At 72.8% G+C, this 57,671-nt stretch carries 41 protein-coding genes and 1 pseudogene (1 of these 42 running past the window's edge); 17 read left to right on the top strand and 25 right to left on the bottom strand.

Translation table 11 applies throughout. The annotated features are described in order from the left end of the window. A protein-coding gene (locus ACH4K4_RS30650) for a GNAT family N-acetyltransferase (protein ID WP_398171747.1) crosses the window boundary here: on the bottom strand, positions 1 to 13 show its 5' end (the start). It extends 584 nt beyond the left edge of the window; 13 of the gene's 597 nt are visible here — the first part of the coding sequence; its start codon is at positions 11 to 13; its stop codon lies beyond the left edge, outside the window. Between the two features lie 80 nt (positions 14 to 93). Here ACH4K4_RS30650 and ACH4K4_RS30645 point away from each other — a divergent pair, with 80 nt between their 5' ends. Further along, positions 94 to 522 (top strand): VOC family protein, encoded by a 429-nt coding sequence (locus ACH4K4_RS30645; RefSeq protein ID WP_398171746.1) that lies wholly within the window; start codon positions 94 to 96, stop codon positions 520 to 522. Positions 523 to 572: 50 nt separating this feature from the next. On the opposite strand, the gene ACH4K4_RS30640 is transcribed toward ACH4K4_RS30645, so the two are convergent. The 3 genes from ACH4K4_RS30640 to ACH4K4_RS30630 all read right to left on the bottom strand — a co-directional run bounded on the left by ACH4K4_RS30640 (position 573) and on the right by ACH4K4_RS30630 (position 5,020). Further along, positions 573 to 2,387, bottom strand: a complete 1,815-nt coding sequence (locus ACH4K4_RS30640) for an ABC-ATPase domain-containing protein (protein WP_398171745.1) — start codon at positions 2,385 to 2,387, stop codon at positions 573 to 575. Positions 2,388 to 2,567: 180 nt separating this feature from the next. Next, the gene (locus ACH4K4_RS30635; protein WP_398171744.1) at positions 2,568 to 3,923 is read right to left on the bottom strand and encodes an amidohydrolase; all 1,356 of its coding nucleotides are present in this window, start codon (positions 3,921 to 3,923) and stop codon (positions 2,568 to 2,570) included. A gap of 119 nt (positions 3,924 to 4,042) precedes the next feature. Next, positions 4,043 to 5,020: a hypothetical protein gene (locus tag ACH4K4_RS30630; protein ID WP_398171743.1), complete on the bottom strand. Its 978-nt coding sequence runs from the start codon at positions 5,018 to 5,020 to the stop codon at positions 4,043 to 4,045. 123 nt (positions 5,021 to 5,143) lie between these two features. Between ACH4K4_RS30630 and ACH4K4_RS30625 the strand changes: the two genes are divergently transcribed. Continuing rightward, complete coding sequence (locus ACH4K4_RS30625) at positions 5,144 to 6,100, top strand: threonine/serine dehydratase (protein WP_398171742.1); 957 nt, start codon at positions 5,144 to 5,146, stop codon at positions 6,098 to 6,100. 356 nt (positions 6,101 to 6,456) lie between these two features. Then, the gene (locus ACH4K4_RS30620) at positions 6,457 to 10,689 is read left to right on the top strand and encodes an amino acid adenylation domain-containing protein (RefSeq protein ID WP_398171741.1); all 4,233 of its coding nucleotides are present in this window, start codon (positions 6,457 to 6,459) and stop codon (positions 10,687 to 10,689) included. Positions 10,690 to 10,730: 41 nt separating this feature from the next. Here ACH4K4_RS30620 and ACH4K4_RS30615 read toward each other — a convergent pair whose 3' ends face one another. Further along, entirely contained in the window at positions 10,731 to 11,738 is a 1,008-nt protein-coding gene (locus ACH4K4_RS30615; RefSeq protein WP_398171740.1) for a helix-turn-helix transcriptional regulator, read from the bottom strand. A gap of 103 nt (positions 11,739 to 11,841) precedes the next feature. On the opposite strand from ACH4K4_RS30615, the gene ACH4K4_RS30610 reads away from it, so the two are divergent. Beyond that, positions 11,842 to 12,291, top strand: coding sequence for a DUF3224 domain-containing protein (locus ACH4K4_RS30610; RefSeq protein ID WP_398171739.1), 450 nt, complete (start codon positions 11,842 to 11,844; stop codon positions 12,289 to 12,291). Positions 12,292 to 12,307: 16 nt separating this feature from the next. Here ACH4K4_RS30610 and ACH4K4_RS30605 read toward each other — a convergent pair whose 3' ends face one another. The 3 genes from ACH4K4_RS30605 to ACH4K4_RS30595 form a co-directional block, all read right to left on the bottom strand. Further along, positions 12,308 to 16,831 (bottom strand): HAD-IC family P-type ATPase, encoded by a 4,524-nt coding sequence (locus tag ACH4K4_RS30605; RefSeq protein ID WP_398171738.1) that lies wholly within the window; start codon positions 16,829 to 16,831, stop codon positions 12,308 to 12,310. 221 nt (positions 16,832 to 17,052) lie between these two features. Further along, on the bottom strand, positions 17,053 to 17,844 hold the full coding sequence (locus ACH4K4_RS30600; protein ID WP_398171737.1) for a hypothetical protein: 792 nt from the start codon (positions 17,842 to 17,844) through the stop codon (positions 17,053 to 17,055). 184 nt (positions 17,845 to 18,028) lie between these two features. Next, positions 18,029 to 18,616: a TetR/AcrR family transcriptional regulator gene (locus ACH4K4_RS30595; RefSeq protein ID WP_398171736.1), complete on the bottom strand. Its 588-nt coding sequence runs from the start codon at positions 18,614 to 18,616 to the stop codon at positions 18,029 to 18,031. A 210-nt stretch (positions 18,617 to 18,826) separates the two neighbouring features. Between ACH4K4_RS30595 and ACH4K4_RS30590 the strand changes: the two genes are divergently transcribed. Further along, entirely contained in the window at positions 18,827 to 19,177 is a 351-nt protein-coding gene (locus tag ACH4K4_RS30590) for a hypothetical protein (protein WP_398171735.1), read from the top strand. Between the two features lie 154 nt (positions 19,178 to 19,331). On the opposite strand, the gene ACH4K4_RS30585 is transcribed toward ACH4K4_RS30590, so the two are convergent. Then, positions 19,332 to 19,682: a hypothetical protein gene (locus tag ACH4K4_RS30585; protein ID WP_398171734.1), complete on the bottom strand. Its 351-nt coding sequence runs from the start codon at positions 19,680 to 19,682 to the stop codon at positions 19,332 to 19,334. Between the two features lie 258 nt (positions 19,683 to 19,940). On the opposite strand from ACH4K4_RS30585, the gene ACH4K4_RS30580 reads away from it, so the two are divergent. Together ACH4K4_RS30580 and ACH4K4_RS30575 are read left to right on the top strand one after the other, a co-directional pair. Further along, positions 19,941 to 23,588 (top strand): hypothetical protein, encoded by a 3,648-nt coding sequence (locus ACH4K4_RS30580; RefSeq protein ID WP_398171733.1) that lies wholly within the window; start codon positions 19,941 to 19,943, stop codon positions 23,586 to 23,588. A 3-nt stretch (positions 23,589 to 23,591) separates the two neighbouring features. After that, positions 23,592 to 27,803, top strand: coding sequence for a hypothetical protein (locus ACH4K4_RS30575; protein ID WP_398171732.1), 4,212 nt, complete (start codon positions 23,592 to 23,594; stop codon positions 27,801 to 27,803). 30 nt (positions 27,804 to 27,833) lie between these two features. On the opposite strand, the gene ACH4K4_RS30570 is transcribed toward ACH4K4_RS30575, so the two are convergent. Beyond that, on the bottom strand, positions 27,834 to 28,448 hold the full coding sequence (locus ACH4K4_RS30570) for a TerD family protein (RefSeq protein ID WP_398171731.1): 615 nt from the start codon (positions 28,446 to 28,448) through the stop codon (positions 27,834 to 27,836). 263 nt (positions 28,449 to 28,711) lie between these two features. Here ACH4K4_RS30570 and ACH4K4_RS30565 point away from each other — a divergent pair, with 263 nt between their 5' ends. Then, positions 28,712 to 29,536 carry a SigB/SigF/SigG family RNA polymerase sigma factor gene (locus tag ACH4K4_RS30565; RefSeq protein WP_398171730.1) on the top strand — a complete coding sequence of 275 codons (825 nt, stop codon included), beginning with the start codon at positions 28,712 to 28,714 and terminating at the stop codon, positions 29,534 to 29,536. Between the two features lie 156 nt (positions 29,537 to 29,692). On the opposite strand, the gene ACH4K4_RS30560 is transcribed toward ACH4K4_RS30565, so the two are convergent. Together ACH4K4_RS30560 and ACH4K4_RS30555 are read right to left on the bottom strand one after the other, a co-directional pair. Further along, positions 29,693 to 29,947, bottom strand: coding sequence for a hypothetical protein (locus ACH4K4_RS30560; RefSeq protein WP_398171729.1), 255 nt, complete (start codon positions 29,945 to 29,947; stop codon positions 29,693 to 29,695). Positions 29,948 to 30,042: 95 nt separating this feature from the next. Next, positions 30,043 to 30,378 (bottom strand): trypco2 family protein, encoded by a 336-nt coding sequence (locus tag ACH4K4_RS30555; protein WP_398171728.1) that lies wholly within the window; start codon positions 30,376 to 30,378, stop codon positions 30,043 to 30,045. A 61-nt stretch (positions 30,379 to 30,439) separates the two neighbouring features. Here ACH4K4_RS30555 and ACH4K4_RS30550 point away from each other — a divergent pair, with 61 nt between their 5' ends. From ACH4K4_RS30550 to ACH4K4_RS30535, 4 genes are all read left to right on the top strand, one after another. After that, entirely contained in the window at positions 30,440 to 34,255 is a 3,816-nt protein-coding gene (locus tag ACH4K4_RS30550) for a tetratricopeptide repeat protein (protein ID WP_398171727.1), read from the top strand. A 104-nt stretch (positions 34,256 to 34,359) separates the two neighbouring features. Further along, positions 34,360 to 35,340: a hypothetical protein gene (locus ACH4K4_RS30545; protein ID WP_398171726.1), complete on the top strand. Its 981-nt coding sequence runs from the start codon at positions 34,360 to 34,362 to the stop codon at positions 35,338 to 35,340. Next, entirely contained in the window at positions 35,337 to 36,617 is a 1,281-nt protein-coding gene (locus ACH4K4_RS30540) for an extracellular solute-binding protein (protein ID WP_398171725.1), read from the top strand. Before ACH4K4_RS30545 ends, ACH4K4_RS30540 begins: the two co-directional genes overlap by 4 nt. 118 nt (positions 36,618 to 36,735) lie before the next feature. Continuing rightward, positions 36,736 to 37,362 (top strand): ScbR family autoregulator-binding transcription factor, encoded by a 627-nt coding sequence (locus ACH4K4_RS30535; protein ID WP_398171724.1) that lies wholly within the window; start codon positions 36,736 to 36,738, stop codon positions 37,360 to 37,362. Positions 37,363 to 37,377: 15 nt separating this feature from the next. On the opposite strand, the gene ACH4K4_RS30530 is transcribed toward ACH4K4_RS30535, so the two are convergent. The 12 genes and pseudogenes from ACH4K4_RS30530 to ACH4K4_RS30475 all read right to left on the bottom strand — a co-directional run bounded on the left by ACH4K4_RS30530 (position 37,378) and on the right by ACH4K4_RS30475 (position 49,700). Next, the gene (locus ACH4K4_RS30530) at positions 37,378 to 38,250 is read right to left on the bottom strand and encodes a carbohydrate ABC transporter permease (protein ID WP_398171723.1); all 873 of its coding nucleotides are present in this window, start codon (positions 38,248 to 38,250) and stop codon (positions 37,378 to 37,380) included. Then, the gene (locus ACH4K4_RS30525) at positions 38,247 to 39,203 is read right to left on the bottom strand and encodes a carbohydrate ABC transporter permease (protein ID WP_398171722.1); all 957 of its coding nucleotides are present in this window, start codon (positions 39,201 to 39,203) and stop codon (positions 38,247 to 38,249) included. Before ACH4K4_RS30525 ends, ACH4K4_RS30530 begins: the two co-directional genes overlap by 4 nt. Before the next feature lie 66 nt (positions 39,204 to 39,269). Beyond that, the gene (locus tag ACH4K4_RS30520; protein WP_398171721.1) at positions 39,270 to 40,589 is read right to left on the bottom strand and encodes an extracellular solute-binding protein; all 1,320 of its coding nucleotides are present in this window, start codon (positions 40,587 to 40,589) and stop codon (positions 39,270 to 39,272) included. Next, the gene (locus ACH4K4_RS30515) at positions 40,586 to 41,575 is read right to left on the bottom strand and encodes a GNAT family N-acetyltransferase (RefSeq protein ID WP_398171720.1); all 990 of its coding nucleotides are present in this window, start codon (positions 41,573 to 41,575) and stop codon (positions 40,586 to 40,588) included. Before ACH4K4_RS30515 ends, ACH4K4_RS30520 begins: the two co-directional genes overlap by 4 nt. 150 nt (positions 41,576 to 41,725) lie before the next feature. Further along, the gene (locus ACH4K4_RS30510) at positions 41,726 to 42,718 is read right to left on the bottom strand and encodes a zinc-dependent alcohol dehydrogenase family protein (RefSeq protein ID WP_398171719.1); all 993 of its coding nucleotides are present in this window, start codon (positions 42,716 to 42,718) and stop codon (positions 41,726 to 41,728) included. Further along, complete coding sequence (locus tag ACH4K4_RS30505) at positions 42,715 to 43,602, bottom strand: carbohydrate ABC transporter permease (protein ID WP_398171718.1); 888 nt, start codon at positions 43,600 to 43,602, stop codon at positions 42,715 to 42,717. Before ACH4K4_RS30505 ends, ACH4K4_RS30510 begins: the two co-directional genes overlap by 4 nt. Continuing rightward, the gene (locus tag ACH4K4_RS30500; protein WP_398171717.1) at positions 43,599 to 44,585 is read right to left on the bottom strand and encodes a carbohydrate ABC transporter permease; all 987 of its coding nucleotides are present in this window, start codon (positions 44,583 to 44,585) and stop codon (positions 43,599 to 43,601) included. Before ACH4K4_RS30500 ends, ACH4K4_RS30505 begins: the two co-directional genes overlap by 4 nt. Continuing rightward, on the bottom strand, positions 44,566 to 45,963 hold the full coding sequence (locus tag ACH4K4_RS30495; protein ID WP_398171716.1) for an ABC transporter substrate-binding protein: 1,398 nt from the start codon (positions 45,961 to 45,963) through the stop codon (positions 44,566 to 44,568). Before ACH4K4_RS30495 ends, ACH4K4_RS30500 begins: the two co-directional genes overlap by 20 nt. A gap of 125 nt (positions 45,964 to 46,088) precedes the next feature. Next, positions 46,089 to 46,850 (bottom strand): DeoR/GlpR family DNA-binding transcription regulator, encoded by a 762-nt coding sequence (locus ACH4K4_RS30490; RefSeq protein ID WP_360132909.1) that lies wholly within the window; start codon positions 46,848 to 46,850, stop codon positions 46,089 to 46,091. A gap of 232 nt (positions 46,851 to 47,082) precedes the next feature. Beyond that, positions 47,083 to 47,694, bottom strand: coding sequence for a helix-turn-helix domain-containing protein (locus ACH4K4_RS30485; protein WP_398171820.1), 612 nt, complete (start codon positions 47,692 to 47,694; stop codon positions 47,083 to 47,085). A gap of 386 nt (positions 47,695 to 48,080) precedes the next feature. Then, positions 48,081 to 48,231: pseudogene (locus ACH4K4_RS30480) on the bottom strand (PspA/IM30 family protein); the annotation flags it as partial. A gap of 239 nt (positions 48,232 to 48,470) precedes the next feature. Beyond that, a complete protein-coding gene (locus tag ACH4K4_RS30475; protein ID WP_398171715.1) occupies positions 48,471 to 49,700 on the bottom strand; it encodes an erythromycin esterase family protein in 1,230 nt (409 codons plus the stop codon). A gap of 199 nt (positions 49,701 to 49,899) precedes the next feature. On the opposite strand from ACH4K4_RS30475, the gene ACH4K4_RS30470 reads away from it, so the two are divergent. After that, positions 49,900 to 50,826, top strand: a complete 927-nt coding sequence (locus ACH4K4_RS30470; RefSeq protein ID WP_398171714.1) for a site-specific integrase — start codon at positions 49,900 to 49,902, stop codon at positions 50,824 to 50,826. A gap of 110 nt (positions 50,827 to 50,936) precedes the next feature. Continuing rightward, positions 50,937 to 51,194 (top strand): hypothetical protein, encoded by a 258-nt coding sequence (locus tag ACH4K4_RS30465; RefSeq protein ID WP_398171713.1) that lies wholly within the window; start codon positions 50,937 to 50,939, stop codon positions 51,192 to 51,194. Between the two features lie 8 nt (positions 51,195 to 51,202). Here ACH4K4_RS30465 and ACH4K4_RS30460 read toward each other — a convergent pair whose 3' ends face one another. Continuing rightward, positions 51,203 to 52,438: an IS110 family transposase gene (locus ACH4K4_RS30460; protein WP_398171712.1), complete on the bottom strand. Its 1,236-nt coding sequence runs from the start codon at positions 52,436 to 52,438 to the stop codon at positions 51,203 to 51,205. Between the two features lie 191 nt (positions 52,439 to 52,629). On the opposite strand from ACH4K4_RS30460, the gene ACH4K4_RS30455 reads away from it, so the two are divergent. Genes ACH4K4_RS30455 through ACH4K4_RS30445 form a run of 3 tightly spaced genes read left to right on the top strand, consistent with a single transcriptional unit; the run spans position 52,630 to position 57,139 of the window. Beyond that, positions 52,630 to 54,468 carry a hypothetical protein gene (locus ACH4K4_RS30455; RefSeq protein WP_398171711.1) on the top strand — a complete coding sequence of 613 codons (1,839 nt, stop codon included), beginning with the start codon at positions 52,630 to 52,632 and terminating at the stop codon, positions 54,466 to 54,468. Then, the gene (locus ACH4K4_RS30450; protein WP_398171710.1) at positions 54,465 to 56,642 is read left to right on the top strand and encodes a hypothetical protein; all 2,178 of its coding nucleotides are present in this window, start codon (positions 54,465 to 54,467) and stop codon (positions 56,640 to 56,642) included. Before ACH4K4_RS30455 ends, ACH4K4_RS30450 begins: the two co-directional genes overlap by 4 nt. Continuing rightward, positions 56,639 to 57,139: a hypothetical protein gene (locus tag ACH4K4_RS30445; RefSeq protein ID WP_398171709.1), complete on the top strand. Its 501-nt coding sequence runs from the start codon at positions 56,639 to 56,641 to the stop codon at positions 57,137 to 57,139. The genes ACH4K4_RS30450 and ACH4K4_RS30445 overlap by 4 nt, the downstream gene beginning before the upstream one ends. Positions 57,140 to 57,671: the final 532 nt, after the last annotated feature.

The following is a 57,671-nucleotide window of genomic DNA, read 5'->3' as shown; positions in this document are numbered from 1 at the left end:
TCACGGTAGTCATGGGCGGATCATGCCAAAGGCCGTCCGCGGGCCGAAGGCAGACTGCGCGGCGCGGCAGGGCGCCCTTGGTATGGTGCGCCGATGTCAGCGATCAAGGAGTTCCAAGTCACGTTTGACTGCGCGGAACCCGAGCGCCTCGCTCGTTTCTGGTGCGAGGTGCTGGGGTACGTCATACCGCCGCCCCCGGAGGGGTTTGCCACTTGGGACGATTTCCGGCGTTCCCAGCCCCCCGAGCAGCAGGACGCATGGTTCGCCTGCGTCGACCCCTCGGGCGTGGGCCCGCGGCTGTACTTCCAGCGCGTCCCCGAAGGGAAGGCCGCCAAGAACCGGGTGCATCTCGATGTGCGGGTCGGCACCGGACTCGTGGGTGAGGAGCGCCTCGCCACGCTGGAGGCCGAGTGCGCACGGCTGGTCCCGCTGGGCGCGGTACACGTGCGAACGCTGTACGACGGCAATGATTCGTGCATCCCGATGCTGGACATCGAGGGCAACGAGTTCTGTATCGACTGATTCTGTATCGACTGAGCGTGCTCCGGGCCGGAGAGGGGCAGCGGGCTTCGTCACTCCGAAGAGCGATCCCCGGTCGGGCGCCCCAGCACCCGCAGGCCGCGTGACCGGTTCAGGGCCGCCGCGATCTCGTGGCGGCGCGGCAGGGCGAAGTCCTCGTCCCGGACGGCGAGCAGTTGGTGCGCGCCGTCCGCCAGGTCGGCGTCGAGCAGGTCCAGCGCCTCGGCGAGCGTGCGTTCGCCGTCCGCGTACCCGCGCCGCACCATCAGTTCGAGGGCGAGGCCGATGCCCACCACCTGGCGCGCGTCCGTGATCTGTTCGACGGCCCGCAGGTCGATGTCGTGCTCGCCCAGGGTCAGCGCGTCGTCTCCGCGGGCACGGATACGGGACCGGCCGCGTACCGACGTGTCGAGCGAGGCGGGGTCGGGACGGCGGTGCCCGACGCCGGGGAAAAACTCCGCCTCGGCGGTCCTGCCGGTCGGCACCGCCGCCAGCCGGCGCGCCCGCTCGGTGACATCGGACGGCAGGTAGGAATCCATCATGAGCACCTGGTCGGCGACCTCCATGTAGTCGCCGGAGCCGCCCATCACCAGGACGGTCGAGACGCCGTGGTCACGGTGCAGGGAGCGCACCAAATCCACGAACGGGGTCAGCGGCTCCCGCTCCTTGGCGACCAGCGCCTGCATCCGCGCGTCGCGGATCATCAGGTTGGTGGCCGCCGTGTCCTCGTCGATCAGCAGGACCCGGGCGCCGGCCTCGACGGCCTCGCACTGGGAGGCGGCCTGCGAGGTGGAACCGGAGGCGTTGTCGGTACGGAAGTCGGTGGTGTCGGCGCCGCTCGGCAGGTGGTCGACGAAGGCGTGCACGTCCACCCGCTCGACCCGGCGGCCGTCCTCGGAACGGACCTTGACGGTGTCGGACCTGGCGGCCACCAGCTCGCGGCCGTCGCCGGGAACGTGGTCCCAGACACCCGACTCCAGGGCCCGCAGCAGCGTCGACTTGCCGTGGAAGCCGCCGCCGACGATCAGCGTGACGCCTTCGCGCACGCCCATGCCGGTGACCGTCCCCGCGTGCGGCAGGTCGACCGAGACCCGCAGTTCCTCGGGGGAGGCGAAGGGGACGACCCCGCCGCCGGACGCCGGACGGTCGTCCACGCCGCTGCGCCGCGGCAGCACGGCGCCGTCGGCGACGAACGCCACCAGCCCGAGGCCGGGCAGCGCGGCGCGCAGCGCGTCCGAGTCCTCGACGGTGTCGGCGAAGGCCCGTACGTCATCGGCGTCCAGCGCCGCGTAGCGCAGCGCGCGCTCGGCGACCTCCGGCAGCAGACCGCACAGGATGTGCTCCGCGGCGTGCCCGTCGATACGGCGGCCGTGACCGGGCAGGTCCACGCCCAGCCGCAGCGTCACCGCGCCGTCCCGCGGATCGACCAGGCAGGAACTGCGCTCCAGCACCTCCTGCCCGCCCGCGTCCACGCGCAGCGCCCGGTGGTCCGCGGCTTCGGCGGCACGCCTGGCCAGGTAGCTCGCCAGGGCCCGCCGCCGGACGGGCGACTCCCACAGGTCCGCGGGGAACCCGGCCTGCGCGGCCGGTACCCGCAAGGCGACCCGCGCGGGCGGCGCGTACGGATCGGACTGCCCGCGGATCACCTCCAGGGTGAAGCCGGGCATCGACCAGGAGCCGAGGAGCGCCTTGTACCTGCCGTACGAGGCGCCGTCCATCCGGCGCAGTTCCCCGGCCAGCCCGTCGCGCGTACCCTGCGGGCGGTCGGCTCGCGGCCGGTCCTGGGACCGGCCGTGAGCACGGGCCGGACCGCGGCCGCGGCCGTATTCGTGACCGCGGTCGTGATCGCGGCCTTGGGGGCGTCGCACAGCGCCTGTACCTCTCGTGTTTCGTCGATCCTGGTACCGGTTGGCCACCGGTCCGCCGAGCCGACGATACCCAGACGCCTGCCGTACCGCCGCACGCCGGTCCCGCCGGCCGGCTGGAGCCGTAGGGCGGCCGCCGGGGCCACCTAGTGCTGTGACCGGCAAACCTTCCCGGTCACAGCACTAGCCGTCGTACCGCTGCACGCGGCGGCCGTGGCCGCGGTTTCGGAGGGCCGGTAGGCGGGTGCGGAGTTCGGCGACGGTGCCGGGCAGGTCGAGGGTGAGCAGGGCGCGGTCGCGCATCAGGACGCGGCCGTCCACGACGGTGGTACGGACGTCACCCGCACGCACGCTGTGGACCAGGGCCGCGGCCGTGTCGTGCACCGGCTGGACGTGCGGTCCCGTGACGTCCACCAGGATCACGTCGGCCCGGTGGCCCGGCGCGAGCCTGCCCACCTGCCCCGCCATCCCCAGTGCGCGGGCGCTCTGCGTCGTGGCGTGGCCGAGGGCCTGCCGGGCGGTCAGCCACCGGGGGTCCCGCTCCGCCGACTTCTGCACCAGGGCGGTGAGCGCCATGCTCTCCCAGACGTCGAGGGAGTTGTTCGACGCCGCTCCGTCCGTGGCCAGGCCGACCGGGATGCCGATCGAGTCCAGCAGCCGTACGGGCGTCGGGTCCCACGCGAACCTGAGGTAGCCCCTGGGGGCGGTGGCGACGCCGATGCGCCCGGTGCCCCGGCTCAGGACCGGCAGGTCGCGTTCGAGGATGCCGGTGCCGTGGGCGATGAGGACGCCGACGTCCAGGAGACCGGCCCGGTGCAGTGTTTCGACGGGGGTACGGCCGTGCCGGGCCAGGCTGTTGTCGGTCTGCTCGCGGTTCTCGGCGGCGTGGATGTGTACCGGCAGGGCGTGGTCGCGGGCGAGGTCCGCGGTGGCGCGCAGGTCGGCGTCGGTGACGGTGTACGTGGCGTGCGGGGCGAGCGAGGTGGTGATCCGGCCGCCGGCCGCGCCCCGCCGGCGCAGCGCGAAGTCCAGGGAACGCTCGCGGCCGGCCGGGCCCTGGGAGGAGAAGTACGCCCACCCGAGGTTCGCCCGCAGCCCGCTGAGCTCGACGGCGCCGGCGACCTCGTCCATGGCGAAGTAGTGGTCGGCGAACGTGGTGACCCCGCCGCGGATCATTTCGGCGCAGGCGAGCAGCGCGCCCAGCCGGACGTCGCGGTCGGTGAGGTTGGTCTCGGCGGGCCAGATCCGGTCGTTGAACCACTCCTCGGCGGGCAGGTCCTCCGCGCTGCCCCGGAAGACGACCATCGGCGCGTGGGTGTGGCAGTTGATCAGCCCCGGCATGGCCACCTGCCCCCGGGCGTCGATGCGTTCGGCGGCGGGCAGGTCCGCCACCGCGCCGGCCGCGGTGACCGTCTCGATGAGGCCGTCGCGTACGACGATCGCGGCGTCCTCGGTGAAGCCGACGCCATCGTGGTCGTCGTGTACCAGGGCGGTGCAGCCCGTGATCACCAGGTCGGCGGGGCGGGCGGCGTCGGGCATGGCGGCTCCCTCGGGGTGGGGCGGTCTGCCACGACGATGGCACGGGGCGGGCGGCGGCGGCAGCCGGGCGGGCGGTGCGGCCCCGCCCGCCCGGCCCGTGCGCGGGATGCGCCGTGCCGCTACCGGGCGCCGGCCGGCGCGGCTTCGTCGTCGGCGAACCGCGGTACGTCCGCGTTCTCGTTCCGGCCGCCGTTCTTCTCGTGGATCCACTTGCCGGCGAGGGCGGGGATCCACGCGGAGAACGCGCTCTGTGTCAGGTCGGCGGGGACGTTGCCGCCGAGTCGGTCGATGTCCGCAGCGGGGTAGCCGCCGGGTGCGTCGAGGCGTTCGGCCGGGGCGTCCTTCATCGTCGCGTCCCAGACCTGGAGAGCGAACGTGGTGCAGTTCCTGGCCGATGTCCCCGCCCACCCACCGGTGAGGACGAAGTCCCAGCTGGGCATGAGGGTGTACTTCTCGTTGAGAGCTGCCCGCCGCTGGATCTCCTGCTTGAAGGCGCTCTGCTGCCGACCGGTCAGTGTCTTGCAGCGCGCGGCACGCGGGGAGTGCGCCTGGCCCTGGTCCTGCTTGCGGCTCGGCCGGTCCCATTCGACCAGTGGCTTGCCCGGCACGTTGATGTCGTAGCCGGTGTAGTTGACGGACATGCCGTCGACCGGTGAGCCGTCACCGTTGATGCCGTCCGGGTCCTTCGGCTGGAAGGAGTACGTGTCGTAGCGGGCCTCCTGGCCGCCGCTCAGCTTCCGGTGCTGTTTGCCGCCGGAGTTGAAGTGGACGAGCCAGCTGTGGCCGAAGACGTGCCGGCTCACGTTCAGCTCGTACAGGAGCTTGTTCATCTGCTCGGCGTACGGCAAGGTCCCGTACTCGCCCTGGAATTCCTCGCTCTTCCACAGGGCGTGGGCGCGCTTGGCGACGTCCCAGACGTATCCGCCGGTGGTCCGGTCGGTGATCTCGGTGCTGTAGATGCACAGCACGTCGTCCGGGGTCCGGGCACCGGACGGTTGGGGGCGGTTCGCCGCCTGGGCGGGGGACTGGAGGAGCCCCACGGATACGGCCATCGCGGCACACGAGGCGAGCACGGCCGAGGGAAAACGTAATCTCATGACCAAGATCATCCGCTCTGGCGGGATCGTGATCAACTGGTCGGGTCCGGCCGGAGGGGCAGGCGGCCCCGGCGGCCGGGACGGCACCGTGTCCGACCTTCGACCCCGGGAGAGAGTTCCGCGATGAGCAGCATCAGCTACGAGGACGTGAAGGCGGCCGGCGGCCGGATCGCCGGGTATGTGCGCCCGGTCACCGTCGCACCGGTCGATCCGGGCGTGTTCGGCCCCGGCGAGGGCTGGCTCGCCTACGAGTTCACCCAGCACACCGGGTCCTTCAAGGCCCGCGGCGCGGCCAACTTCATCGCGGCGCACCTGGAGGCGGGCAGCATGCCCGGGGCCGGGGTGGTCATCGCCTCCGGCGGCAACGCCGGGCTGGCCTGCGCCTGGGCCGCGGGCCGCCACGGCATCAGGGCGACGGTGTTCCTGCCCGAGACCGCTCCCGCGGTGAAGGTCGCCAAGCTGCGCGTGCTCGGCGCCGACGTACGCCAGGTGGGATCCGAGTACGCGGCTGCGCTGGAGGCGTCCCGGGAGCACGCCGCGCGGACCGGCGCGCTGGAGTCGCACGCGTACGACCACCCGTTGATCGCGGCCGGCGCCGGCACCTTGCTGGAGGAGATCCGTACCGCGCTGCCCGGCCTGGACACGGTCGTCGTCGCGGTCGGTGGCGGCGGACTGTTCAGTGGGGTCGCCGCGGCCGCGCACCACCACGGCGTGCGGGTCGTGGCCGTCGAACCGGAGAACTGCCGGGCGCTGAACGCCGCGGTGGAGGCCGGCCGGGTGGTCGACGTGCGGGTGGACTCGGTCGCCGCCGACTCGTTGGGCGCGCGCCGCGTCAGCGAGACGGCGCTGTACTGGGCCCGGCAGGACGGGGCGGTCTCCCTGCTCGTACCGGACGAGGAGATCGTCAGCGCGCGCCAGTCGCTGTGGGACGACCGGAAGCTGGCGGTCGAGCACGGCACGGCGGCCGCCTTCGCCGCCCTGCGGTCGGGCGCGTACCGGCCCGCGCCGGGGGAGCGGGTGTGTGTCGTCGTGTGCGGGGCGAACACCGACCCGTCGGATCTTGTACGGTCCGCCGGGTGACAGGAGTTCGCCGGTTCGCCGCCGAACGACCCTCGAAACGTTCGTAAGGTGTCTTCCTGGTGCAGATATTCGACGGAAAACAGACGGGCCGGGCCGCCCTCCGGAAAGCCGCCCGGCCCGCGCCCCGCACCGCCTGAACACCGGTAGTGCGCCTGTGAGCTGCGCTTGCGCGGTCACCCGGCCCGTTTGCCGCCCCGCCTTCGTACACGCGTGCAAAGAGATTTGCCGACGAACCGATACACCAGTCGCGGGGTGCTCGTTGCCCCTGTATGGCGCGTGCGCCGCGACCTGCCGGGTGGCCGGCCACCGGCCGGGTCGCCGTTGAACCCGAGCACCTTCGTCAGGAGACGGCAAGCATGAACAGGAAGCCAGGCAACCGCGGTGGTCGTTTGCCGCTGACCGCCGCGCAGACGGGGATGTGGTTCTCCCAGCAGCTGGACGCGGAGAACCCGATCTACCGTGCTGCCGAGTACGTGGACATCCACGGCCCGGTCGACCTGGCCGTGCTCAGCGCCGCGGTGCGCCGCGCCGTGGCCGACACCGAGGCCGTGCGGGTCCGCTTCGAGACCGACGAGGACGGCGGGGTCTGGCAGGTGCCCGACCTCGGGGACGACTGGCCGCTGCCCGTCGTGGACCTGCGGGACGCCACCGGCCCGGCTCCGGGCCCGCCGCCGGGACCGGCCGCGGTCGTCCCGCCGGCCGACCCGTGGACGCGGGCCAGGCAGTGGATGGAGGCGGACCTGCGCGAGCCGCTCGACCTGGGCCGTTCGCCGCTGTTCCGCTTCGCGGTGCTGCTGCTGCCCGGCGACCACTGCGTGCTCTACATGAGCCTGCACCACATCGTCCTGGACGGCTACGGCTTCTCGCTCCTGATCCAGCGCGTCGCCGAGGTCTACACCGCCCTGGAGGCGGGCGAGGAGTGCCCGCCCAGCCGCCTGGGCACGCTGGACGAGCTCCTGGCCGACGAGGCGCAGTACCGCGCCTCCGACCGGTTCGCCCGGGACCGCGCGTACTGGGCCGAACGCTTCGCCGACCGGTCCACCGACCCCGGCCTGGCGAGCCGGCTGGCCGCCGTACCGCACCGCTTCGTCCGCGAGACCGGCCACCTCGCCGCACCCGCCGCCGACGGGCTCCGGGCCCTCGCCCGGCAGTTCCGGTCCGGGCTGCCGGTGGTGGCGATGGCCGCGCTCGGGCTCTACGTGCACCGGATGAGCGGCACCGGCGACGTCATGCTGGACCTGACCGTGACCGCCCGCCCCGGCGCCGTGCCCCGCAGCGTGCCGTCCATGGTCGCCAACGTGCTGCCCCTCCAGATCGAGCTGGGGCCGTACACGAGCGTGCGCGAGCTGGTACGGCACACCTCCGAACGGGCCCGCGGCCTGCTGCGCCACCAGCGCTTCCCGTCGCCGTACCTCGTCCAGGACCTGGGCGTCGCGCATACCGGCGGGTACCTGGGCGACTGGGGCATCAACATCATGGGGTACGACCCGGAGCTGAGCTTCGGGCGCCACCCTGCCACCCTGCACAACCTCTCCAACGGACCGGTCACCGGGCTCGGCGTCAACGTCTACGAGCGGACCGCCGACGGCTCCCTGCGCATCGACTTCAACGCCGACCCCGACCGGTACGACGCCGGGACCACCGCCGCCCACCAGCGCCGCTTCCTCGCCCTGCTGGACACGCTGGCCGGCATCGACCCCGAACAGACCGTCGGCTCGATCGACCTGCTGCCGGCCGCGGAGCGCCGCCGGGTGACGACCGGCTGGAACGACACCGCGCGCACGGTGCCGGCCACCACCCTGCCCGAGCTGTTCCAGGAGCAGGCCCGCCGTACGCCCGCCGCCACCGCCCTGGTGTGCGGCGACACCACCCTGACGTACGACGCGTTGAACGCCCGCGCCAACCGGCTGGCGCACGCCCTGATCGCACGCGGCGCGGGGCCGGAGACGTTCGTGGCGCTGGCCCTGCCGCGCACGGCCGAGCACATCGCCGGGCTGCTGGCGGTGCTCAAGACGGGCGCCGCGTACGTACCGGTCGACCCCGAACTGCCGCCCGAGCGGATCCGCTTCCTGCTCGCGGACACCCGTCCGGTCTGCGTCGTCGCCACGACCGGCACCGCCACCCGCCTGCCGGACCCCGCCGCCGCGCTGTGCCTCGACACCCCGGCCACCGCGCGGACCCTGGAACGGCAACCGGACACCGACCCCGCGGACGCCGACCGGCCGGCCCCCCTGGCGCCGGGACACCCCGCGTACGTCAGCTACACCTCGGGGTCCACCGGGCAGCCCAAGGGCGTCGTCGTCGAACACCGCCAGCTGACCAACCTGTTCTTCGACCACCGGGCCGAACTGATCGACCCGGAGACCGCCGCGGCCCGGCGCCGCCTGCGGGCCGCGCTCACCGCCGCCTTCTCCTTCGACACCGCCTGGGAAGGCCCGCTCTTCCTGGCCGCGGGACACGAACTGCACCTCGTCGAGGACGCCGTACGGCTCGACCCGCCCGCCCTCGTCGACTACATCGCCGACCGGCGCATCGACTTCCTCGACCTCACCCCCACCTACCTCCACCAGCTGATCGCCGCCGGCCTGTGCACCGGCGAACGGCACCGCCCCCGCGTGCTCATGGTCGGCGGCGAGGCCGTCGACGCCTCCCTGTGGGAGACGCTGCGCACCCTGCCCGGCACCACCGCGTACAACTACTACGGGCCGACCGAGTGCACCGTCGACGCGGTGTACTGCCGCATCGACGGGCAGGGCGGCCGGCCGGTCATCGGGCGCCCGGGGCGCAACGTCCAGGCGTACGTGCTGGACGCCGCGCTCAACCCGGTGCCGGCCGGTGTGCCAGGGGAGCTGTACCTCGCGGGCGACCAGGTCGCCCGCGGCTACCTCAACCGGCCGGCGCTGAGCGCGGAGCGGTTCGTCGCCAACCCGTTCGCGCACGCGGGCAGCGGGCCGGCGGGCCGCACGTGCGGCGACCCCGGAACGCCCTGCACGTGCGGCGCGCCTGGCTCGCGCATGTACCGGACCGGCGACCGGGCGCGCTGGACGGCCGAAGGCACCCTGGAATACCTCGGCCGCACCGACGAGCAGGTCAAGATGCGCGGCTTCCGGATCGAGCCGGGCGAGGTCGAGACGGCGCTGGCCGGGCACCCGGGCGTCGAGCACGCCGTGGTGACCGTCCGGGAGGACGCTCCCGGCGACCGGCGCCTGACCGCGTACGTCGTCCCCGTCGCCGCCGGCGCCACGGCAGGGCCTAGCGCGCAGGCCCGCATCCCGGGCTCCCGCCGGGCCGAACCCGACCGCGGCGCCGCCCCCGCACCGGCCGGCTCACGCGGTCCCGTTCCGGTCGGCACCGACGCCTTGCGCTCCTGGGCGGCCGCCCGCCTGCCCGAATACATGGTCCCCAGCGCCTTCGTCCTCCTGGAGCAGCTGCCGCTCACCGCCAACGGCAAGCTGGACCGCGCCGCCCTGCCCGCCCCCCAACTCCGCGCGGCCTCCGCCGGACGGCAGCCGCGCAACTCCCGGGAGAAGGTGCTCTGCACCCTGTTCGCCGAGGTGCTCGGCGCCCGGCAGGTCGGCATCGACGACGACTTCTTCACCCTCGGCGGGCACTCCCTGCTGGCGGCCAGGCTCATCAGCCGTATCCGCTCCGCGCTCGGCACCGAACTGTCCATCCGCGCGCTGTTCGAAGCCCCCACCGTCGCCGACCTCGTCCGGCTCATGGACAACGGCGGTGGCTCGGACGGCTTCGAGGTGCTGCTGCCGCTGCGCACCCAGGGCACCCGGCCCCCGCTCTTCTGCGTCCACCCCTCCGGCGGCCTGAGCTGGTGCTACGCCGGGCTGCTGCGCCACCTCGGGCCGGACGTGCCGGTGTACGGGCTCCAGGCGCGCGGGCTGGTGCGGCGCGCCGACCTGCCCGCCACCTTCGAGGAGATGGTCGCCGACTACGTCGGGCAGATCCGCGCCGTGCAGCCCGCAGGCCCGTACCATCTGCTGGGCTGGTCCCTCGGCGGCGCGCTCGCGCACGCCGTCGCCGTCCGGCTGCAGGCGAGGGGGGAGCGGGTGGCGCTGCTGGCCATGCTCGACTCGCGCCCCATCGACCCGCACGGAACGGCGGGTTCCGAGGTGACGGAAGACGACATCCTGAGCCTGCTCCTGGAAGCGGCAGGACACGAACCGGAACGGTTCGCGCGGCCGCTGACCGTTCCCGGCGTGGCGGCGGTCCTGCGCGAGAACCACGGCGGTGACGAACTGCTCGCCTCGCTGAAGGAGCACCCGGCGCTCGGCGAGGACCGGCTCGCCGCCGTCACCGAGGTGTTCACCCACTCGGTCAAGCTGCTGCCGACCTTCTCCGAAGGCGTCTTCGACGGCGACCTGCTCTACTTCCACGCCACGGAGGGCAAGCCGGACCACGCGCCGACCGCCGGAGCGTGGCGCCACCTGGTGACGGGCGACATCGACAGCCACGACATCGCGTGCACGCACCACGCCATGACCCAGCCGGGCCCACTGGCCCGCATCGGCCGGGAGGTCGCCGCACACCTGGACGCCACGCTGGCGGTGTCCGGAGCGGCGGACCTCACCCAGTGACGTAGCCGAAGGCCACGCGGGCGAACCCGGCGAAAGGCCGTTCAAGGCGACGCCGCGTACCGTTCCGCCAGTTCGGCTGCCGTGTGGGCGACGGCCGTGCGGAGTTCGGGCGGGCCCAGCACCTCCGCCTCCGTGCCGAGCCTGAGCAGGTCGCCGACCGCGACGGCCGGTGTCTCGACCGGCAGGTCCACCAGCACCCAGCCCTCGGCGTCCGGTGGGCCGGCGTCCGCCAAGGCCCGGGTGCCGGCCGCGCCGAACTGCATGGGCAGCAGCCGCTGTGCGCGTGGCGAGATCCGCAGCCGCGCTGTGCCCTGGTGCAGTCTGGCCTCCAGGCGGCGGGAGGACTCCGCCCAACAGGCGGCCAGGTCGAACGCGGCCGGGCGCTCGAAGGAGGTGTCCGTCGGTTCCGCGGTCAGGAGGCGCGAGATCCGGTAGGTCCGTGTCGGTACCGGTGTGCCGTCCGGTGCCGGGTTCGGTGCGGCGCCGTCCGTCCAGGCCACCGCGTACCAGATGCCGCCCTTGAGGACGAGGCCGAGCGGGCGGAGTTCCCTGCGGATCTCGCCGCCCCAGGCGCGGTAGCGGACGCGCAGGACCCGCTGCTCCCACACGGCCTGCGCCACGGAGGCCAGGTGGGGCACGGGGTCGGCGTCCCGGAACCAGGCGGGAGCGTCCAGGTGGAAGCGGTCCTGGAGGCGCCGGGCCCGGTCCGCCAGTCCTGCCGGGAGCGCGGCCTGCAGTTTCAGCTGGGCCGTCGCCAGGACGGCGCCCAGGCCCAGTTCGCGGGCCGGCCCCGGCACGCCGGCGAGGAAGAGCGACTCCGCCTCCGCGTCGGACAGCCCGGTCAGCCGGGTGCGGTAGCCGTCCATCAGGGAGTAGCCGCCGGCCGGGCCGCGCTCGGAGCGGACCGGGACGCCCGAGGCGCCGAGCGCTTCGATGTCCCGGTAGACCGTGCGCAGGGACACCTCCAGCTCGGCGGCCAGCTCGGGGGCGGTCATCCGTCCGCGGTTCTGGAGCAGCAGGAGGAGGGAGAGCAGGCGGTCGGCGCGCATGCGGACATTGTGCCGCCGTACCTGACAGAAGGTGTCAGGTACGGGTGCCAGGATCCGGTCACGCGCCGCGGGAAGCACCGCGCCACCGACCGAAAGGATCACCATGCCCGCACAGACCACCACCGCGCCCGCACCGGGCGGCACCACGACCGCGCAGGCCACCGGCCACTTCGCGAGCGCCGGCTGGGAGGAGCGCGCCGCCGGTCCGGAGGGCACACATCCGCGGCTCGCCCACGCCACCGTCGCCAACGCCTTCTCCGGCGGCATCGAGGCCGCGCACACGACCTGCGAGTACACCATCGTCTACGCGACGGAGAAGACCGGCACGTTCACCGGCATGGAACTGCTGGACGGCAGCCTCGACGGGCGCCGGGGCGCCTTCGTCGTGGAGGAGCGCGGCTCGTTCGACGACGAAGGGAACGTGTACTGCACCTTCGAGGTCGTACCGGGCTCGGCCACGGGAGACCTGACAGGCCTGCGCGGCACCGGCGCGTTCACGGCCCGGCACGGTGAGCAGTCCGTCGCGTACACCTTCGACTACGACTACAGCTGACGGGAGGGGCGGGGCGTCAGTCGGCAGGCTTTCCGGGTTCCGGCGCGAGGTGAGGGGCCGGCAGACGGCGGACCAGGGGAGCGGCCGCGGCGCCCAGGAGGGCGGCCGAGGTGATGGCGCCGAGCGTGATGCCCCAGGCCACCGGGCCGAGCGGGGTGCAGCCGAAGAACCGGCTGACGCCCGGCGTCTGGATGGCCGCCACCAGTACGGCGGCGGATCCCAGGCCCGCGATCAGCACCTTGCGATCAGGCCCGCCGGTGATCACGGTCTGTGCGAGCTGGGTGCCGACGACCGCCGCGAGCGCGACGGTGCCCGCCCGGCGGCGCCTGCCGGTGAGCCGGGCGGCGCCCCAGGCCAGCGTCGCGCCGAGGGTCGTGGTGAGACCGCGCAGCAGCATCTCGTGGGTGAGCGCGGCGCCCAGCGAACGGTCGGGGCCCTCGCTCAGGAGGCGTTCGCCGCCGTTCCCGGTCGGCTCGCGTACGGCGATGGCCAGCGCCGGTGCCAGGTCGGTGAGCAGGTTGACCAGCATGATCTGCCGGGCGGTCAGGGGCGACCGGCCGGTGAGGGCGGCGGCGAGCACGCTGAAGCTGATCTCGCCGAGGTTGCCGCCGATAAGGATGGCCAGCGCGGCACGGACCGAAGTCCACATCGCGCGGCCCTCCATCAGCGCCGCGATGATCGTCTCCAGCCGGTCGTCGCCGACGACGAGATCGGCGGCCGCGGTGGCCGCCGGGGTGCCCCGGTTGCCCAGCGCGATGCCGATGTCGGCGAGCCGGATGGCGGGGGCGTCGTTGGCGCCGTCGCCCGTCATCGCCACGACCCGGCCGATGCGCTGGTACGCCTGGACGATCCGGACCTTGTGGTGCGGGCTGCACCGGGCGATCACGTCGACCCTGGGCAGCAGCTCGCCCAGCGCGTCGTCGTCCAGCGCGTCCAGGTCCGCCGCGTTGCACACCCGTTGGGAGGCGCCGTTGTTGATGGTGGAGGCGATCGCGTCGGCGGTGGCGGGGTGGTCGCCGGTGAGCATGACGATCTGCACGCCGGCCTCGCGCAGCCGTTCGGCGGCGGGCAGGGCACCGGCCCGTACGGGATCGGAGAGGGTGAGGAAACCGAGGAAGACGAGCCCGTCCACGGCGTCGTCGGTGAGCTGTTCGCCGTCCTTCATGGGCCGTTCGGCGACCGCCAGGACCCGGCGGCCGGCGGCGGCCAGCTCCTCGGCGGTCGCGGTCAGGCGGGCGCGGCCGCGGTCGTCGAGCGGGTGGGTGGCCGCGCCGTCGGTACGGCGCCGGGCGCAGCGGGCCAGGACGTTCTCGGGGGCGCCCTTCACGCTGAGCAGCGCGCCCTGAGCGGCGCGCCCGGCGGTGGCGTGATAGGCCCGGGACGGTTCGAACGGCAGGTCGTCGGCGCGGTGCCAGTGGGGCGCGCCGCCGCGTACGGTGACGCGCTGCCGGCGGGCCCCGGCCGCCACCGCCCGGTCGGTGTGGTGGGCCAGCGGTTCGGCGGAATGCGCCGAAGGGGTGGCGCGCAGGGCCGCGGCGAGGACATTCTTGCGCGCGTCGTCCAGCCGGCCGGCGGGCAGCGCCCGTTCGCCGTCGCTGACCTCCGCGAGTTCCAGCGTCCCTTCGGTGAGGGTGCCGGTCTTGTCGAAGCAGAGCACGTCGGCACGGCCGAGCGCCTCGATCGTACGGGGATTGCGGACCAGGGCCCCGTGCTCGGCGAGGCGGCGAGCGGCGGCCAGTTGGGCCGCGCTGACCAGGAACGGCAGGCCTTCGGGGACCGAGGCGACCGCCAGGTTCACCGCCGAGGCCAGAGTGTGGTGCAGGCGCCTGCCGTGCAGCAGCCCGGCACCGGCCACGGCGGCGGCCGAGCCGAGGGCGATCGGCAGACTCGCCTTGGTCAGGGAGGCCAGCCGCTTCTCCACGCCCACCGTGGGGGCCGCCTGCCGCGCGGTGGCCAGGCTGCGGCCGACCTCGGTGGCCGCGCCCGTGGCGACGACCACGGCTTTGGCCCGGCCGGCGGCCACCGTCGTGCCCTCGTACAGCATCGAGTGCCGGTCCGCGAGCTGCGCCGCCACCACCGGCGCCGGGTCCTTGCCCACCGGCAGGGACTCCCCGGTCAGCGAGGACTCGTCCACCTCCAGGCCCTCGGCCTCCAGCAGGCGGCAGTCGGTCGGCACGACGTCCTCGGGGCCCAGTACGACGACGTCCCCGGAAACGAGGTCACCCGCCGCGACCGGCCGCTCGGCCCCGTCGCGCAGCACCCGCGCGCTGATCGCGGAGCGTGCGAACAACTCCGCCAACGCCCCTTCCGTGCGCACCCGCTGGATGCCGCCGACGAGCGCGGAGGTGCCGGTGATGGCGCCGACGAGCGCGGCGTCGGTGCGCGAGCCGACCGCGGCCGACAGCGCGGCGCCCGCCGCGAGCACGGGAGTGAGGGGATTGGCGAGCTCCTCGACGAACGCGGCCGCGAGGCCGGTGCGCTGCGGGCCGTCCGAGCGCTGCCCGGGAGAGGAACGGGCCTCGGCCTCGCGCGCGGACAGCCCGTCCGGTGTCGCCTTCAGGTGCTCCAACACCCGGGAGGCCGGCATCAGATGCCACGGCGTGCTCTGCGCGGGCGGCACCGGCGGGCGGGCCAGCAACTGCCGGGCGCGCCAGGCGCCGAGGCAGAATGCGGCGGACCCGGCGGTGTGCCCGGCAGCCGAGGCGCGCCGGGTGGCGCGGGACGGGCGGGCCTGCACGGCGGAGATGGCCCCGACGCCGCTGCCGCCCGCGGCCAGCATCGCGCTCTCCCGGTCCACCTGCGCCGCGACGGCCACCGCGTCCACGATGAGCCCGGCCGCGCCCAGGTCCGTGCCGACCAGCAGGTGCGCGCCCCAGGCGGGCGCGTGGCCCTTGCGGTGCACGCCGATGCCGCAGTCGGACGCGCCCAGCGCCCGGCGGTTGCCCGAGACGAGCAGGACCACCGAGCCGTTGCCCTGCAACTCCCGTACGGACGCCACCAGGCGCTTGCCGCCCGGCATGACGGCGTCGGCGAACCCGCACTCCGCCTCTGGCCGGTCGGAGGCGAGCACGATCCGGGCCCCGGCGCGGCGCGCGGCCGCCGCCACGGCCTGGGCACCCGGCGCCGTCTGCGCCACCAGGGCCACCACGGCTCGCAGCCGCCCTTGCTGCGCCAGGCCCAGCAGATGGTCGCAGCCCTTCTGCCGCAACCGCCGCGCGGCGCGTCCCTCCGCGCCGTCGTCCGCCGCTCCCGCCAGGTCCGACAGCGGGCCGAGGGCCCAGCCGTCCGCCGACCGCCGTGTCTCCAATGGCTCGTCGCCCTCGAACAGTTCGAACAGGTGTCCGGTGGTCTCCTCCGGCTCCGCGTCCTCCAACAGCTCCAGGTCGGTCAGTTCGTATCGGTTGCCGCGCAGCGCCGCCTCGTCCAGCACCACGCAGTCCACCTGCCCGAGCCTGCGCAGCACACCCCGGTCCATCGCCACCACGCCCCGCAGGGCCAAGAACCGCCCCAGGCCGGTGGCGAATCCCTCCCGCCCGGCCTCCGGCGCCTTCGGCATGCCGGCCAGCGCCACCGCCAGCCCCCGGCGCGGCCCGGCGAACGGCACCGCCGCCGCCCCCGCCGCGGCCCCCACGCTCAGCGACCGTTCGGTGTACCGGTCCACCGAGTCCTTCGGCGCGGGCACCGGCCGCTCGACCACGATCGGCTCGGCGGCGGCGTCCTGCGGGCCGCGCACCATCCGCGGCTCCACCGCCTCCCAGGTGTTCTTGTACGCGCTCGCCTCCCGCCACTGCGCGACCCGCTGTACGACGTCCAGCATCAACCCGCCGCCCCGTGACGCCACGCCCTGCGCCAGCGCGCTGACGGCCGGCAACAGCGACTCGGCCCGTTCGGGACCGGCCAGCCCCCAGGCCGCCAGTGCGCGCAGCTTCGGGTGGTGCTGCATCATCCCGGCCAGTGACCCGACCTCGGCGGGCAGCGGAGCCCAAGGCGCCAGGCGCATCAGGGTGGCGATGCCCAGCCCAACGGCGTCGGCGGCCAGCCCGGTCAGCGACTGCCGGGTCCGCGGTCCCTCACATGGGTGGTGTGGCTCCTGGCACCACTCACCGTGCTCGTCGCAGGCCGCGCCACCGGCCGAACCCGTGCAACTCGCCTCGGCGCGGGCGACCAGAGCGACCAGTTCCGCCTGCCGGGGCGCCTCCGGCCCGAGGCCCACCACCACCCGTCCGGACGGCCCGTTCACCCGCGCCCACTCCACCCCCTTCTGCTGTTCGAGCACGCGCTCCACACGCCGCGCGATCCGTTCCCCGTCCGCCGTCTGCACCCCCGACACCGCGATGTAACAGCGGCCCGGCCGCGACCACACCGCCCGGCTCGGAACACCCGCCACCTGCCAGGCCAGTTCCACGGCGCCCCGGGCACCCGCCCGTACACCGTCCACCACCGGACCGGGCAACGGCAGCGGCGGCAACGGCACCCGCAGGTCCGACAGACGGGGCATCCGCAGCCCCGTCAGCCCCGGCACGCCTGACAACAGCGACATCGGAGTTCCTCACCTCGAAGGAACCCCCGGCAGAGCGCGCAGGGGCACGGGACGGGTATCCCTCTTGCCGCCGCCCTACACCCGCGCCGCGGCGCTCCAGGCCGATACGCCGCCGCCTGGGTGACACGCTGTCGCCGGAGTGACACGCCGTCGCTTGGGCGGTACGCCGCCGGCCGGGCCCGCCGCCTCCGAACGCGTGTCCGTCCGGCCCGGTACGCCGTTCAGACCACGGTCTCCGACACCCGCCCGCATTGCGCGCACTGCCCCCGGCGGCGGAAGTAGAACGCGAGAGTCGCCGCACCGAGGGCCACGCCCCAAGTCGTCCAGAAGACGCCCGGACCGTTCGTGCCCCACATGGCGGAGTCGAACAGGCGGATGTTCATCAGGCCCGCCGGTATGAGCACCAGGGCCACGGTCGTCGCGGGGACGATCGCCGTCGCCGGGCGGACGGGCTTGCCCGCCTTCCACCACACCCAGCGCGGCCACACCTCGCCCCAGCGGCCGATCAGACCGCGGGTGAGCAGGCCGCCGGCCGTCGACGCCACCGCCAGCCCGAGCCCGATCTCCAGCATGCCCGGGGTGGCCCGCATGTCCGCCAGGAGCGAGTAGTCGGGAAGCAGGAGCGCCAGGACGCACGCCGTCACCCAGCCGAAGCCGAGCAGCCCACCACGGGCTCTGCCCCGCACCCGGCCGCGTGCCATCAGCAGTCCGGCGACCGTGCCGGCCGCGCCGACCGCGGCGATGGCGTAACCCACGACGTCCGGGCTGCTGGGTTCGAGCAGCGAGGCCGACGAGCGGTCGGTGACGGTGGCCGCGAAGGGGTAACCACTGCCGCCGAGCGCCCAGTACAAGCTGGCGGCCCCGTACAGCAGGGACCACAGCGCCGCCAGGCAACCGGCCAGGACGGGCCACCGCGACCACCACCGGGAACCGGAAACAGGGGCGGGAACAGGAGTGGGAGCGGGGGTGGAAACGGGGGCGGTGGTGATCTCCGGCTCGGTCCGCGCCGGCATGGTCGTTCGTCCTCTCTCCCGCCCGGCAGCGGTGCCCGCCGGCGCTGTTCCAGCCTGCTGCCGGACAGACCCTCCGGAACATCTGCCGATCGGCAGAACCGGGCGCGGCCACCGGGCCGCGCCTCTGCCGTACGGCAGAGGTTTCCGCCGTACGACCAGGCCCGGCGCACCGGAGACGGCTTTGTCAGCGCTGCTCGGCGGCTCCGCCGGGAGCGCTGTGGCGCCGGTCGGCCAGGGCGGTGATGCCTGCTGTGGCCGCGGCGGCGAGGTCGGTGATCAGCGCGTCGTCGACGGGCAGGTTGAGGATGTACAGGGCGGAGGCCAGGCAGCCGAGCAGCAGCAGGTGGGCCATCGCGGGATCGACGGTCCCGGCCAGCTCGCGGCGGGTCACGGCCCGTTCGATGATGTCGGCGAAGGCGGCCTGTTCGGCGGCCAGGAAGGTGTCCCGGAACCGTTTGTTCAGCTCGGAATTGACGGCGAGTTCGCTGATCAGGACCGGTGCCAGCTGGCGGGCCTCCGGGGTGGCCATGCGTACGTGGAACGCGCGGACCAGCGCCAGCAGGTCCCCGTGCAACGAGCCGGTGCAGGCCAACGGAGGCAACTGCCGGTCGTACATGGTGGCAGCGAACGCCATCTCGGCCTTGGACGCGTAGCGGCGGTAGATCGCCGCCTTGCCCACCCCGGCGCACGCCGCGACCTGGTCGACGGTCAGCTGCGGGTAGCCGACTTCGTCGATCAGTTCACGCGTGGTCCGGAGGATCTTGTCGTCCACCCGACTGTCCCGGGGGCGTCCGCCCCGTTGCCTTCTCGCCGTCATGGCCGCACTATACGGAACGAGAGTATCGAAACTGCAGTATCGGAACCATGGATTCGGAGAGCACTGGACCCCGCTACGGCTTCGTGACGAGAACGGAGAACTCGGATGATCAAGTGGGCCGGATGGATTTTCACGTTGTGCGGGACCGTACACACGCTCGGCGCCTTGACGGTGGAGAAAGCCGCGCGTCACGCCGGGACGTGGTTCAGCGGCGGACTGTGGCACGAGGACCTCGCCGACATGAGCCCGGCGGGCAGCGCGTACTGGCTGAGCGTGGAGAGCTTCGGCATACCGCTCTTCCTGATCGGCCTGACGGTGCTGTGGCTGGACCGCCGCGGCATCACCCCGCCGACGTTCATCGCCTGGACGCTGGGAGCCTGGACCGCCGTCGGCGCTGTGGTCCTCCCGTTCACGCCCTGGCCGCTCTTCGCGCTCGCGTGCGCCCTGCTGCTGATCGGAGCCCGTCGCGCCCGCCGCGACAACCCCGCGCCCAAGACCGGGCTTCCACGAGCGTGAACACAGGCCGTACGGGAGGACGCGGCCCCGACTCCCTACCGGAACAGGCGCCGCGCAACGTGTGCGCATGACGTACCCAGAAGCAAGGGCCGGTGCCGCCGGGGGAGACGCTCCCCGGCGGCACCTTGGCAGAGACGTGCTCGGGCAAGCCGGGTCAGTCGCCCGTGTCGGTGGCCCAGATGGGGTTTCCGTTGTGATAGATCACCACGTTGCCGTCGTCCTGTACGGAGAGCGTGGCGCCGGGGCGGCCGTTGGTGTTGCTCGCCCAGACCGGCTTGTCGTTCTCGGTGTAGACCACGAGGTTGCCGTCGTCCTGGAATATCGCGTAGCCGCCGTCCGGCACGGTGTCCGCCGACCACACCGCCTTGCTGATGCTGTCCTTGTAGAGGACGAAGTTGCCGTCTTCCTGGAGACGCAGCAGCGCCCGGCCGTTGCCCGACGTCCATGCCTGGTTCCGGTAGATCCGGGCCTGCGGTGTGTCCGGTGAGATCGAATTGTTGCTCATACTCCGTCGCCTCCTTGGGGCGGTATGCGGAGAAGCCCCCGACCGACTGCGACGCTAGCCGCGGCGCCGGGGGGAGTTGGAGGGGGAATTCCGCCGCGCCGCATGATGGCGTGATCCGGGTCGTGACGACTCGAACGAACTTCGGGGTGGGGGAAGCCGTCGTTCCCCCTGGTGCCCGTGCGCAGCTGGAGGTAGGAGGTAAGGGGGCTGCGCGGCAGACCGGGAGGACCCGGCCGGCGCGCGGTGTGAGGGGGCGTCATGACCACTCCGGCGGCACTGCGCTTGCTGCGCGGCAGCGATCTGCTCGACCTGTCGTTCGGCTTCTCCGGGCTGAAAGCCGAGGGCTCCGCGGGAAACAGACGGCTGGTGCGCGCCGACCCGGCGGCGGACGGCCTGATCACCGTCACCTTCGGGCCGCAGCACACGGTGGAGCAGGCCTTCAGCGACGAAGTCCCGGGCGAGTCCCGTGACCTGCCCGTGGGCGCCCTGATCAGCGGCCGGACCGTGCTGGTCTTCGAGGTCGGCCCCGAGGACGCGGTGCCCTTCTCCGAAGGCGGGCTGCTCGAAGCGATGCGCCGGCTGCCCCTGCGTGTCGTGGACGCGGCCCGCGAGCCGGACGCGCCGCCCCCGGCGCTTCGGCCGCCGCCCGCCGTACCGGGCAGCGGCCAGGACGCCGCCGCCCGTGCCATGACCCTGGTACGGCTGGTGTCCACGACGGCAGAACTGGCCACCCGCCACGGCCTGCGGACGTCGCTCGCCGCGGCGCAGGCGGCGGGCGCGGAGCTCGAAGGACCGGAGCCCGGGGCGGCTCCCGGCGCCGCCGCCGCGGCCGGCCCGCAGGACCCGTTCGCCGACCCGGACCGCCCGCGCACCGGCGTCGAACTGCCGTACCGGCTGTACCTGTCGCCCTCGCAGAAGGGCCGGTGGATCCACCGGGGCGAGCTGCCGCCACCGGAACCGGGCGCCCGCGTCGAGCTGTGGCATACCCGGCTCGACGGCGGCACCGTCCGCGCGGTGTGGAACCGGGAGCGCGGCGGCGACCCCGGCGCTCCCTACGCGTTCCGGCAGGCGCTGGAGCCGGACGACCGCCGCGACATCGTCGACCTCACCACCGGAGCCGGCCTCCTCAAGCCGGACGGCACGCCGTACGTCCCCGCGCCGGTCGCCGTACGGCTGCTGATGCTGTCGGCCGCCGGCGGCTGGCTGGACGGCCTCGGCACCTGGCCGGAGCGCCCGCGGGGCGTCTCGCTCTCCGAATGGCGCCACCGGGCCGCCATGGGCCGTGACCAGTACGTCCGGGTGATGCGGGAAGGGTTCCTGTGTCCCTTCGGGCACAAGGCGGTGTACGTCCGCGTCACCGAGCGCAAGTTCGACGACCACCGTGGCGCGTACCTCGTCCAGCGCGAGTTCGTCGTCGTACGGCAGCCGTTGAGGACGTACGACCCGAAGGTGCCGCTGCCGTCCGGCACCGACCCGGCGAGCGACCTGGCGAACGTGCTGTTCCCGTTCACGAGCGTGCGGCTCGACACCCTGGAGACACCGAACCTCGTCCCGCCCGCCGACCGGAGGAAGTTCTTCCCCGCGACGCCCGCCGAGAAGCCGTTCCACTTCAAGGTCACCGCGGTCGACCACGGCGGGAACACGGTGGAGTTCCGTACGCCCCTGCTCTTTCTCGACGAGACCCTGGCCTCCGGGGCCGGCCTCGCCGCCGCCGTCGCCGAGTACAACGCGCTGGACACGAACCCGCCGACGGCCGCCGCCACGGCCGCCGCGGTGGAAGCCCCCGTGGCGGCCAGCGCCGAACTCCTCGGCCAGTCGGTGGCCCTCGCGCCCACCCTCAGGCCCGACGACACCCGGCTCGACGTCGCCCGGATGGTGTGGGGCATGGCGGCGCCGCCCGCCCTGGCCGACCCGGCGCCGGGCGACCCGGCCGTCTCGAAGGACGCGCAGTTCCTGCCGCAACTGCGCTGGGCGCAGGCCACCGTGCCCGCCGTCGGCCGGCTCGGCGGCGCGGACGCCACCGTGCCCGTCGCCTACGCGAAGCGGTACGCGCTGTCCGGCTTCGACACGGTCGGCGGGCCGGTCCGCAAGGCCAACGCGGGGCAGGTTTTCCTGAGCCTGCTGACGCCCGCCGACGCGCCGCTGCGGATGGACTTCGGCGACCAGCGCGACCGGTCCGGCGGGCTCACCGCGCCGAGCATGCTGGTGTCGGGCCTGTCGCGGCTGACCGGGCCGGTGTCCGGCGTCCCGGTGCCCGGCGGGCAGGACCCGCTCGACGCCATCGCGAACGGCACCTTCAAACCCGAGGAGTTCTTCCGCCCGCTGGACTCCCTGGACGAGATCGGCCCGAGCCTGCTGGGCGTGGTACCGCTGGCCGAGGTGATCAAGGGGGTGGACAGCCTGAGCCAGGCCCTGAAGGTGCCGAACTTCTTCACCGAGACCGTCAGCGCGGTCACCGGCTTCCTCTCCGACCTCGGCCGGGCCCGGCAGCTGCTCGCCCGCGAACTCGACCGATACCCGCCCGCCGCCCGCCAGGTCGCCGACACGGCCGAGAAGCTCGTCACCGTCGTCGGCGACTTCGTCGCCCAGGGCCTCTCCGGGCGCACCGGGCCGATCACGATGCGGCAGGTCGACGACGCCTTCAACGCCTTCGCCGCCGCCCTGGCCAACCTGCTGGACACCCTCCCCGCCGACACGGACCCGGGCGTACGCGCCCTGCTGACCCGGGCCCGGCAGCAGGTGGCGACCTGGACCACGGCCGCCGGAGAGGTCGTCGCGCTGCGCGACGCCGTACAGCAGGCCGCCACGGGCTTCCGCCTCCCCGAGACCGTCAACGCGCGCCTGGAATGGAACCCGGAGATCCAGCCCGTCCTCCTGGACGGCTCCCCGGTCTTCCTGCCGGACGCGGACGGACGGCTGTCCCTCGTCGTCGACCTGCGCGGATCCCTGCGCCGCGACCTCGCCGTAGGCGCCGACATCAGCTGCAGCCTGGAGAACTTCTCCCTGGTCCTGGTGCCGAAGTTCACCGCCCTCCGACTGCGCTTCAAACACGTGCGCTTCGTCGCGCGCGCCGGACGGAAACCCGAGATCGACGTCGTCCTCAAGGGCGTCGACTTCATCGGCCCGCTCTCCTTCGTGCAGACGCTGCGCCGGCTCATCCCCGTGGACGGCTTCAGCGATCCGCCGGGCATCCAGGTCACGCCCTCGGGCATCGTCGCCCGCTACGGGCTGCCGCTGCCGAGCCTGGCCATCGGCGTGTTCAGCCTGGAGAACCTGCGGCTGGACGCCTATCTCGACCTGCCCTTCATCGGCAGGTCGCTGGAGGTCGGCTTCTCCTTCTGCAGCCGCCAGGCCCCCTTCCGGCTCACCGTCTCGATGCTGGGCGGCGGCGGCTTCTTCGGCATCGTCCTGACACCCCACCGGGTGGCCGTACTGGAGGCCGCGCTCGAATTCGGCGCCGCCGTCTCCCTCGACTTCGGGGTCGCCAGCGGCAGCCTGTCCGTCATGGCGGGTATCTACTTCCGCCTGGAACTCGCCACCGGCGAGTCCCGGCTGACCGGCTACTTCCGGGCCCGCGGCGAAGTCGACGTCCTCGGCATCGTCTCCGCCTCCGTCGAGATCTACCTCGACCTCACCTTCGACACCGCGACCGAGACCGTCTACGGGCGGGCCAGGATCTCCGTCAGCGTGCACATCGGCTTCTGGTCGCAGTCGGTCACCATCGAGTGCGAGAAGCGCTTCGTGGGCGCCGGACGCTCCTCCGCCGCGCTCGCCGGGGCCACCGCCGAGCCGTCGCCGCGCAGCGCCACCTTCGCCGAGATGATGGCGCCCTACACCGACCCCGTCACCGGCGCCCCGCGCGACCCCGTCACCGAGTACTGCACCGCCTTCGCGGAAGTGAGCTGAGCCATGCCCGAGACGATCCGCTGGACCGTACTGCCCGACGGCCCGGCCGCCGACGGCAGGCTCCGGCTGACCGTGCTGGTCAGCCCCCGCCTCACCGGCGGCACCCGCCTGGGCGCCTTCCGCGGGTTCGAGGACTGGCCGCGGACCCTGCGTACGTACGCGCCCGCGCTCCAGGTGGAGTTCCTGGCACCCGGCGCCACCGGCCCCGGCGTCGTCGTGCCCACCACGGCGCAGACCGGGCGCTTCCCGCCGGCCGACAGCCCGCTGTGGACCGAACTGTTCAAGCCCGACACGGTGGTACGGGCGCCCGTAGGCGCCTTCGCCGCCGCCGAGCAGCCGCCGGCCCTGCGCTCGTACCCCGCCGGAGCCGTCCGCGACCAGGTCACGGCGCTGTACGAGGCGGCGGTGACCGCCACGGCGGCGCGCCGCGCGTTCCCGGACACCGGCGGCGAGGAGAACGGCGCGGCCCTGGGCGCCGGTGCCGCCGCGGCACAGGGCCCGCCCCCCACCTGGGACCACCCCCAAGGAAGCGACCTCCGGGCCGTCCTGACCCAGACCATCAGGACCTTCTCCCGCCGGGTGGAGGGGAGTTACTCGCGGCTCGACGACCTCATCGCCCGCCCACCGGGACAGCGGCAGGGCGCCGCCGCCGAACCGAACCCGTACCGCCCCCGGCACATCGACCGCGCCGCCCGCGCGTACCAGGACGACGGCGCGCTGCTCGGCCTCGCCGAGATGTACCGGTTCTACGACCGCGCACCGAGGGCGGCGGCCCCGGATGCCGCCGAACCCCCGCTGTCAGAACCGGACTTCGACTTCCACACCGCGTGCGCCCTCCTCGCGGACTACCCCGAACTCCTGCGCCGCTTCGGCCTCGCGCTCGACCTGCTGGTCACACCCCCGCCCGGACTGGCCGACCGGTGGCAGGCGCGCGTCACCTTCGCGGCGCCCCAAGGGCAGCTGAACGACGACGAGAAGCTGCGGCCCTGGACGGCCCTGCGTCATGTCCCCGGCCGGCGCTTCGAACCGTACGCCGCCGACGACGGCTTCCACGGCCACCGGATGCTCAAGCTGGGCGCCGACGAGGTCCACACCGTCGACCTCGACCTGGACGGCGCGGCGATGAAGTTCGTCGAGTTCTCCCGCGTCATCGACCAGTACCTGAGCGGGACGAGCGAACCCGGCGCGGCCGTCGCCGCCGACCCCACCGCGCTGCCGGCGCTGCAGGGCGCGGGTCTGACCGTCGTCCACGACAACCGCGACCAGGCCCTGGCCGACCAGATGGAGGCCGACGCGCGGCACACCGCCGGCGTCGGCCCCGACGGCAGGCCCGCCACCGCCGCGGTCCTGGACGCCGCCCACCTCGTCCGGGGCCTGCGCGTCGACGTCGGCGTCGTGGACGCCACGACCGGCCGCGTCGCCGCGTGGTATCCGCTGTGCGCCCGCACCGGCACGTACGCCATCCGGCGGCCGGGCGCACCGCCACTACCCCTCGCCGCCGCGCCCGACGAGGGCCACGTCAAGGCGACCGCCGTCACCCGCGACCGCACGGCCGACCGGCAGCTCTACGTCCACCAGGCGCTCTTCGGCTGGCACGGCTGGAGCCTGGCCGCGCCACCGCCCGGGCGGACCGTCGGCGCCGACGACCGGTCGCGGGTGCCCGACCCCGGGATCTCGGCCCGCTTCCCGCTCTCCGCCGCGTTCCGGCCGACGCCCGGCACCCTGCCCGCCCTCAGGTACGGCCGTACCTACCGGCTGCGCGCCCGCCTGGTCGACCTCGCGGGCAACAGCCTCGGCCCCGGTGCCCCCGCCGTGGAGGGGACCGCCACCGAACCGCTCACCTACGCCCGGTGGGAGCCCGTGCCGCCGCCCGTGATCGTCCCGCGGTGGCCCTTCCTGGAAGGCGAGTCGGAACCGCACCTGGTCATCCGCAGCACCGTCGAGGACTCCGGGCGCCCGCTCTCGCCCCGGGAATGGGCCGCCCTGCGCAACCCGCAGGTCCCCGACCACGAGGAGGAGTCGCCCGCCGACGGGCTCGACCGCCGTTACCGGGCCTTCGACGAACGGCACATCAGCCCGCCCAAGAGCGCCCTCCAGATGGCCGAGCAGCACGGCATGTACGACGGCGTCTTCGGGCCCGGCAAGCCGGACGCGCTGCGGCGCCAGTACTTCGCCGCGGCGTCCCGCGAGGCGGGCAGCTATCTCGACACCGTGGTCAGCCTCCCGGAAGACCCCCGTGTCACCCGCGACCTCAAGGCCGCCGGGGAGATCCACGTCGCCAAGCACAGCCCGCGCGACACCTCACCGCTGACCGAACTGCCCGTGGCGCGCGGCAGCGGCCTGCACACGGGCGAGTACGTCGTCCACGACGCGGGCCAACTGCTGCTCCCCTACCTGCCCGACGTCCTCGCCCGCGGCGTCTCGCTGCACGGCCTGCCGGGCACCGGCGCCGACCCCCACCGCACGTACGACTTCACCGGAACCTGGCCCCAGGCCAGGCCGCTGCGGCTGCGCATCGTCGAAGGGGACCGCCCGCCCGACCCGCCGGTGGGCGGCGTGCTGACCGTGTACGTGCCCAAGGCCGAGGCCGTGACCGTACGGATGAGCTGCCGGATCGCCGAGGCGGACCTCGGTCTGTTCCGCGTGTGGCAGCTGCTGACCGGTTCCGCGCTGTGGCACGACCCGGTGCGCATGACCCCGGACAAGCAGCGCGAACTCACGGCGGCGTCGGCGGCCGGCGAGAACTGGATGATCACCCCGTGGACGGAACTCACCCTCGTCCACGCCGTCGAGAAGCCGCTGGAACCACCGGCCCTGGCGGACCTGCGCTTCGAACGGACGGCGGGGGAGACCTCCGCGCGCGTCACCGGCACGCTGTCCCTGCACGCCAAGAGCACCGGCCGCATCGACATCGACGCCACCTGGGAGGAGTGGCTCGACGACGTCAAGGAAGCCGCGCCGCGCCGGGTCACCGGCTACGACCACGTGGGCGACCTCACCCCCGACCCCCGCCGGAACACCCGCACGTTCGGCGACGTACGGCACGAGTTCCGCGACACCCGCCACCGCAACGTCACCTACACGCCGACCGCGACGACCCGCTTCCGCGAGTACTTCCACCCGGCGATCACCGACCGGACCGAACTGATCACCCGCAAGGGGCCCGCCGCCACCGGGCCCGCCGGGCGGGGCTGGCCGGTCCCGGCCACCCGCCGCCCCGAACCACCCGAGGTCAGCCACGTCGTGCCCACCTTCACCTGGGAACGCACGGTGGACACCGCGGCGCACCAGGTCACCAGGGTCCGGCGGGCCGCGGGCATCCGCGTCTACCTCCGCCGCCCGTGGTTCAGCTCCGGCGACGACGAACTCCTCGCCGTCGTCCTGGACCCGGGCAGCACACTGCCGGCCGAACTCGTCACCCGCTGCGGCATCGACCCCGTGTGGGCGGACGACTCCGTCCTGCCGCGCCTGCGCGCCGCCAACTTCCCCAACGCCGCCGCCACGGCCACCGGCCGCGTCCTGGCCGAAACCGTCGGCGGGGCGCCCGCGACGGTCTCGGTCGCGGCCTTCGCGCCCGAGTACGACGAGCGGCTGGGCCTGTGGGCCTGCGACATCGACGTGGACCTCGGCGACCTCGCCGACAGCCCCGCCTACTTCCCGTACCTGCGGGCCGCCCTCGCCCGTTACCAGCCGTACGCCGTGGATCCCCTCCACCTGTCGAAGGTGGTCACCGCCGAGTTCGTCCAGCTGATGCCCGACCGCACGGTCACCGCCGCCGTGACGGCCGGCGGCCGGATCAGGGTCGAGCTGAGCGGCCCGGCCGCGGCCAACGACGTCGGGGAGTTCACCGGCCCCGGACAGGAGGGGATGGCGGCGAGCCGCCGCGTCGTCGCGACCGTGCAGCAGCGCAGCCGCTCCGCCGGCGAGCTGGACTGGGCGGCGGCCGCCGCCACGACCGAACTGACCTGCACGGCACGCGGCACCGGCTTCGTCTGGACGGGGGAACTGACGCCGCCGCCCGGACAGTTCCCCTTCCCCTCTCCCCACCGGCTGCTCGTCGAGGAGAACGAGACGTACTTCACCGACCGGACCACGGCGACCGGCACCGTCACCGCCAACGGGACCACGCGGCCGGTCGCCCGGCGGCTGGTGCACGCCGACTACTTCGGCCTGACGACGACGGTGCTGGGGCAGATCGTGCTGGACGAGGAGTGAACGCGGGCCCGCGCACCGGGCCCGGCGTGGTCACCTCCCCATGGCGAAGCGCAGCAGGCTCTCCTGGTCGCCCTGCTTGACCGTGCCGCGCTCGTTGATGACCTCCAGCTTCCACGAGGCACCGGCGCGGAATGCCTTCGCGACGGCGATCGCGTTGCCGGAACCGAGCAGCGACGGCCAGATGTCGGCGACCTGCGCGGTGCTGCCGCCCGTGCTGTCGTACACCTTGAAGGAGACGTTCGCGGCCTTCGCGAAGTCGCTGCCCTTCTTGAACGCGGCGCAGACGAAGACGATGGAGGTCACCTGGGCGGGGACCTTGTCGAAGGTGACCTCGATCAGCTCGTCGTCGCCGTCACCGCGGCCGGTCTGGTTGTCGCCCGTGGTCGTGACCGCGCCGTTTTGCAGCGGGTCGGTCACGTCCAGCCCGGCGAACCGGACCGGGTCGTCGCCGTTCAGGAGGATGGCGAACGCGTCCAGGTCGGTGCCGCGGGCCTTCTTCAGCTTCCCCATGAAACCGCCGCTGGTACCGCTGGTGGCGTCCCACGAGGCGCCGATGCCCATCTTCGTCACGCCGTCCAGGTCGGCGGCTCCGTGCTCCTTGGTCAGGGTCAGGACGGAGGGCGTGGCGGGGGTGGGGGTCGTCATGGTGTGCGCCTTTCGATAACTGCTGGACAGGTACATCCAAAAAGATCTTTACATAGCGCAACGTAAGGCGACTCGTCCTGGTTCCTGCATCGGCTGTTCGAAAATCTCGCGACCCGGAGTGTGAGCCGCGAAAGCGTGGACAGAAGAGCGTCAGTGCTTCGGAACAGCAGGCACCCTTTCCAGAGGGGCCAGTCTGCCGTTTTCCGGTGAGTGGCCACTCAGCTGCCTGCGAACCGCCCACCCGCGTCTAAGGAGAGCCGGCGATGGCCACCACCACAATCGCGCGTCCCCACGGGCGCCGTGCCAACGACCCCGACACCACCGAGGAGCTCCGGCTGCTGGTCACGCTGCCGGACGGGCCCCGCAAGGAACGACTGCGCCACCGCGTGATCACTGCCTGGCTGCCGCTGGCGCACCGTCAGGCGGTCCGGCTGCGCGAGCGCGGGGAGCAGCTGGACGACCTCAAGCAGGTTGCCGCCCTCGGCCTGGTCAAGGCGGTCGACCGCTTCGACCCCGAGCGCGCCGACGCGTTCGAACAGTTCGCCATCCCCACCATCACCGGCGAGCTCAAGCGCCATTTCCGCGACCACACCTGGGACGTGCACGTGCCCCGGCGTACCCAGGAGCTGCGCAACAAGGTACGCAAGTCCGTGCGTGAACTGAGCACGACCCTGGACGGGCGGTCGCCGACCGTGGCGCAGATCGCCGCGCACGCCCGCCTGCCCGAGGAGGACGTCCTGCTCGGGCTGGAGGCGCTGGAGACCTACCGGTCCCTGTCGCTGGACGTGGCCCTGGACCGCAGCGGCGACAACGACGACTACACGCTGATGGACACCCTCGGTTCGGCCGACGGCCGCTTCGGGCTCATAGAAGACCGGGAAGCGGTCAAGCCCGCCCTGGCCAAGCTCCCCGAGCGCGAACGCCGCATCCTCTACCTGCGGTTCTTCAAGGACATGACGCAGAGCGCCATCGCCACCGAGCTGGGCCTCTCCCAGATGCACGTCTCCCGCCTGATCAGCCGTGCCCTGGCCCGCGTCCGCGCCGAGGTCACCCGCCACCAGGACGAGGGCTACCAGGCCGCGGCCTGAGCCCGGGGCGGGGCGGCCGGTCCGCCCCGACGGCGGTGACCCGAGCGCCCCGGCCATGCGCCATGGCGCGGCCCTTCGTACCGGGGGCCGGTACGAAGGGCCGCGCTTCACGGCAGCCGTGGGCCGCTCGGGAACGTGCGGCCGGGTGGCGAGTGGTCAGCGCACCCAGTGCCGGTAGTGGTGCTTGTGAGCCTGGAGGTCCTTGTGCTTCGCATGCCACGAGGCGTCGGCCTCGTGGTAGGTGACGGACCCGCCCACGTTGAGGCCTTCGTAGTGGACGGCCGCGTGGTGGCTGGAAGCGTGCTTGTGCAGGTGCTTGTGCCAGCCGTCCGCGGGGGCGGCCGAGGCGGGAGTGGCGGCCATGAAGCCGGCAGCGCTGATACCGACGAGGGCTATCGCTATGCGACGCATGTTCTCTCTCCTAAGGGAGGGGTTGTTGAGACGAGCCTCACCCGGACGGAGGCGGCCCGCACGCGGAGAACCGGCGAACGGGTTGCTCCCGCCTGTTACGAAGGCCCGCCCACGCTGAGGCCCGGCCCCTCCGGCCGGTCGTCCCGGTCGTGCGGTTTGAGCTCGATCTCGATGCGATGGGTGCTCTCGCGCGAGAGCGACCCGCCGGCCTCGGCGGTGACCACACCGATCCGCAGGCCGCCCCTGCCGGTGCCCTCGCGGCGGACCTGCACGGCGAACTCGACGCTGACCCGCTCCACCAGGAACCGCAGCCTGCTCTCCTCGCCGTCCCGCTGTGCCGCCTCCAGCTCCTCGCGGATGCGGCCGATCACGTCGGCCAGGCCGGCGGTCTCCGCCCCCTCGTGCCCGCTCCGCCCGTCGTTCGCGCCCATCGCGGCCCTCCCGCCCCACGGCGGGAGCTTTTGACAGTCCCCGCGGCTATCGTTCAGAAGTATGAGGGAGCTCGGGGGAACTTCCAACTACCACCCGGACGAAGGTGGTTGGCGGGTCCGGCTGTTCCAGGGGGAGCGCCGTGGGGCCACGCCGCTCGGTGCGGGGGTGCTGCTGCGGGACGGGCTGGTGCTCACGTGTGCCCACGTCGTGCTGGCCGGACGCCGGCCCGCCGCGGGCGGCGAGGGGCGTACCGACCGGCCCACGCCCCTGGAGGAGGTGTACGCCGAATTCCCCGGTGCCCGTGACGAGGTGCCCGGCCCGCTGCGGGCAGAGGTGATCACCCACCGGCTGCGGCCGCCGACCTCGCGCTTCAGCGCGGACATCGCGCTGCTGAGGCTGGCGGAGCAGCCACCGGTGGAACCCGCCGTGCTGCACCGGCAGATCCCGGCGCGCAACGAGCGGGTGCACACCGTCGGTTACCCGCGCGAACTGCCGGGCGGCGAGCACATCACCGCCCGGCTCATGGGCAGGGGCGGCCCCGGCCACTACCCCGAATGGGTGCAGCTCGACCCGGAGTCGGCGCCGTACGTGGTCCGGCACGGCTTCAGCGGGAGCGGGGTGGTGCACAGCCGCACGGGCGGCGTCATCGGCATCCTCGTGTACCAGTACGGCACGGAACGGGTGCCGGTCCCCCTCAGCCACGCCTACATGATCCCCACCGAGACGATCCTGGGATACCTGGCCGACGAGAGGTTCAGGATCCAGGCCACCGGCGCCCGCGCGGTGTCGGGGTCCATCCGGATCGAGCCCGGCGTAACCGGCACCGACCGGGCCCTCGGACTGCGCCGCTGGATCGCCCGCTGGCTCGGCGACGGGAGCCCGGCGGCAGGCACCGGCACGGGCCGGGAGACGGACCGGTGGCCGAGTGCGACGGCGCAGCCGGACGGCGGCCGGAGTCCGTCGGGCCCGGGGCACGGCCGCCCTGGCGGCGTCGCGGAACCCGTGGAGCTGGCCTTCGTGGCCGACCACGACCACGAGGCCCGCTCCGTGCTGCACGCCTCGCTCGTCCTCGCGGACCGCGAGCGCAACCCGTGGCCGCTGCGGCGCGGCGAGGCGTCGGAGCCGCAGGCCGGCTCGATCGACATCGCCCTGGACGCGACGGGCTGGACGGCCGCGCGGCTCGTCCACCGCACCGCGGCCCGGGCCGGCCTGGCCGACCGCGACGCGCCGGACACCGGCACCACCGCGTTACTGGAGCGGATCGCCGCGCAGGCACCGCCCCTGTCCGCCGCCTTCCTCTCCGTCGACCGGGCCCGCTCCGCCGACGAGCCGGTCCTGCGTCTCCTGCGCGCTCTGCTGGCGCCGGGCCACAGCCGGCTGCTGCTCGTCTTCCACGACCCCCGCTCGCCGCTGTTGGCACGCGTCGTCGGCGAACTGCTCGACCCCTGGTGGGCCAGCCGCCACGAGGCCGCCATCGCCGCGCGGCTGACCGTCCTCGCCGGCCTGGAAGAGCAGCGCCGCCGGCTGCGGGGCACGCGGCCGGGACCGGGCGCCGACGAGGAGCACATACCGGTGTCCCGCCGCCTCGCCGAGCGGCTGGCCGCGCTGCGCCAAGGCGGCGTCCTGCGCAACGGCACGGACACCGCGTACCGCCTCTTCCACATCGGTATCGCCGTGGAGGACGCCTTGCAGCGTCTCCGCCTGCCCTGTTCCCCGCGGGGGTACGTGGTGCTCCCGCCGGGCGACGGGCTGACCGAACTTCCGCACGTCACCGTCGGCGACCCGGACGCTCTCGCCGAAGCGGGGGCCGCCTCCTGGGCGCGCCCCGGCCTCGTGCGCGGCCAGGTACTGCACCAGCAGTACCGGGTCGTCGGCCGCCTCGGCCAGGGCAGCTACGGGCAGGTGTACCTCGCCCGCGACCGGATGCTCGACGACCGCCCGGTGGCCCTCAAAGGAGTGCACGACCCCGGCAACCGGATCGCTCGCGAGGACGCCCTGAAAGAGCGTCTGCGCCTGGTCAGCCTCAATCACCCGTCGATCATCAAGGTCTTCAACTACGCCGAACTGCCGGGCCCTTCCGACAGCAACCTCGCCTTCATCGTGATGGAGTTCGCCGACGGCGCGCCTCTGCGGTGGGTCGCCGACCGGATCGCGCGGCGGGCCGAGCCCTTCCACGACCACCGGGTGCACGAGTTCGTCGCCGTCTACGGGCTGCGCATCCTGGACGCGCTCACCTACCTCCACGAGGAGCGGCGGCTCGTCTACGGCGACCTGTCCCTGACGAACGTGATGCACTGCGCCGCGAGCATCAAACTGATCGACGTGGCCGGCGTACGGCCGGCCGGTACCGCGGGCCCCGTCACCTACCCGGCCCCCGAGCTGCGCAGATCCGCCGCCATGACCGTTTCCGGCGACCTGTACGCCGTCGGCACCGTCCTACGGGAGCTGGTCGAACGGGCCCCCGAAGAGCCCCCGGGGCTCGGGACGACGTCGCTGCGGCTGGTGCTCGACCGCGCCACGGCGCCGCGTCCGGAAACGCGCTTCGCCGACGCCAGGGAGATGTCCGTCCAACTGCGCGGAGTGCTCAGGGAACTGCGGTCACTGCGGCTCGGCGAGGAGGCCGCCTTCGAGCCCTCGCCGCTCTTCGCCCCCGCGCACGCGGCCCTCGACGGCGAACTCGGCAAGGCACCGCCGCTGGACCAGTGGCTCGAAGGCGGCAGCCGAAAGCGCAGGCTGACGGCCCGGCCGCCGGCCCCCGCCGAGGTCGCGCTGGGCCTGCCGGTGCCCAGGCCGGACGTCGCCGACGGCAACTGGACGGAGCTGCACCGCACCTCGTACGACGACCCGGCCGGACTGCTTCAGCTCAGCGAGGCGTGGAAGGAGTCACCCGAACAAGCACTGCTGCGCTGCCGCCTCCACCTGGAGATCGCGCGCGACCACCCGGGGACGGCCGCCGAGGAGTGGGCCGCCGCCGAACGCGAACTGGCCCGGGCCCGGGCCGCCGTCGGCGAACCCGCCGCGTACGACTGGCGGCTGCACTGGCACCAGGGCCTGCTGCACCTCGTCCACGGCCGGCTGACGGCGGCCCTGGACTGCTTCGGCCTGGTCTACGCCGCGATCCCCGGCGAGTACGCGCCGAAACTGGCCCTCGGCTACTGTCACGAGGTCCTCGGGTCGCCGAAGGAGGCCGTGGCCCTGTACGGCGCGGTGTGGCACCGCAACCACGCCCTCGGCAGCGCCGCCTTCGGCCTGGCCCGCATCCACCTGGCCGGTGCCAAGCCGCAGCTCGCCCTCGACTGCCTGGAAGCCGTCCCCGCCGACTCGCGGCACCGCACCGCCGCCAGGACCGCCATGGTCCGCATCCTCGCGGACCCGCCCCCCGACGGCGGCCCGCCGACGGTCGCCGCCGCCCGGCAGGCATGGGTGGCCCTGCACCGGCTCACGAAGAAGGAGGGCCTGACCGACCGGCACGCCCAGGAGCGGCTCTGCACCGACCTGCACGAACTGCTGCTCCTGCTGGTCACGGCGACGCGGGGCGGAGCGTCTGGCGCACCGGGCACCGACCCGCTCGGCGTCCTGTGCGCGGAACTCGCCGAACTGCCCGAGAAGATCTCCGTCGCGCGCACCGAGCACGCGCTGCGCGAGAAGCTCGCGGCCTGCTACCGGCGGCTCGTCGAACAGGTGCCGTCCGCCGCGCCGCCCGGAAACGGAGGCCTGGCCGAAACCCTGCTCGACAACGCCTTCCGTACCCGTCCCATCGACTGGCGCCACCGCCGCGACGACCACCGCCCGCCGTGGTTCCGCCGCTGGTTCCACGTCCGGCTGCCGGAAGAGGTCTACCAGCCGTACGAGGACACCACGGCCGGAGGTGCGTGATGGCGGGCCCTCGCCCGGCGGTGGGCCGGACGCTCTGGCGCTGGGCCTCGGGCCGGCTGCCGAGAGACCGGGGGAAGCACACAGGGTGGTTCCTGCTCAGCCGCATGCTGCTGCTACCCGCCGTCGCGTTCGCGGTGCTCGCCCTCGCGGGGACGGCGTACTTCGACGTGCACGGCCGTACGGAGGAACTGCGCGACCGCTACGCCCCCACTCTGGTCGACCTGGCCCATGCCCGGGTGGCGCTGACGCTCGCGCAACAGGAAGCCGAACAGCGGCTCGGCGCTGGCAGTGGCGAACCGCTGCGGCAGACCGGTCTCGTCGGGCTCGGCGAAAGGTACCCCGCCCTGCTGACCGAGGCGTCACAGAGCCTCAACAACACCGTGCAGGCCGGCGCTCTCGACACGGCACAGGAACAGGAGGTCCGCGTGCTGTCGGGCCTGGTGGTCGCCTACGACGACTGGGTCAACTGGGCCAACAGCCATCACACCAGCAGACCCCTGCGCAAGGCCGGCATGGATTACGCCAAGGGCCTGCTGAGCACCGGCGGCACCGCCGTACTCGCCCGCATCGACGTCCTCGCGGCAGAGCTGCGCACCTCGGCGGCCGCGCTGGCGGACCGGCGCGCCGTGTTCAGCGGTACGGCGTCGGCGGCGCTGCTCGGCGCGCTGGTCTTCGCCTTCGTCGTCGCCGGCACGCTCGACTTCGTCCGGGGCCGGCTGCGGGTGCGCAGCCACCTCCTGTCGGTGTGCGCGCTGCCCGTGCTGTTGCTGCTCGCGGTACCGGCGATCGGCGTCACCGTGGAGCACCGGGCACAGGACGCGGTGAAGGAGGCGGCCGAGCGGCTGGGGCGGAGAGCGGTGCCCCGCCCGGCCGGCCCCGAAGAGAACGCGCGGGGCGGACCGGGCGCCGCCGTCGACAAGGAGGACGCCCGGCTCACCCGGAAGCTGGACGCCACGCATCCGGACGCGTGGGCGACGGCTTGCACGCTGGCCCTGGCCCTCGGCGCGGCGGGCGCCGTGGGCTGCGGCGTCATGCTCTTCCACTACGGCCGCGAGTACCTGGAGATCCAATGGAAGCGCAAGTGAGGCGCGCGCGTCGCCGGCTCCGTCCCGTACTGGCCTGCTGCCTGCTCGCCACGGCCGCTCTGCTGCCGGCCGGGTGCTCGTCCGAGGAGTCCGCGACGCTGGTCGTCCTGGGCCCGTGGACCAAGGCCGAACAGACTCCGTTCGTGGCGGCGCTCGAAAAGATCAGCAAACGCACGGGAGACCACTACGTGTACCAGGGCACCCGCTCCCTGCGTGAGACCCTGTCCGCCCAGCTGCGGACGGAGACGCCACCGGACGTGGCGATCCTCAACGGCCTCGGTGAGCTGTCCGAGTACGCGCGCCAGGGCGACGCCCAGCCGTTGACGGACAGCGTGGCCGCATCGGCGATCGGCCCGTGGGCACAGCGGATCACCCTTCCAGACGAGCATGGCCGGCCCCAGCAGCACTCGTACGGAGTACCGTTGCGGGTGGACCTCAAGAGCATCGTCTGGAGCCGCCCCGGCGACCTCAAGGCGGCCGAGAACCCGAAGTGGTGCCTGGGCATGGCATCGGAGGCGACGTCCGGCTGGCCGGGCACGGACTGGGTCGAGGACCTGCTGCTCCAGAAGTACGGCTGGGCCGTGTACGAGCAGTGGGCCACCGGTGAGTTGTCGTGGCGCAGCGCGCCGGTGAAGCGGGCGTGGCAGGCATGGCGGGACGTGCTCGCGAAGGACGGCCCGAAGGCCGGCGAAGCCGCGCTCTCCACCTCCTTCGAATACCTGGGCCGCGGCCGCTACGGGCTGCTGAACAGCGGCACGTGCACTCTCGAACACCAGGGCTCCTTCATCCGCCGCCACTACGGCGACGACGTCGAACCGGCCCCCACCACCAGGTTCGTCCCCGGCCTGCCGGCCGGCAGCAAGACGTTCGAGGTCTCCGGCGACATGGCGGCCGTCTTCCGGCCGGGCGACGCGGCGTGGAAGCTGATGCGGGAGCTGTCCTCGCCCGCGGCCCGCCAGGAGTGGGCCGCGGCGGCGCGGCCGACGGAGCGCCCCTTCTTCGCCGACGGCACCACGGGCGAGGGGTGGCTCGCAGCGAGCACGAAGGCGGTCCGGGACCTGTTCCGATCCGCCGACCGGATCTGCTTCGACGCGTCCGACGCCATGCCGTCGACCCTCCGGGGCGCCTTCCAGCGGGCCGTACTGGAATTCCTGGAGGACCCGCAGGACGGCCGGCTGCTCGAAGGACTGCTGGAACAACTGGAGGCGGAACGGCAGGTGCAGCGGCGGGCCGGGGCGTTCCTCCTGGACCGCCTGTGCGGCGAGCTCGGCGGCTGAGGGCCGGCCGTGCCGGCCGGACCGGCACCCTCCGAGTGATCCACATCACGCTCCGCGCCGGTCCCGGTGCGGCAGGGCCCGCGTTTTCTCCGTACCATTCAGGTGTTTGCCGAGGGAAATGGTGCGGTCAGTGCAGGAGCGGGCGGTCAAGACGCGGGAGGCCATCCTCCGGGCGGCTTCCGAAGTGTTCGACGAGTACGGGTTCAGTGGCGCGAGCGTCAGCAAGATCATGAAGCGGGCCGGGGTCACCCAGGGCGGGATGTACTTCCACTTCCCGTCCAAGGAGGCGCTGGCGCACGCCGTGATGATCGAACAGGGCAACGGGCTGGAGCTGCCGCCCGGCGAGGACGGCCTGCAGCGGCTGGTCGACATCACGCTGTACCTCGCCGGCGAACTGCAGACCAACCCGGCGCTGCGGGCCGGTGTCCGGCTCGCGATCGAGCAGGGCGAGTTCGGCGTCCAGGACGACGCCCCGTACCAGTACTGGGTCCAGGAGTTCGCCGGGCAGCTGCACGCCGCGCGTGAGAAGGGCGAACTGCTGCCGGACGTGGACGTGGACGACCTGGCCTGGGTGCTGGTCAGCTCCTACTCCGGCACCCAGCTGCTGTCCCAGATCTCCACCGGGCGGGCCGACCTGCACCAGCGGGTGACCACCCTGTGGCGCTACCTGCTGCCGGGCGTCGCCGCCCCCGCCGTCAGGCCCCTGGTGACCTTCGGGGAACAGCGGGGCGGGACCGCGGCGTGAGCCGGCGCCGCGGGGCTACTTGAGGCCGCTGAGCATGACGCCGCGGATGTAGTGCTTCTGGAGCAGGAGGAACAGGAGCAGCACCGGCAGCACGCTCAGCACGAGGCCGGCCATCATGACGGGCACCATGCGGTTCGGGTCGAGGTAGCTCTGCAGGGTCTGGATGCCCACGGGGAGGGTCATCAGGCGGGGGTTCGCGGTGGAGACCAGCAGGGCCCAGATGTACTCGTTCCAGGCGCTCACGAAGGTGAGCAGGGCGAGGGTCACCGCCACCGGCTTGGTCTGCGGTACGACGATGCGCCACCACACCGTGAATTCCCCGGCGCCGTCGATCCGGGCCGCCTCCAGCACCTCGTCCGGTACGGAGACGATGAACTGCCGCATCAGGAAGATCCCGAATCCGGAGACCAGGAACGGCACGACCAGGGCCGCCAGGCTGACGGTCAGCCCGGCGCCGCCGTCGCCGAGCAGGTCGTTGCCGCCCGCCAGCGGCCAGTGCACCAGGATCAGAAAGTGCGGGATGAAGAACACGAACGGCGGGAACATCATCGTCGCCAGCACCAGCCGGAAGATCAGGTCGCGGCCGGGGAAGCGCAGCTTCGCCAGGGCGTAGCCCGCCAGTGAGGACGTCAGCAGCACCGACCCGGTGATCACGGCCGTGGCGACGACGCTGTTGCGGAAGAGCAGCGGCAGGTTCAGCTGTTCGAACGCCTCCCGGTAGTTGGAGAGCGCGAAGGCTTCCGGGAGGAAGCGGTACGGCAGCCTGCCGTATTCGCCCGGCCCCTTGAACGAGGTCAGCAGCATGTCCAGGAACGGTACGACCGTCACCACCGCGCCGGCCGCCACCAGCAGGTACGACAGCCACGGGAAGCGCCTGCGCCGCCTCATGAGTCCGCTCCCTTCCGCCGGAACAGCCACAGCTGCGCCAGAGTGATCACCAGGATCAGCACGAACAGCACGAGCGCCGCCGCGCTCGCCGAGCCCCAGTCCCCGTACTTGAACGCCCGTTGGTACATCTCCAGCGCGGCGACGTTGGTCGCGTCGCCCGGCCCGCCCTCGCCCGTCATGACGATGATCAGCGCGAACGACTGGAGGCCGGCGATGAACTGGGTCACGCACACGAACAGCAGGGACGGCCGCAGCAGCGGCAGCGTGATGCGCGCGAAGACGGTGAGCTGCCCGGCGCCGTCCAGCTCTGCCGCCTCGTAGTACGAGCGGGGGATGGACTTCAGGCCCGCGGTGAGGACCAGGATCGCGGACCCGAGGGAGGCCCACGCCTGGACCACCACGACCGACGGCAGCGCGGTCGCCGGATCCTGGAGGAAGGCGACGGAGTCCAGGCCGAGCGCGTTGAGCACGCCGTTGACCAGGCCGCCCGGCTCGTACATGTACTTCCACACGTTGCCGACCGCGACCACGGTCGTGACGATCGGCAGGAAGTACAGCGTGCGCCACAGGCCCTGGAAGCGCAGGCGGGTGATGCAGTGGGAGACCAGGACGGCGCCGGCCAGGGCCAGGGCCACGGTGCCCAGGGCGTACAGCAGCGTGTTGGTGAGGACCGGCGTCAGGAAGGCCGAGCCGCGGGCGAAGAGGGCGGCGAAGTTGTCCGTGCCCGCAGGCCGGATGTCGGCGAGGTCGAAGCCCGCCCAGCGGGACAGCGACAGCAGCACCGCGAACAGCAGCGGCAGCAGGAGGAAGACCGCGAAGAACAGGAGGCTGGGGGTGAGGAAGAGGTAGGCGACGACGGTCTGCCGGGTCCGGTGCCGGGGCCTTCGCCGTGGCGGGCTGCCGCCTCCGGGGCTGCCGCTGTCCGCGTCCGCGGGGGTGACCGTTGTCGCCATCCGGCACCAGCCTTTCCTGACAGGCGAACCGACGTGTGGGGCCCGCGGCGAGCGGGCCCCGTCCGGTCAGCGGGAGAGCTCCTGGTCGACCTGTTGAGCGGCGTTGCGTACGGCGTCGTCCGGCGACCGGCGGCCGATCCACAGTTCCTCGATGTTCTTGCGCAGCAGCGCCTTGGCCTTCTGGGCGCGCGGTCCGTTCGGCTCCGGCGTGGCGTAGTCCAGGGCGTCGGCGAACGGGCCGAGGTTCGGATCGCCGCCGGCGGCCAGCAGCGCCCGCATGTCGCCGGTACGGCCGGTCATCGTGCCGACCGACATCTGCAGGACGCTCATCCGGGTGGCCCGCACCGCGGCGGCGCGGCCCGCCTGCGGCCCGGCGGGCACCACCTCGTCGTTGAGCCAGCGCAGGAACTCCCACGCCTCCAGCGGGTGGCGGCTCTGCGCGTTGACGCCCAGCAGGAACCCGGTGGTGACGGTGCCCCGGTTGCCGGGCGCGGGCCCCGGCACCGGTGCCACCCCGACGTCGCGGTAGTCCCGCCCCATCGTCTGCCGCAGGCTGCCGGTCCACCAGCCGCCGTTGACCGCCATCGCCACCCGGCCCGCGGGGAAGGCTTTCATCAGGTCGGTGCCGGGGTCGCTCGCGCCCCGGTCGATCAGCCGCCGTTCCAGCGCGAAGACGGCGCGTCCGGCGGGGGAGTCGAGGGCGCTGCGCGTGCCGTCGGCGCGGAGGAACGATCCTCCACGGGAGGCCAGCAGCGCCAGCGTCTGGTTCACCACGGTCGAGTCGTCGGTCCGCGACAGGCCGAAGCCCTGCACGAGCATGTTGCCGTGCCGGTCGCGCCGCGCGGTGCGGTACGCGGCCTCCTCCAGCTCCCGCCACGTACGCGGCGGCCCGGCCACACCGGCCGCGCGCAGCAGCCGCTTGTTGTAGTACAGCGCGTAGGGCTGCACCTCCGTGGGGTAGCCCATGATCCGGCCGCGCACCGAGGCCGCCCGGACCGCGGCGCGTGCGAAGCCGCGCCCGATGCGCGCCGCGTCCTCGGCAGGCGCCGGCCGTACCACTCCGGCCTGCGCCAACTGCCCGGCCCACAGGCTGTACGGGTGGATGATGTCCGCGCCTTGGCCCGCGGCCTGCCGCACCATCAGCGTGGTCAGCAGATCCTGGAAGCGGACCGCGGTCGTCCGCACGCGCACCCGGTCGTGACCGGCGTTCCAGGCGTCGACCGTCCGTTGCAGCGCCGACTTCAGCGGCTCCGTCGCGTAGTGCGTCAGCAGCGTGAGCTCGACCGGGTCGCCCGGCCGGCCGCTGCCGTCCCGGCCCGGCGCGCCACAGCCCGCCGCGGCCGCCGCCGCTCCCGCGAGCCCCGCCAGGACGCGCCGCCGCCTCATGGCCGTACCTCCCGCCGTAAGACCTGGAACGTGCGGGTCGTGGCGAACCCCGCCGACCTGTACAGCCGCCCGGCCGGGCTGCGCTCGCCGGTCCACAGGAACCACGCCCCGTGCGCGCCCGCCGCCCGCATCCGCTCCAGCGTCAGGTGCAGCAGCACTCTGCCCAGCCCGGTGCCGCGCTGGTCCGCCCGCACCCCGAACGGCCCGAACCGCTCGGTCAGCCCCTCGTACGCCCCGTGCATCGCCCACCCCGCGACCCGGCCCGACGGGTCGTGGGCCGTCACGACGCGCTCCAGGGGCGCCCCGCCGTCCAGCGCCCGGCGGATCGCCTGCGGCCAGTCGGGGCCGAACTCGTCCCCGGCCAGCCGCAGCAGTCCCACCAGGTCGTCGTCCCGCGGCGTGCCGAAACGGTAGCCCGCGGCGGCCAGCGTGGCGGCGCGCTCGCGCACCGCGTCGGGCATCCGGTAGCCGACCAGGCCGCGATCCATCGCCGCGGCGTCGAGCCGCGGGCGAAAGCCCAGCCCGGCCAGGAGCGGGGCGGCGTACGGGTAGGCGTCCCGGTCCAGTCCCGGCAGGAAGTAGTGCGGCGTGTAGGAGGCGAAGTCGACGCGGGTGCGGCCGTGGCCGGCCAGCCAGTCGAGGACGCCGGTGAGCAGCCGCCGCCCGAGTCCGGTGCGGCGGACGGCCGGGTCGACGAAGAAGAACGGGACCCAGCCCTGCGCCGGCTCCAGGTCACCGCCGGCCACCGCTACTTGCCGGCGCACGCCGTAGGCCGCGCCCACCACCTCGCCGTCCCGCACGGCGACCAGGAGGCCCGCCGGGTCGAAGTTGGGGTCGAGCAGGACGTGGCGCCGGAAGCGCTCCCGGGTGAGGGGGTCGTAGGGGGCACTCCGCGCCCAGGCCGCAACGAGCCCGCCACCGTCGCCCGCGGCGAAGGCGCGTACCACCGGCCGGGCGCCCTCCGGCCGCAGCGTCGCATCGTCCATCGCCGTCCTCTCGTCCGCACCCCGTACGAGCCGGCGGGGCCCACGGCCCTGCCTTCCGACCAGGCTCCAGCACCTCCCGCACCACGGGCCTCAGGACGTGCGCGTCCTCGGCGATCGGCCCCGTCAATCCCCCGGTTGGCCCGCTCCCTTTCAGGGAGTGACCTGGATTTTCCGCCCCTGGCCGGCCTTGAAACGGTCCAGTGCCTCCGCGTAGCGGTCCAGGGGGAGGCGGTCGCTGATGAAGACGTCCGGGTCCAGGACGCCGGCGGCGAAGAGTCCGGCGGCCCGCTCGTAGCTGTGCAGGACCGCCATCGAACCGGTGATGGTGATCTCCTGGTTGTAGATGCGGTACGGCTCGATCACGGCGCGCGCCGCGTAGTCGGAGACGCCGAACTGGAGGAACGTGCCGCCCTTGCCGACCCGGCCCAGCGCGTCCTGGATGGCGCGCTCGTTGCCGGTGGCGTCGATGACCACGTCCCAGCCGCGGGGGCGGGCGATCTCGTCGGCCGAGGCCGCGGCGTTGCCGCAGCCCAACTGCCGCGCGGTGGCCAGGCGCCGCGGGTTGACGTCGATCACGTCGACGCCCGCCGCCCCGGTGCGCTTGGCCAGCTCCAGCATCATCAGCCCCATCGTGCCGGAGCCGTAGATCAGCACGTGGGTGCCGAGCTGCTGGGAGCGCAGGATGTCGTACCCCCGCACGGCGCAGGAGAGCGGCTCGATGAGCGCCGCGTCCTCGGTGCGGACGTGCTCGGGCAGCTTGACGCAGTTCGCGGCCGGCGCGACGGCGTACTCGGCGGCGCCGCCCGCCGTCGTCACCCCGATGGCGGCCCACCGTTCGCACAGGTTGTTGCGGCCGATGCGGCAGTAGTGGCACCGGTAGCAGTAGAGGGAGGGATCGACGGCGACCCGGTCGCCCTCGGCCAGTGCCGTCACGTCGCCGCCGGTCGCGACGACGGTACCGGCGAACTCGTGGCCCGGTACGACGGGCAGCGCCGGGGCGAACTCGCCCTGCAGGATGTGCAGGTCGGTGCCGCACAGTCCGCAGCCCGCGACCGCGACGACGACCTCGTCGGGGCCCGGCGCCGGATCGTCGACGGTGGTGACCTCGACGCGGCCCGGTGCGCTGATCACTGCGGCCTTCATTTCACGGCTCCTAGGGAGAGGCCCTGGACGAGCTTGTCCTGGGCGGCGAACCCGGCGGCGAGCACCGGGAGGGAGATGACGGTGGCGGCCGCGCACACCTTGGCCAGGAACAGGCCCTGACTGGTGACGAAGCCGGTCAGGAAGACCGGGGAGGTGCCGGCGACGATGCCGGTGAGCACCCGGGCGAACAGCAGCTCGTTCCAGCTGAAGATGAAGGAGATCAGCGCCGTGGCCGCGATGCCGGGCAGGGCGACGGGGGCGACGATGCGCACCAGGGTCGTCGGCAGCCCGGCGCCGTCGATCGAGGCGGCCTCCAGCATCTCCACCGGCACCTCGGCCAGGAAGGACCGCATCATCCACACGGCGATCGGCAGGTTCATCGAGGTGTAGAGGATGACGAGCAGCCAGATGTTGTCCAGCATCCGCGTGTTCTGGGCGATGAGGTAGACCGGCAGCAGCCCGGCCACCAGCGGCAGCATCTTGGTGGACAGGAAGAAGAACAGTACGTCGCTCCACTTGCGCACCGGCTTGATGGAGAGCGCGTAGGCCGCAGGCACGGCCAGTACCAGCACCAGCAGCGTGGATGCCACCGACGCGGTCAGCGAGTTGACCAGCGGCGGCCAGGGGCTGACGCCGGTGCCCGCCCCGAAGAACTCGCGGTAGCCGTGCAGCGTCAGCCCGGCGCCGACGCTCGGCGGGTTGGCGGCCGCGTCCGCCTCGCTGTGGAAGGAGGTGAGCACCATCCACGCCACGGGCAGGAAGAACGCGATCCCGCAGAGCCAGGCCGCCAGGCCCAGCAGGCTCCCGGTGCGCCGCCGTCGCCGGGTGGCGGGGGAGACGGCCGGTGCGGAAGCGGGGGCGGCGCGTACGGCGGTTGCCCTCATCGGGTGACCTCCTCGCGGAGCAGGGACGAGACGGTGCGCAGCGCGAAGGTGGCCACCAGCAGGGAGCAGACGACGACCACGACGCCCTGCGCGGAGGCCCGGCCGTAGTCGTGCGCCTGGTAGAAGGTCTGGTAGATCGTGTACGGGAGGTTGGCCGTGCCCAGGCCGCCCGAGGTGATGGTGAACACCGCGTCGAAGTTCTGCACCACGTAGATGGTGCCGAGCAGGGCGGCCAGTTCCAGGTAGCGGCGCAGGTGGGGGAGGGTGAGGTAGCGGAACACGTCGAAGGCGGAGGCGCCGTCGACCCGCGCCGCCTCGACCGCGTCGGCGGGCCGGCTCTGCAGCCCGGCCAGCAGGATCAGCATCATGAACGGTGTCCACTGCCAGACCAGCGCCACCTCGACCGCCGCCAGCGGCGATGTGGTCATCCAGTCGGGCTGGGGCGGGTCCGCGCTGCCGAACAGCCGCCATATCCAGGTCAGCGAGCCGTTGATCAGACCGTACGAGGCGTTGTAGAGCGCGTGCTTCCACAGCAGCGCGGCGGCGACCGGCACGACCAGGAACGGGGTGATCAGCATCGTGCGGACGATGCCGCGCCCCCAGAACCCGCGGTCCAGCAGCAGCGCGAGGCCCAGCCCCAGCAGCAGGCTGACCAGCACGACGGTCACGGTCAGCAGGACCGTGGTCCAGATGGCCGAGCGCATCGCGGGATCGGTGAAGACCGCCTTGTAGTTGTCGAAGGCGGCGAAGCCGCGGTGGTCGGGTGCGAGCGCGTTCCACCGGGTGAAGGAGACGACGACGGTCGCCACGAACGGCAGCTGGGTGACCACGACCAGGAAGACCAGGGCGGGCAGCAGCGGGGCGCGGCGGGCCCAGGCCGCGGCACGTCCGGGGGCACGGGGTCCGCGGGGGCGGGCGGCGGTGGCGCGGGGACGCCGTACCGCGTCCCGCTCGCCGCGTGTCTCAACGCTCGGCGTAGGCACGGGCCACCTCCTCCGCCAGCCGCTGGCTCTTGCCGAGCGCCTCGGGCACGCTCTGCCGCCCCGCGATGGCCGAACTGACCTCGTGGGAGACCTTGGTGCCCAGGTCGGAGAACTCCGGTATGCCGACGAACTGGATGCCGGGCGCGGGCCGCGGCTGGACGCCGGGGTCGTCGGGACGGGCCGAGGTGATCGCGTTCCTCGTCGCCGCGGCGAAGGCGTGGGACTGCCGCAGGTAGTCGGGGTCGCGGTAGGTGGAGGCGCGTTTGCCGGCCGGCACCTTCGACCAGCCGAGCCGCTCGCCCACCAGCCGCTCGTACCCCTTGCCCGAGGCCCAGGAGATGAACTTCCACGCCGCGTCCTGGTGGGTGCTCGCCTTCTGCACGCCCCACGCCCAGGTGTAGAGCCAGCCCGCGCTGCCGGTCCGCTCGACCGGCGCGGGGGCGTAGCCGACCTTCCCCGCCACCTTGGAGTCGCCGCTCTCCAGCGATCCGGCGCCGGCGGTCGCGTCGTACCACATGGCGACCTTTCCCTGCTGCATGTCGTTGAGGCACTCGGTGTACCCGGCCTGCGGCGCGCCCGCCTGCCCGTGTGCGCGCAGCAGGTCCACGTAGAAGCGGGTGGCGGCGGTGAATTCGGGGCTGTCCACCCGCGCCTGCCAGTCCTTGGTGAACCAGGTGCCGCCGAAGGTGTTGACCACCGTGGTCAGCGGGGCGGCGAGCTGCCCCCAGCCGGGCTGGCCGCGCAGGCAGATGCCCTTCATGCCGGCGCGGGCGCCGTCGAGCTTCGCCGCGAGCGCCGCGACCTGCCGCCAGGTCGGCTTGGCGGGCATCGTCAGCCCGAGTTCCCGGAAGACGTCCTTGCGGTACATCAGGAACGACGACTCCCCGTAGAACGGCTCGGCGTAGACCTTGCCGTCGGCGGCGGTCAGGGACTCGCGTACCGGGCCCAGCAGGTCCGCCTGGTCGAAGCCGGTGTCCCGCGCGGCCCGTTCGCCGAGCGGGACCAGCCAGCCGTTGCGGGCGTAGATCGGCGTCTCGTAGTTGCTGAGACTGGCCACGTCGTACTGGCCGGCCTGGCTGGAGAAGTCCTGGCTCATCTTGTCGCGCAGGTCGTCCTCGGGCAGCACGGTGTAGTTGACCTTGATGCCGGTCTCCTGGGTGAAGTGCTCGGCGGTCAGCCGTTGCAGGTCCACCATCTGCGGGTTGTTCACCATCAGGACGTTGATGGTGTTGCGGTCCTCGTTGCCGGTGGCGCCGGCGCCGCGGTAGCAGCCGCCGAGGACGAGCGACAGCGCGAGGGCGGCGGCCGGCAGCCGCAGGGCGCCGCCGATCCGGGGGCGTGGGGGGCGGCCGGACCACCCTGGAGATCGTGCGCGCACGGCTCAACACCTCTCTGCTGGACTGCTGCGGAATGCGGGGGAGGGGCGGCCCGCGGGCGCGGGCACGACGGATCACGGCCCGTACACCGGTCGGCGTACGGCCCTGCGCTGTGCGGGTCGTGTGGTCAGACGCGCAGGACCTGCGGCCCCAGCAGCGTGTAGCGGTGGGCCTCCGGCGCGGAGAGCCCGGTGTCCGTGACGATCGTGTCGAGATCGCGTACCGCGGCGAACCGGCAGAAGCTGCTCGCGCCGAACTTGCTGTGCACCCCGATCAGCACCCGCCGCCGCGACGACCGCACCGCCTGCGCCTTCACGTCGGCGACGGCCGGGTCGGGCGTCGTCAGGCCGTGCTCCCGCGACACCCCGTTGGCACCCAGGAACGCCAGGTCGATGACGAACCCGGCGAGCATGTCCCGGGCCCAGGACCCCACCGCCGCCTGCGTCCCGGCCCGTACCCGCCCGCCGAGCAGCAGCACGGTGGTCGTGTCGGAAGCGGAGACCAGCGACGCGGTGCGCAGCGAGGAGGTCACCACGGTCAGCGGCCGGTCGGTCGGCAGCAGCATCGCCAGCAGCTCCGGCGTGTACCCCTCGTCGACGAACACGGTCTCGGCCTCGCCGACGAGCTGCGCGGCGGCCGCCGCGATCCGCCGCTTCTCCGCTACCTGCTGCGTCTCGCGCCGGGCCAGCGTGGTCTCGAAACCGGCGCTCTCGACCGGGTACGCGGCCCCGTGCGTACGCCGGACCAGGCCGCGCCGCTCCAGTTCGCTCAGGTCGCGCCGGACGGTCTCGCGCGCCACCCCGAACTCGCCGGCGACGTCGGTGACGTCCACCCGGCCGGCCTGGCGGGCCAGCACCAGGATGCGGTGCTGTCGTTCCTCGGCTCTCACGGCGTGCTCCTGCTCGGTTCCGTCGGTTCCACGGCGATCCGTTCGGTCATCGTCCTGCCCGTTTGTGCCCGGCACCAGGTTTATAGCAAGAGGTGGCGCCCGTTCCGCTGCCCGTAACGGCAAGAAACCCGCCCGTTTTTGCCCGCGCCCGCCACGCTGTCGCGGGCCGTGCGGCGGTGGCCCCGCCCGTTCTCCCACCGGACCGGCCCGTTCTCCGGTCCGCGGCCGGGCCTCAGCCGAGGACCAGCCGCTCCGTGTCGAAATCCGCGACGATCTCCAGCCGCCCGCCGACGGCCGCGACATAGGCGGCGAGGGTACGCACCTCGGCGGCGCCGGGCTCGGCGCGCTCGATCTCCGCCACGCGGCCGGCAGTCACCCCCATACGCCTGGCCAGCTGCCCCTGCGTCAGCCCCCGGCGACGGCGCACCGCCGCCAGCCGCCGCCCCCGGTTGCGGGCCGCGAGCACGGCCGCGCCACCGTGCCGCTCCTCGTCCTCCCCCGGATACCAGTCGCGCAGGAAAGCCCGGCCGTCGCAGAACACCTCGTCCTCCGCACCGGGTTCCAGGCCGCGCCGCTCCCGGTCGGCCAGGCGCTCCCTGGCGAGGGGCAGGACGTGCTCGTACCACTCCCACCAGTGCGTGCGGTCGGCGGCCACGGCGAGGAGCGCCACGGCCTGCGGGCGCGGCCCGTTCCCGTCACCCGCCCCGCCCCCGACGGCGAACAGGACCCGCAGGTCCCGGCCCGTCAGCGCGCCGAGCCGCAGCTCGTACAGCTCCGCGGCCGGCGGCCCGGCACCCACGGGGCCGCTCACCTCGTACTCCAACCGCTCGGCCCCGGCGGCCATCTCGCCGGTCTCCGCACGGGCCGCGGCGACCGCGCCGTCCGCCTCGGCGCGCAACGCCTCCCGCTCGCCTGCCGCCGCGTCCATACCGGTGATCGCGTCGTGGACGTCCTGCTGGGCGTGCCCGGTGCGCTGGACCGCTTCGACGCCCGCCCTGCGGGAACGGAAGGCGTCCACCTGGTTCTGCACCCGCCGGCTGATCCCGGCGAGGGCGGCCTCCCGCCTGCGTACGTCGGCACAGGACGCGTCGAGCAGGGCCTGCTGCCGCTTCACCGCGGAGCGCCGGTCGTCCGCCTCTCGGGCGAGATCCTTGCGGCCCGCCTCGGCGGCCTGCGCCCCCAGCTCGGCCAGCCGCCGGGCCTGCCGCACCAACTCGCCGATCCGGCAGTCGAGTTGCCTGCGTGAGGTAGTCACGTCGGCGACCGCCCGCCGGACTCTCTGCAGCAGCGCGAGCTGTCGCTGATACCAGTAGTCCAGTGCCTCCCGGGGCTCGCCGGCCCGCAGGGCGGACCCGACCGGGACCACCAGGGGCAGTCCCAGACGAAGGCCCTGGTCCAGCAGTGCGGTGACCGCCTCCCCGACGAGCCGGGCCGCCGACGGGTCGGCACGGCGCAGCCCGTCCAGCCGGCTCCGCGCCTCCTTGGTGATCACCAGCCGGTACGTCATGACGGCCTCACTCCCCGACGAACCCCGCGAAAGTCCCGGTTCCCACTGTGCCGTTCCCGCCGGCCCCTGTCCCGGCACCGGACAGCGGAGGCCCGGCGCCGCGCAGTCGGCGGTCAGAACCCGAGGTCGTCGGCCACGGTGGAGGCCGGCACGCTCAGCATGCCGTCGAAGGCTTCGAGGACGGGAGTGTGCAGGTAGCCGCTGTGCAGACGGATACGGTCGGGCCCCGCTTCCGCCGGACCGCATCCGCGCAGCCCGGCGAGGGCGATGTCCGACCCCAGCCCGGCGTCCACGAAGGCCGCCTCGACGCTGCCCGGCTCGGGCGCGCCGAGCGCGGTGTCCTCGACCCGGAAGCCGAAGGTGGTGTTCTCGTCGAGCCGCATCTCCGCCGTGCGGCCGCCGACGCTGGTCATGCCGAGGGCGAAGTAGTCGTCGCCGAGGCGGTGGCGCAGGTGGTGGCCCATGGGCAGCCCGGTCAGCCGGCCGTCGAAGGAGGCCGGCGTCTTCTGGATGTGGGCGTTGTGCGCGGGGAGCACGACGCGGGTGCCGGGCGCGCCGTGGTCCAGGAGCCACCGGACCGAGTCGGCCATGAACACCTCGCGGGCCGAGGTGTCGGCGGCCATGCCGCCGCCCGCGTAGAGCTCGGCCATGGCGCGGAAGTGGTAGTCGGTGTGGCACGCCGCCTCGACACGGTGCAGCGCGGTGTCGTACGCGTACCGGCCGCCGCGCTCGACGTACAGCGGTTCCAGGGAACGCAGCCGGGTGCGCAGGCGCGTCAGCCCGGCGCTGAGCGCGTCCTGCTCCGCGGTGCCGAGCCGCGCCCAGGCCGGCGCGGACAGCGCCATGGACGCGCCGGCGAACCGCTCGGCGGTCTCCAGGGCCCGCTGCGCCAGCGGCAGGACCTCCGGGTCCACCTCGCGCAGGTACTCGGCCACCGGTGCCAGCGCCGGGAGGAGGGAGCCCCCGGCCTCGGGGACGTCGACGCCGGCGAACCGTACGGGCGGGGTGGCCGTCCGGTTGTGCCGGCGCAGCCAGTGCAGCGGCCCGGAGAGCCCGATGGGAATGGCCGCCGCGGTCTGCCGTGCGAAGTCTTCCTCGGCGCCTTCGCCCTGGACCCAGGCGTCCAGCGCGAAACCCTCGCTGAAGCCGAACTCGAAGGCCAGGACGGTGAAACCGCAGCGCTGGACGAGAAAGCGCAGCATGCGTTCGCGGGCCAGCCCGAATTCCCGGATGAAGTGCGAGTTCTCGCCGAGGGCGACGACGCGGGCGTCGCCGATTATGTTGGCGCTTGCTGCTGTCTCAATGATCGACTGACTACCCAGTCGTGAGAGCCGTCTCGGCACCACTCCACCCCCGCCCGCAGGGAGATGCATGCTGCCGCCGATGTCCGCAACAGTCGAGCTTCGTACGACGAGGCGTTCTCGCACCGCAGGGCTCAGACTCGACGCCGGGACGGTCAGACCGTGCACTGTCCTGGAACGAGCTGGCGTCAAGGAGGGGTAGCCCTTCATCCTCGGCGCCGATGGTTCGTACTACGTGCACTTGAATCGCTTCCTTCGAGAGCTGGACAGCTGGGGCGTCACCGCCGACAACAGCATCGAGGGCTACAGCAGAGACGTGATGCTCTTCTGCCGGTTCCTGAGCGAGTCACGCAACGGCAAGACGATCTGGGAGTGCGACACCGAGGACCTGCGCGCCTACAAGCGAGTCCGTCTCTATTCCGGGCTAGACTCAGTGTCGGTGGGAACCTGGAATCGCTCGATAGCCGCCCTGGACAAGTGGGTGACCTGGGCGCTCTACGAGGAGCTGCTGACCAAGGAGCCCTTCCGGTACGCCGACAAGACGGTGATGACGAGCGACGGGCCCCGCACCATGCGGGTCAACGCTGAGCACGTCACCGACCCGGAGGACGAACCGGTGCGGTTTGTGACCTTCGAGGACTACCTCCTGTGGAGGGACGTCGGACTGAGGGGAGAGCTTCCCGAAGGCGGACGCGACCCTCGGTGGCGGGGCCGCAACGGCGAGCGGAACGCCATGTTCGCCGACCTCATCGTCTACACCGGCATGCGGCTGAGCGAGGCGTCGTCGTTGCTCGTCCCGGAAATTCCACCGCTGGTCACTGGCCGTCGAATAACGGGCGACGTGCACCTGTCGAAGGCCGTCACCAAGCGGAACAAGGCCCGCACCGTGTTCATGACCTTGCGGATGCTGCGGTCGCTGCACCACTTCATCGACATCGAGCGTGACGAGCTCGTGGCCCGGCGACTCGCCGAGGGTGTCTACGCCGGGGCGACGGCACCGTGCTGGTGCGGCGAGCGGGCCGACACGCTCTCACGCTCGGCACCGGCCGCGGCTGGTCCTACGCGAAAATCGGGCCCGCGGAGCGGAGACGGCTGGCGAGGGTGTGCCCCGATGGCAGCGCCGGGGAACCGTTGTGGCTGTGGCTCGGCGAGGACGGCCAGCCGTTGAGCCCATCGACCTGGCAGTCGGCCTTCCGGCGAGCGAACGAGCGGTGCGTGAAATTCGGCATCGACCTGGCGATTTCTCCGCATACCCTGCGCCACCTCTACGCCGTTCACATGCTGGGGCTGCTCTTGCGGCAGACGATCCGGGCGCTCGGCCGACGCGACGATCAGCGCCTGGCGCGAGCCGAGCTCAGGCGCCTGCTGATCGGCAACCCGATGCGGAAGCTGCAGCAACTGCTGGGACACGCCCACGAGTCCACGGTCTACATCTACCTGGACCTCCTGGACGAGGCCCAGGAGATCGTCCTGGCAGCGATGGCGGAGTGGGACGCCCAGGCCGCAGTGCTGGACCGGGTGGAGGTGGCTGCCTAATGCTGAAGTCAAGCCACGAGACGCAGTTGCGGGCGGGCCTCGTAGTGGCGTCGGTCGCGGAGCATGGCGTAGAGGACGTTCACGCGGCGGCGGGCCGGAGCGACCAGGGCCTGGTGGTGCCGTTTTCCCTCGCTCCGCTTGCGGTCGTAGAAGCGCCGCGAGGTGGAATCACGCCGGATCGCGCAGAACGCGGACTGGTAGAAGACCCGTTTGAGGGCCTTGTCACCGCCCAGAGCGCTGCGCGAGTAGCGGATCTTCCCGGACTGGGTCAGGACCGGCGCCAGCCCGGAGGCGGCTGCCAGGGCGTCGCCGCTGGTGAAACGGTGGTGGTCGCCGACCAGGGCGATGAACTCTGCCGTCAGGATGGCCCCCATCCCCGGCGGGCTGCGGATGAGGGCCCCGTCAGGGTGCGTGTCGACGAGCTGCTCGATCTCGGCCTCCGCGGTCTGGAGGCGGTTCTTGCCGGCCAGGAGGTCGGCGGCGAGTTCCTTGATGAGCGCGGCGGTGCGGCGTTCGCCGACGACGGCCGTGTGCTGGGCGCGCGCGGCGGTGGCCGCGGCTTCCCCCAGGGCTTCGGCGGTGGGGCGGGTGACTCCGCGTTTGCGCAGGTAGTCGGTGATGCGATGGGCTCCGGCCCGGCGGATTTCGGCCGGGGTGACGTAGTGGGCCAGCAGGAGCAGGCTGGACTTGTTGGTGGGATCGGTGACCCGTTCCAGGCCGGGGTGGATGGAGGCGAGCAGGTCGCGCAGCCGGTTGATGCGCGCGGTGGTCTCCTTGACCAGTACGGTGCGGTGGCTGACCAGCAGCCGCAGCTCGGCGGTGGCCTCGTCGGGCAGTTCCACCACCCGCAGGTCGTCGCGGAGCATGACCTGTTCGGCGATGACCTTGGCATCGCGGGGGTCGGACTTGTTCTCCCCGCCCCGGGTGCCGCGGCGGGCTCGGTTGACGGCCAGGCCGGGCACGTGCACCACGCGCAGGTCCGCGGCCAGCAGCATCGCGGTCAGCAAGGCGGCGACGCTGCCCATCAGGTCCAGCCCGGCGGTCAGTTCGCCGTGCTCGGCCTGGGCGGCCGTGAGTTCGGTGACGGCTTGACCGATGGCGTCGGGGTTGTTGTCGACCCGGTGGCCGGCCAGCTGCCGGCCGTGGTCATCGGTGACCACGAGCCAGTGAAACTCCTTGGCGATGTCGAACCCCGCGTGGGCGGACACGGTGACGCTCCCCTCGTCGAACGACGTCTGGCGCAACTCCTTCCACCCGTCCTCGCCCTACCAAGCGATGGTCCGCAGAGCCTAATCAGCGGTCCGGAAGAAGTGGCGGGGCAGGGGGATCAGCCACCTGAGCCATCAAGGGCAGCAAGCATGAAAACCATCCCTGCCCCACCCGCGCTGTCCCAGAGTCGCGAACTCGTGGGACGCACTCAAGAAGGTAGGGCTGCATGAGCCGCCGGCCCGGCCGACGCGTACGGTTCCCCTCCCCGGACAACCTCCCCCCGGCGCCTGATCCCGTGCCCGAGATCGGGCCGGTCAGGTTCTCGGCGCACTTCGACGACGGCATCGAGCGCCGCTTCGACCTCTCGCACCTGCCGTGCCCCCGACTGGTGCGGCACCTGGTGCGGGCCCTGGCCGGCGTCGCCGGGCGGGAGCGGGAACAGCGCGCCGTGTTCACCACCGAGACAACCGTCCGGCAGATCGAGGGGTTCGTCCGCTTCGTAGCGCAGGCGGAGCCCGACGATGCCGAGCACTTCGACGCGGACGACCTCACCCCGGAACTGCTCGAAGCGTTCGAGCTCAAACTCATCGCCGACTACCGGGACACGAACTCCAACATCCCGTACGCGACGATGTCCGGCCTCCTGCGGCTGCTGCGGCTGGTCCGTGACGAGGATCCTGATGCGTTCGGCCTGGCGATGCAGGCCCGGCTGGGCTTCGCCGTCGTGAAGGCCACCGTCACGCACAGGCCGCTGGACGCGTATCCGACCCCTGTCTTCGAAGCCGTCGAAGCGGCCGCGCTGGCGGACATCCGCAAGGTGCGCGACCGGATCTTGGAGGGTGAGCGCCTCGCCGCCCTCGGTGAGGATCCTGCGACGGGCGGCTGGCGGAAACCGGAGAACGTACTGTGGCACATCGCCCGCCATGGCCCGCTGACGAAGGAGGACCGCGCGGACAACAGGGTCCGCGGCGGGGTGGGACTGTTCGGCGGCCAGCTGCGGGTCAACGCCCGGATGTTTCTGACGCGCACCGATGTGCTGGCCTTCCTCGTGCTGCTGACCTGCCAGACCGGTCTGGAGCCGGAGTGCGTCCGTGCGCTCAAGGCCGACTGCCTGGTCAACCCGGCGCGCGGCTACGTCAGCATCGCCTACGTCAAGAAGCGGGCCCGCAACAACTCCCACAAGACGCTGCGCGTGGCCGACGGAGGGGCCCTGCACCACCCGGCCGGGGTCATCCGCCTGGCTCTGCGGCTGACCGCCCGCGGTCGCCAGCACACTGACAGCGACGTGCTGTGGGCCCACACGGGACGGTTGGGGCTGCAGGCCGGATTCCGCCCCGGGGTGCGATCGCCGCTGCGTGAGGAGATGGCGGCGTGGGCCGCCAGCCACGGCATCGATCAGATGAAGGACACCGATGGACGCCCCGTCGTCCTGGACATGCGGCGTCTGCGCAAGACCTACAAGTCGCGCCGCTACCGGCAGGCGGCCGGCATCTTGGAGGACTTCGCCGAGGGCCACTCCACGCAGGTCGCGGCCCGTCACTACGCCGACATCGAAGCCCACCGTGAACTGCACGAAGTCGCCGTCGAAAATGGTCTGCGCGAGGTCCTGGACACCGCGCTCGCGCCGCCGGTGGTTCTCACCGGCCAGGGCGAGCGGGCCGATGAGGGCCGCGCACAGCTGACGCCTCCGGAGGTCGCGGCTGCGCTGTCCGGCGAGAACGACGTGTGGCTTGCCTCGTGCAAGGACTTCTACAACTCGCCGTACGCGCTGAAGAAGGGCTCCGGATGCCCGACAGCGATCTGGGGCTGCATGGAGTGCCCCAACGCCGTCTTTACCACCCGGCACCTGCCCGGCATCTACAGCTTCGCCGCGTTCCTCGACCGCCAGCGCGATGAGCTGTCCATCGCCGAGTGGAAGGCCCGCTACGGGCTGGCATGGGAACGCATCATCTCCGGGATCCTGCCGAAGTTCACCCGCCAGCAGCGGGTCACTGCACAGGCGATTGCCGAATCCGCCGCTGACCAGTACGCCTTGCCCGCCCAGTTCCTGGAGCTGACGACATGACCACCGCCATCCCCGCTGACGCGAGGCGTCCCTCCACGCTCGTGCCCGACGACGCGTATGTACTTCCCGAACACCTCAGCGAGTCCGCCGGGTGCCGCGGCCCACGGTTTGGTGAGGACGTGTGGGATTTTCGTCCGTTCCTGCCTCGCAGCATGGATCGGTACCGGCTCACCTTCATCGACATCGAGGACCCGGTGACCGTCTTGACGGTGAAGGAGTACCTCTATTCTCGGTTGCGGAGGGGCACGGGTTCCCCGAAGCCAGGGCATCGCAGCGGCCGGCCGATGAAGCTCACCAACTTCTACGGCGCCTTCTGGTACGCACGCTCCGTCATCACGACGCTGCAGGGCCTCGGCGTTCCGCGCCTTGCAGCGGCGGCCCGGAAGGACTTCAAGGCCGCACTGGAGCAGTGGAAGAAGACCTCCGCGAATGCGGCTGCCCTGCATGTCCTGGCAACGCAGCACCTCTTCGCCCACGGCGCCTTCCTCAGCGCCGACCGGCTGGCGATCAGCCCGTGGGCCGGTCGGCCGGCACTCCATGTCGCGGGCTTGAAGAGGGACACCGAGAACTCCACGCTCCGCATCCCGGAGTACATCAGCAGCCCCCTGCTGAAGGCTGCCGTCTTCTACGTGGAGACGGCCAGCAGCGACATCCTGGCCGCCCGGCGCGAACTCGCCGATCTGAAGGCCGCGGACAAGGCCCGCGGCCGGAACTGGCGAGGGACCGCAAAGGGCAAGGTCGCCCAGTACATCGACGAGTTGCATGCATCAGGCCGCCCCGTTCCCGCCCTCTCCTACAAGGACCGTCACACATGCCCGGACGCTGAGGTCGTCGATGGTGTGGTCCAGGCCCCCAACGCCACTTTGGCCAGCCTCCAGTGTGGAGTGATCGAAACGAATCCGGCACTTCGGCGGATGCTGAGCGAGGCCGCCAAGGGACTCGGCTACGGGCCCGGCGGTCTGCACACCGCAGTGTCGCTGTGGCCCGACAGCGGCAGGCCGTGGCGTGCGGGTTTCGGTCCCAGGGAGCTGCGGGAGGAGATCGCGTTTCTGCGGACGGCCTGCTGGCTGGTGCTTTCCTTCCTGAGTGGCATGCGTGGCGCTGAAGTGCGCGAACTTGGGCCCGACTGCGCGTTCACGGGGACCGGCGAGGACGGGCGCGCCCGCTTCAAGATCCGCGGTCGCGTCTTCAAGGGGCGTGCGCTGTCCGGCGACGAGGCCGAGTGGGTGGTCCTGGAGATCGTCCATCGCGCCGTTGCTGTGCTCCGCCGGCTCAACGACGATCCCACACACCTGTTCGGCTACCGGCTGGGCGATGGGTTTGTCCTTGCCGCACCGACGAAGGGCGGTCAGCTCGACCGCTTCCGCGATCACGTCAACGAGCTGTTCAGCACCGCCGCTGGTCTGTTCATTCCCAACGAACGGGTCAGCGGCGACCCCGACCACGACGGTGAAGCCGAGGACGGCCTGGGCGACGACGGCGCCCCGTGGTCGTTCGACTCGCGCCAATTTCGTCGAACATTGGCTTGGTACATCGCGCATCAGCCGTTCGGCATCGTGGCAGGTGCCCGGCAGTTTCAGCATGCCAAGATCACCATGGTCGAGGGGTATGCCGGCACCTCCGCCTCCGGCTTCGCCGCCGAGGTGGCGACCGAGGAAGCCATCGCCAAGCTCGACTACGTCGAAGACCTGTACCGGGACTGGAACGAGGGCGGCGGCTCTACGGGAGGAGCCGCCAAACGCATCGACGCCGAGTTCGAACGCGTCCGCCGTGAACTCGGCGACCTGCCCGGCGTCGTCGCCAGCCCGTCCCGGCTACGGACGATGCTCAAGCACCTCACCAAGACCCTCCACCCGGGTGTCCTCAACGACTGCTTCTACCAGTCGGCCACCGCCGTCTGCCGCAGCCGGGCTACGGCGCTGGGTCGCCCGCTGCCCCTGCACAACATGTGCCTGTCCTGCCCCAACGCCCGCCGGTCGGCCGTCCACCTGCCCAGGCTCACCACAGCGAGAGACCAGGCGGCGCGGGAGCTGGAGACGGATCTGAAGGAACGCGGCTCGCTCACCCGTCTGCAGATCGCTGCCCTGTCTTCATACACATCCGAGCTCGACGAGGTCATCGACAGCATCCACGCAGTCGACGATGAGCAGGAGAAGGCCGAGGAGGTTGCGTGAACGACGAGACCCGCCTGCGGATCCGGCACACCTTCGAGCGGCTCTCGGCCGGCGGCCGGGTGCTGACGGACATCGACCGCGCGCTCATGGAGGCGTTCGAGCGGCTGATGCACGGCCTGCCCGAGCTTACCGACGGCAAGATCACAGTGGTCAATGTGTGCACCGAGGCCGGTGTGTCCCGCGCGTCCTACTACCGTTCGCCGGTGGCACAGGCGGTGAAAGAGATTTTGGAAGCACCGCAGACCCGCCGTCCGGAACCGCAGGAACTGCGCGCGGAAGTGTCCCGGCTGAAGAAGGCGGAGCGCGAGCTGCGCAGCGCACATTCCGGTGAGGTCCGCGAACTGAAGGACACCCTCGCCACGTACGCCAACCAGATCCAGGTCCTGACCTTGCGCACCGTTGAGCTGGAAGAGGACAACGCCCGCCTGATCGCCCAGCTCCGGCAGGCGGGCGGCAACGTCACCCCCCTGTCCGAGCGGGAAACGGTCACGCCGTGAGGTCGAGGAAGTCCGCGACGGGGCGGGGCTTGCGGTGGACGGCGAGCTGCCCGCGCAGCTCGGCCGGGGTGCTGGTGCCGCAGGCAGAGTCGGCCCGCCCAGCTGCTCGATGGCCCGCTCGGCGACCTCCGCAGCGGCGTCCATGTCGCCGACTTTCTCGACCTCACCGCATAGCACCCTTCAGGCCACCAGCCGCAGCTGCCAGCCGCCTGCCCCTTCCAAGGCTCCATGTCCAGGTGTCACGTGCCGAAGCGTCGGACCTTGCTGGCGATGTACGGGGGGTGGTGGCCAGGTCGAGTGGCTCGACCTCCCAGCCTTTCTCGATGAGGTCGTTGCCGACCCCCGTGATGTCCACACTTCTGCGACCACCGGAAGATGGTCGGAGGCAGTGAGGGCGTCGGCGGTGGGTGCCGTGCGGTGGGCGCGGGCACCCGGGACTAGGTGTGTTGTTTGAGGAGGTTGGTGACGCGGCTGGCTGGGGTGTGGCCGCCGATGCCGGTGTGGGGTCGGTGGTAGTTGTACCAGTCGAGCC

Origin of the sequence: Streptomyces sp. NPDC017529, from assembly GCF_044329785.1 — a bacterium.
In the GTDB taxonomy this organism is placed as follows: domain Bacteria; phylum Actinomycetota; class Actinomycetes; order Streptomycetales; family Streptomycetaceae; genus Streptomyces.
Note: the sequence above shows the minus strand (reverse complement) of the source record. Positions and strands in the feature narration are given on the sequence as shown.

What these genes read in the sequence shown, in the direction of transcription:
- ACH4K4_RS30645 (WP_398171746.1), top strand. Translation starts at nt 94, where the DNA reads ATGTCAGCGATCAAGGAGTTCCAAGTCACGTTTGACTGCGCGGAACCC.
- ACH4K4_RS30635 (WP_398171744.1), bottom strand. Translation starts at nt 3,923, where the DNA reads ATGCCCGACGCCGCCCGCCCCGCCGACCTGGTGATCACGGGCTGCACC.
- ACH4K4_RS30630 (WP_398171743.1), bottom strand. Translation starts at nt 5,020, where the DNA reads ATGAGATTACGTTTTCCCTCGGCCGTGCTCGCCTCGTGTGCCGCGATG.
- ACH4K4_RS30625 (WP_398171742.1), top strand. Translation starts at nt 5,144, where the DNA reads ATGAGCAGCATCAGCTACGAGGACGTGAAGGCGGCCGGCGGCCGGATC.
- ACH4K4_RS30620 (WP_398171741.1), top strand. Translation starts at nt 6,457, where the DNA reads ATGAACAGGAAGCCAGGCAACCGCGGTGGTCGTTTGCCGCTGACCGCC.
- ACH4K4_RS30615 (WP_398171740.1), bottom strand. Translation starts at nt 11,738, where the DNA reads ATGCGCGCCGACCGCCTGCTCTCCCTCCTCCTGCTGCTCCAGAACCGC.
- ACH4K4_RS30610 (WP_398171739.1), top strand. Translation starts at nt 11,842, where the DNA reads ATGCCCGCACAGACCACCACCGCGCCCGCACCGGGCGGCACCACGACC.
- ACH4K4_RS30605 (WP_398171738.1), bottom strand. Translation starts at nt 16,831, where the DNA reads ATGTCGCTGTTGTCAGGCGTGCCGGGGCTGACGGGGCTGCGGATGCCC.
- ACH4K4_RS30600 (WP_398171737.1), bottom strand. Translation starts at nt 17,844, where the DNA reads ATGCCGGCGCGGACCGAGCCGGAGATCACCACCGCCCCCGTTTCCACC.
- ACH4K4_RS30585 (WP_398171734.1), bottom strand. Translation starts at nt 19,682, where the DNA reads ATGAGCAACAATTCGATCTCACCGGACACACCGCAGGCCCGGATCTAC.
- ACH4K4_RS30580 (WP_398171733.1), top strand. Translation starts at nt 19,941, where the DNA reads ATGACCACTCCGGCGGCACTGCGCTTGCTGCGCGGCAGCGATCTGCTC.
- ACH4K4_RS30575 (WP_398171732.1), top strand. Translation starts at nt 23,592, where the DNA reads ATGCCCGAGACGATCCGCTGGACCGTACTGCCCGACGGCCCGGCCGCC.
- ACH4K4_RS30570 (WP_398171731.1), bottom strand. Translation starts at nt 28,448, where the DNA reads ATGACGACCCCCACCCCCGCCACGCCCTCCGTCCTGACCCTGACCAAG.
- ACH4K4_RS30565 (WP_398171730.1), top strand. Translation starts at nt 28,712, where the DNA reads ATGGCCACCACCACAATCGCGCGTCCCCACGGGCGCCGTGCCAACGAC.
- ACH4K4_RS30560 (WP_398171729.1), bottom strand. Translation starts at nt 29,947, where the DNA reads ATGCGTCGCATAGCGATAGCCCTCGTCGGTATCAGCGCTGCCGGCTTC.
- ACH4K4_RS30555 (WP_398171728.1), bottom strand. Translation starts at nt 30,378, where the DNA reads ATGGGCGCGAACGACGGGCGGAGCGGGCACGAGGGGGCGGAGACCGCC.
- ACH4K4_RS30550 (WP_398171727.1), top strand. Translation starts at nt 30,440, where the DNA reads ATGAGGGAGCTCGGGGGAACTTCCAACTACCACCCGGACGAAGGTGGT.
- ACH4K4_RS30545 (WP_398171726.1), top strand. Translation starts at nt 34,360, where the DNA reads ATGCTGCTGCTACCCGCCGTCGCGTTCGCGGTGCTCGCCCTCGCGGGG.
- ACH4K4_RS30535 (WP_398171724.1), top strand. Translation starts at nt 36,736, where the DNA reads ATGGTGCGGTCAGTGCAGGAGCGGGCGGTCAAGACGCGGGAGGCCATC.
- ACH4K4_RS30530 (WP_398171723.1), bottom strand. Translation starts at nt 38,250, where the DNA reads ATGAGGCGGCGCAGGCGCTTCCCGTGGCTGTCGTACCTGCTGGTGGCG.
- ACH4K4_RS30525 (WP_398171722.1), bottom strand. Translation starts at nt 39,203, where the DNA reads ATGGCGACAACGGTCACCCCCGCGGACGCGGACAGCGGCAGCCCCGGA.
- ACH4K4_RS30520 (WP_398171721.1), bottom strand. Translation starts at nt 40,589, where the DNA reads ATGAGGCGGCGGCGCGTCCTGGCGGGGCTCGCGGGAGCGGCGGCGGCC.
- ACH4K4_RS30515 (WP_398171720.1), bottom strand. Translation starts at nt 41,575, where the DNA reads ATGGACGATGCGACGCTGCGGCCGGAGGGCGCCCGGCCGGTGGTACGC.
- ACH4K4_RS30510 (WP_398171719.1), bottom strand. Translation starts at nt 42,718, where the DNA reads ATGAAGGCCGCAGTGATCAGCGCACCGGGCCGCGTCGAGGTCACCACC.
- ACH4K4_RS30505 (WP_398171718.1), bottom strand. Translation starts at nt 43,602, where the DNA reads ATGAGGGCAACCGCCGTACGCGCCGCCCCCGCTTCCGCACCGGCCGTC.
- ACH4K4_RS30485 (WP_398171820.1), bottom strand. Translation starts at nt 47,694, where the DNA reads ATGGCCGCCGGGGCCGAGCGGTTGGAGTACGAGGTGAGCGGCCCCGTG.
- ACH4K4_RS30465 (WP_398171713.1), top strand. Translation starts at nt 50,937, where the DNA reads ATGCTGGGGCTGCTCTTGCGGCAGACGATCCGGGCGCTCGGCCGACGC.
- ACH4K4_RS30455 (WP_398171711.1), top strand. Translation starts at nt 52,630, where the DNA reads ATGAGCCGCCGGCCCGGCCGACGCGTACGGTTCCCCTCCCCGGACAAC.
- ACH4K4_RS30450 (WP_398171710.1), top strand. Translation starts at nt 54,465, where the DNA reads ATGACCACCGCCATCCCCGCTGACGCGAGGCGTCCCTCCACGCTCGTG.